Source organism: Shewanella sp. 0m-6 (genome assembly GCF_052977325.1).
Window position 1 is genome coordinate 1 of record NZ_JBRIMD010000012.1, and the last position, 57,671, is coordinate 57,671.

At 44.7% G+C, this 57,671-nt stretch carries 53 protein-coding genes and 1 tRNA gene (1 of these 54 running past the window's edge); 12 read left to right on the forward strand and 42 right to left on the reverse strand.

What is annotated here, in order from left to right:
* Positions 1–296: 296 nt before the first annotated feature.
* Positions 297–387 (reverse strand) — tRNA-Ser (locus ACVBJC_RS10850).
* Positions 388–551: 164 nt separating this feature from the next.
* On the reverse strand, positions 552–1,754 hold the full coding sequence (tyrP, locus tag ACVBJC_RS10855; RefSeq protein ID WP_447160882.1) for a tyrosine transporter TyrP: 1,203 nt from the start codon (positions 1,752–1,754) through the stop codon (positions 552–554).
* A gap of 473 nt (positions 1,755–2,227) precedes the next feature.
* Here tyrP and ACVBJC_RS10860 point away from each other — a divergent pair, with 473 nt between their 5' ends.
* Entirely contained in the window at positions 2,228–2,719 is a 492-nt protein-coding gene (locus ACVBJC_RS10860) for a TlpA family protein disulfide reductase (protein WP_447160881.1), read from the forward strand.
* Between the two features lie 36 nt (positions 2,720–2,755).
* On the forward strand, positions 2,756–3,280 hold the full coding sequence (locus ACVBJC_RS10865; RefSeq protein ID WP_447160880.1) for a GNAT family N-acetyltransferase: 525 nt from the start codon (positions 2,756–2,758) through the stop codon (positions 3,278–3,280).
* 155 nt (positions 3,281–3,435) lie between these two features.
* Here the strand turns inward: ACVBJC_RS10865 and ACVBJC_RS10870 are convergent, their stop codons facing one another.
* Together ACVBJC_RS10870 and ACVBJC_RS10875 are read right to left on the reverse strand one after the other, a co-directional pair.
* Positions 3,436–4,026: a hypothetical protein gene (locus tag ACVBJC_RS10870; protein WP_447160879.1), complete on the reverse strand. Its 591-nt coding sequence runs from the start codon at positions 4,024–4,026 to the stop codon at positions 3,436–3,438.
* 78 nt (positions 4,027–4,104) lie between these two features.
* The gene (locus ACVBJC_RS10875) at positions 4,105–4,659 is read right to left on the reverse strand and encodes a hypothetical protein (RefSeq protein ID WP_447160878.1); all 555 of its coding nucleotides are present in this window, start codon (positions 4,657–4,659) and stop codon (positions 4,105–4,107) included.
* Between the two features lie 231 nt (positions 4,660–4,890).
* On the opposite strand from ACVBJC_RS10875, the gene ubiD reads away from it, so the two are divergent.
* Positions 4,891–6,372, forward strand: a complete 1,482-nt coding sequence (ubiD, locus tag ACVBJC_RS10880; RefSeq protein ID WP_447160877.1) for a 4-hydroxy-3-polyprenylbenzoate decarboxylase — start codon at positions 4,891–4,893, stop codon at positions 6,370–6,372.
* Positions 6,373–6,480: 108 nt separating this feature from the next.
* Complete coding sequence (gene fre / locus ACVBJC_RS10885; protein WP_447160876.1) at positions 6,481–7,191, forward strand: NAD(P)H-flavin reductase; 711 nt, start codon at positions 6,481–6,483, stop codon at positions 7,189–7,191.
* 139 nt (positions 7,192–7,330) lie between these two features.
* On the opposite strand, the gene ACVBJC_RS10890 is transcribed toward fre, so the two are convergent.
* The 19 genes from ACVBJC_RS10890 to ACVBJC_RS10980 all read right to left on the reverse strand — a co-directional run bounded on the left by ACVBJC_RS10890 (position 7,331) and on the right by ACVBJC_RS10980 (position 29,196).
* Positions 7,331–8,335 (reverse strand): substrate-binding domain-containing protein, encoded by a 1,005-nt coding sequence (locus ACVBJC_RS10890; protein WP_447160875.1) that lies wholly within the window; start codon positions 8,333–8,335, stop codon positions 7,331–7,333.
* Positions 8,336–8,388: 53 nt separating this feature from the next.
* Positions 8,389–9,306, reverse strand: a complete 918-nt coding sequence (gene rbsK, locus ACVBJC_RS10895) for a ribokinase (RefSeq protein WP_447160874.1) — start codon at positions 9,304–9,306, stop codon at positions 8,389–8,391.
* Between the two features lie 121 nt (positions 9,307–9,427).
* Entirely contained in the window at positions 9,428–10,327 is a 900-nt protein-coding gene (gene rbsB / locus ACVBJC_RS10900; RefSeq protein ID WP_447160873.1) for a ribose ABC transporter substrate-binding protein RbsB, read from the reverse strand.
* A 92-nt stretch (positions 10,328–10,419) separates the two neighbouring features.
* Complete coding sequence (rbsC, locus tag ACVBJC_RS10905) at positions 10,420–11,397, reverse strand: ribose ABC transporter permease (protein WP_447160872.1); 978 nt, start codon at positions 11,395–11,397, stop codon at positions 10,420–10,422.
* Complete coding sequence (rbsA, locus tag ACVBJC_RS10910) at positions 11,394–12,899, reverse strand: ribose ABC transporter ATP-binding protein RbsA (protein WP_447160871.1); 1,506 nt, start codon at positions 12,897–12,899, stop codon at positions 11,394–11,396. Before rbsA ends, rbsC begins: the two co-directional genes overlap by 4 nt.
* An 18-nt stretch (positions 12,900–12,917) precedes the next feature.
* Positions 12,918–13,337, reverse strand: a complete 420-nt coding sequence (gene rbsD / locus ACVBJC_RS10915; protein WP_447160870.1) for a D-ribose pyranase — start codon at positions 13,335–13,337, stop codon at positions 12,918–12,920.
* A 534-nt stretch (positions 13,338–13,871) separates the two neighbouring features.
* A complete protein-coding gene (locus ACVBJC_RS10920) occupies positions 13,872–15,155 on the reverse strand; it encodes a winged helix-turn-helix domain-containing protein (protein ID WP_447160869.1) in 1,284 nt (427 codons plus the stop codon).
* Between the two features lie 329 nt (positions 15,156–15,484).
* The gene (locus ACVBJC_RS10925) at positions 15,485–16,309 is read right to left on the reverse strand and encodes an ABC transporter permease (RefSeq protein ID WP_447160868.1); all 825 of its coding nucleotides are present in this window, start codon (positions 16,307–16,309) and stop codon (positions 15,485–15,487) included.
* Between the two features lie 4 nt (positions 16,310–16,313).
* Complete coding sequence (locus ACVBJC_RS10930; RefSeq protein ID WP_447160867.1) at positions 16,314–17,222, reverse strand: ABC transporter ATP-binding protein; 909 nt, start codon at positions 17,220–17,222, stop codon at positions 16,314–16,316.
* Positions 17,223–17,273: 51 nt separating this feature from the next.
* On the reverse strand, positions 17,274–18,590 hold the full coding sequence (gene nosD, locus ACVBJC_RS10935; RefSeq protein ID WP_447160866.1) for a nitrous oxide reductase family maturation protein NosD: 1,317 nt from the start codon (positions 18,588–18,590) through the stop codon (positions 17,274–17,276).
* An 89-nt stretch (positions 18,591–18,679) separates the two neighbouring features.
* Positions 18,680–19,144 (reverse strand): nitrous oxide reductase accessory protein NosL, encoded by a 465-nt coding sequence (locus ACVBJC_RS10940; RefSeq protein WP_447160885.1) that lies wholly within the window; start codon positions 19,142–19,144, stop codon positions 18,680–18,682.
* Between the two features lie 189 nt (positions 19,145–19,333).
* Positions 19,334–20,281 (reverse strand): NrfD/PsrC family molybdoenzyme membrane anchor subunit, encoded by a 948-nt coding sequence (gene nrfD, locus ACVBJC_RS10945; protein WP_447160865.1) that lies wholly within the window; start codon positions 20,279–20,281, stop codon positions 19,334–19,336.
* A 2-nt stretch (positions 20,282–20,283) separates the two neighbouring features.
* A complete protein-coding gene (locus ACVBJC_RS10950) occupies positions 20,284–20,994 on the reverse strand; it encodes a 4Fe-4S dicluster domain-containing protein (RefSeq protein WP_447160864.1) in 711 nt (236 codons plus the stop codon).
* Between the two features lie 62 nt (positions 20,995–21,056).
* Complete coding sequence (locus ACVBJC_RS10955) at positions 21,057–21,770, reverse strand: tetratricopeptide repeat protein (RefSeq protein WP_447160863.1); 714 nt, start codon at positions 21,768–21,770, stop codon at positions 21,057–21,059.
* A 76-nt stretch (positions 21,771–21,846) separates the two neighbouring features.
* Positions 21,847–22,632, reverse strand: coding sequence for an FKBP-type peptidyl-prolyl cis-trans isomerase (locus ACVBJC_RS10960; protein WP_447160862.1), 786 nt, complete (start codon positions 22,630–22,632; stop codon positions 21,847–21,849).
* A 60-nt stretch (positions 22,633–22,692) separates the two neighbouring features.
* Entirely contained in the window at positions 22,693–23,121 is a 429-nt protein-coding gene (locus ACVBJC_RS10965; RefSeq protein WP_447160861.1) for a rhodanese-like domain-containing protein, read from the reverse strand.
* Between the two features lie 72 nt (positions 23,122–23,193).
* Positions 23,194–25,224 carry a multiheme c-type cytochrome gene (locus tag ACVBJC_RS10970; protein ID WP_447160860.1) on the reverse strand — a complete coding sequence of 677 codons (2,031 nt, stop codon included), beginning with the start codon at positions 25,222–25,224 and terminating at the stop codon, positions 23,194–23,196.
* Positions 25,225–25,956: 732 nt separating this feature from the next.
* Complete coding sequence (locus ACVBJC_RS10975; RefSeq protein WP_447160859.1) at positions 25,957–28,779, reverse strand: hypothetical protein; 2,823 nt, start codon at positions 28,777–28,779, stop codon at positions 25,957–25,959.
* 246 nt (positions 28,780–29,025) lie between these two features.
* Entirely contained in the window at positions 29,026–29,196 is a 171-nt protein-coding gene (locus tag ACVBJC_RS10980; RefSeq protein ID WP_439267683.1) for a DUF6435 family protein, read from the reverse strand.
* 301 nt (positions 29,197–29,497) lie between these two features.
* Between ACVBJC_RS10980 and ACVBJC_RS10985 the strand changes: the two genes are divergently transcribed.
* Complete coding sequence (locus tag ACVBJC_RS10985) at positions 29,498–29,842, forward strand: hypothetical protein (RefSeq protein WP_447160858.1); 345 nt, start codon at positions 29,498–29,500, stop codon at positions 29,840–29,842.
* A 10-nt stretch (positions 29,843–29,852) separates the two neighbouring features.
* Positions 29,853–30,320, forward strand: coding sequence for a hypothetical protein (locus ACVBJC_RS10990; RefSeq protein ID WP_447160857.1), 468 nt, complete (start codon positions 29,853–29,855; stop codon positions 30,318–30,320).
* Positions 30,321–31,046: 726 nt separating this feature from the next.
* Here the strand turns inward: ACVBJC_RS10990 and ACVBJC_RS10995 are convergent.
* Complete coding sequence (locus ACVBJC_RS10995) at positions 31,047–32,024, reverse strand: transposase (RefSeq protein ID WP_447160856.1); 978 nt, start codon at positions 32,022–32,024, stop codon at positions 31,047–31,049.
* 250 nt (positions 32,025–32,274) lie between these two features.
* The gene (locus tag ACVBJC_RS11000) at positions 32,275–32,976 is read right to left on the reverse strand and encodes a hypothetical protein (protein WP_447160855.1); all 702 of its coding nucleotides are present in this window, start codon (positions 32,974–32,976) and stop codon (positions 32,275–32,277) included.
* A gap of 323 nt (positions 32,977–33,299) precedes the next feature.
* On the opposite strand from ACVBJC_RS11000, the gene ACVBJC_RS11005 reads away from it, so the two are divergent.
* Positions 33,300–33,521, forward strand: coding sequence for a hypothetical protein (locus tag ACVBJC_RS11005; protein WP_447160854.1), 222 nt, complete (start codon positions 33,300–33,302; stop codon positions 33,519–33,521).
* A 65-nt stretch (positions 33,522–33,586) separates the two neighbouring features.
* Here ACVBJC_RS11005 and ACVBJC_RS11010 read toward each other — a convergent pair whose 3' ends face one another.
* The 11 genes from ACVBJC_RS11010 to ACVBJC_RS11060 form a co-directional block, all read right to left on the reverse strand.
* On the reverse strand, positions 33,587–34,870 hold the full coding sequence (locus ACVBJC_RS11010) for a winged helix-turn-helix domain-containing protein (RefSeq protein ID WP_447160853.1): 1,284 nt from the start codon (positions 34,868–34,870) through the stop codon (positions 33,587–33,589).
* Between the two features lie 278 nt (positions 34,871–35,148).
* A complete protein-coding gene (locus ACVBJC_RS11015; protein WP_447160852.1) occupies positions 35,149–35,994 on the reverse strand; it encodes an ABC transporter permease in 846 nt (281 codons plus the stop codon).
* Between the two features lies 1 nt (position 35,995).
* Entirely contained in the window at positions 35,996–36,904 is a 909-nt protein-coding gene (locus ACVBJC_RS11020; RefSeq protein WP_447160884.1) for an ABC transporter ATP-binding protein, read from the reverse strand.
* Positions 36,905–36,963: 59 nt separating this feature from the next.
* Complete coding sequence (nosD, locus tag ACVBJC_RS11025; RefSeq protein WP_447160851.1) at positions 36,964–38,280, reverse strand: nitrous oxide reductase family maturation protein NosD; 1,317 nt, start codon at positions 38,278–38,280, stop codon at positions 36,964–36,966.
* A 57-nt stretch (positions 38,281–38,337) separates the two neighbouring features.
* On the reverse strand, positions 38,338–38,826 hold the full coding sequence (locus ACVBJC_RS11030; RefSeq protein ID WP_447160850.1) for a nitrous oxide reductase accessory protein NosL: 489 nt from the start codon (positions 38,824–38,826) through the stop codon (positions 38,338–38,340).
* 359 nt (positions 38,827–39,185) lie between these two features.
* Positions 39,186–40,133, reverse strand: a complete 948-nt coding sequence (gene nrfD, locus ACVBJC_RS11035; protein WP_447160849.1) for an NrfD/PsrC family molybdoenzyme membrane anchor subunit — start codon at positions 40,131–40,133, stop codon at positions 39,186–39,188.
* Positions 40,134–40,135: 2 nt separating this feature from the next.
* Complete coding sequence (locus ACVBJC_RS11040; protein ID WP_447160848.1) at positions 40,136–40,843, reverse strand: 4Fe-4S dicluster domain-containing protein; 708 nt, start codon at positions 40,841–40,843, stop codon at positions 40,136–40,138.
* An 87-nt stretch (positions 40,844–40,930) separates the two neighbouring features.
* Complete coding sequence (locus ACVBJC_RS11045) at positions 40,931–41,656, reverse strand: tetratricopeptide repeat protein (protein ID WP_447160847.1); 726 nt, start codon at positions 41,654–41,656, stop codon at positions 40,931–40,933.
* Positions 41,657–41,687: 31 nt separating this feature from the next.
* Positions 41,688–42,491 (reverse strand): FKBP-type peptidyl-prolyl cis-trans isomerase, encoded by an 804-nt coding sequence (locus ACVBJC_RS11050; RefSeq protein ID WP_447160846.1) that lies wholly within the window; start codon positions 42,489–42,491, stop codon positions 41,688–41,690.
* 38 nt (positions 42,492–42,529) lie between these two features.
* Complete coding sequence (locus tag ACVBJC_RS11055) at positions 42,530–42,958, reverse strand: rhodanese-like domain-containing protein (RefSeq protein WP_447160845.1); 429 nt, start codon at positions 42,956–42,958, stop codon at positions 42,530–42,532.
* Positions 42,959–43,024: 66 nt separating this feature from the next.
* On the reverse strand, positions 43,025–45,055 hold the full coding sequence (locus tag ACVBJC_RS11060) for a multiheme c-type cytochrome (protein ID WP_447160844.1): 2,031 nt from the start codon (positions 45,053–45,055) through the stop codon (positions 43,025–43,027).
* 546 nt (positions 45,056–45,601) lie between these two features.
* Between ACVBJC_RS11060 and ACVBJC_RS11065 the strand changes: the two genes are divergently transcribed.
* From ACVBJC_RS11065 to ACVBJC_RS11075, 3 genes are read left to right on the forward strand one after another with little or no spacing between them, the layout of a single operon-like run.
* A complete protein-coding gene (locus ACVBJC_RS11065; protein ID WP_447160843.1) occupies positions 45,602–47,593 on the forward strand; it encodes a heme lyase CcmF/NrfE family subunit in 1,992 nt (663 codons plus the stop codon).
* Complete coding sequence (locus ACVBJC_RS11070; RefSeq protein WP_447160842.1) at positions 47,590–48,048, forward strand: cytochrome c-type biogenesis protein; 459 nt, start codon at positions 47,590–47,592, stop codon at positions 48,046–48,048. The genes ACVBJC_RS11065 and ACVBJC_RS11070 overlap by 4 nt, the downstream gene beginning before the upstream one ends.
* Positions 48,041–48,625, forward strand: a complete 585-nt coding sequence (locus ACVBJC_RS11075) for a TlpA family protein disulfide reductase (RefSeq protein WP_447160841.1) — start codon at positions 48,041–48,043, stop codon at positions 48,623–48,625. The genes ACVBJC_RS11070 and ACVBJC_RS11075 overlap by 8 nt, the downstream gene beginning before the upstream one ends.
* A gap of 184 nt (positions 48,626–48,809) precedes the next feature.
* On the opposite strand, the gene nhaC is transcribed toward ACVBJC_RS11075, so the two are convergent.
* Positions 48,810–50,336, reverse strand: a complete 1,527-nt coding sequence (nhaC, locus tag ACVBJC_RS11080) for a Na+/H+ antiporter NhaC (protein ID WP_447160840.1) — start codon at positions 50,334–50,336, stop codon at positions 48,810–48,812.
* Between the two features lie 474 nt (positions 50,337–50,810).
* Here nhaC and ACVBJC_RS11085 point away from each other — a divergent pair, with 474 nt between their 5' ends.
* The gene (locus ACVBJC_RS11085; protein ID WP_447160839.1) at positions 50,811–51,038 is read left to right on the forward strand and encodes a hypothetical protein; all 228 of its coding nucleotides are present in this window, start codon (positions 50,811–50,813) and stop codon (positions 51,036–51,038) included.
* Positions 51,039–51,189: 151 nt separating this feature from the next.
* On the forward strand, positions 51,190–51,768 hold the full coding sequence (locus ACVBJC_RS11090) for a nucleoside triphosphate pyrophosphohydrolase family protein (RefSeq protein WP_447160838.1): 579 nt from the start codon (positions 51,190–51,192) through the stop codon (positions 51,766–51,768).
* A gap of 74 nt (positions 51,769–51,842) precedes the next feature.
* Here the strand turns inward: ACVBJC_RS11090 and ACVBJC_RS11095 are convergent, their stop codons facing one another.
* The 5 genes from ACVBJC_RS11095 to ACVBJC_RS11115 form a co-directional block, all read right to left on the reverse strand.
* Positions 51,843–52,889: a hypothetical protein gene (locus ACVBJC_RS11095; RefSeq protein ID WP_447160837.1), complete on the reverse strand. Its 1,047-nt coding sequence runs from the start codon at positions 52,887–52,889 to the stop codon at positions 51,843–51,845.
* Positions 52,890–53,185: 296 nt separating this feature from the next.
* Positions 53,186–53,716, reverse strand: coding sequence for a hypothetical protein (locus ACVBJC_RS11100; RefSeq protein WP_447160836.1), 531 nt, complete (start codon positions 53,714–53,716; stop codon positions 53,186–53,188).
* Positions 53,717–53,970: 254 nt separating this feature from the next.
* Positions 53,971–54,837: a 4-hydroxybenzoate octaprenyltransferase gene (gene ubiA / locus ACVBJC_RS11105; RefSeq protein ID WP_447160835.1), complete on the reverse strand. Its 867-nt coding sequence runs from the start codon at positions 54,835–54,837 to the stop codon at positions 53,971–53,973.
* Positions 54,838–55,043: 206 nt separating this feature from the next.
* Positions 55,044–57,209 carry a DNA helicase II gene (gene uvrD / locus ACVBJC_RS11110; protein ID WP_447160834.1) on the reverse strand — a complete coding sequence of 722 codons (2,166 nt, stop codon included), beginning with the start codon at positions 57,207–57,209 and terminating at the stop codon, positions 55,044–55,046.
* Between the two features lie 144 nt (positions 57,210–57,353).
* Positions 57,354–57,671 carry the 3' portion of a RidA family protein gene (locus ACVBJC_RS11115; RefSeq protein ID WP_447160833.1) on the reverse strand. The gene runs 36 nt beyond the window's last position, so 318 of the gene's 354 nt are visible here — the last part of the coding sequence; its start codon lies off the right edge, out of view — the gene reads right to left on this strand; it ends in the stop codon at positions 57,354–57,356.

A 57,671-nucleotide genomic window follows, 5' to 3' on the forward strand; every position in this document is an offset into this window, starting at 1 on the left:
CTTGGGGTTCAATCCTGTTTAGATCAGAATGCGAAAAGGCCTCAACATTTCTGCTGAGGCCTCATCTAAATGTGGCGCCGGGATAGCTGACTTTAAACAACAGGACCCCTTAGGGTTCCAATCCCTATCAAATCATTGCGCTAAACGAAAAAAGGCTCATCATTTCTGATGAGCATTTCGTCTTGAATGTGCCGGAGGGATAGTCAATTTAAATAATAGGAACCCTTGGGGTTCAATCCTGTTTAGATCAGAATGCGAAAAGGCCTCAACATTTCTGCTGAGGCCTCATCTAAATGTGGCGGAGGGATAGGGATTTGAACCCTAGATGGGCTATAAACCCATGCCGGTTTTCAAGACCGGTGCATTCGACCACTCTGCCATCCCTCCGAACGCCGCAGATAATAGGGCTCCTCGACGTTAATGTAAAGCCCAATTTGATTCAAGTGACCAAAAAATCATCCGATATCGAAAATTACAGCTTAATGAGCTATTTTTCAGTCAATTACTCACTTAAATCTGGTTGCAGCTCAATGCATCAGCTCTAGTTAAACCTAACCAACAGCTGGCAGTTGATTAAAAATCTGCATTAGTTGTACGCTAATAATTAATACCCCCGCCAATGTAGCAATGATTAATCCCGCCTTGCCCCCCTTAACTCTATATCCTTCCAATCCCACCTGTTTACGCTGCGCCGTAACCATAGCCACTGGCAGAAAAACCGCCAAAATAACTAATGCGAAGGCTGCGTAGCCCAAGGCGGTGATAAAGCCTTGTGGGTAAAACAATGCAAAACCCAGTGGCGGTAGAAATGTCACTAAGCCCACTTGCACTCTATGACTTGGTTTAGCACTACGTTTAAATAGATCTGCAAGAAAGTCATATAAACCTAAACTCACTCCAAGAAATGATGTCGCCAATGCCAGATCGGCAAAGATTGATACCGCATTAGCAATCATTGGATTGTGTAACATCCGGCTCAAAGAGCCGATAAAGCCATTTAAGCTTTGGCTCGTCATTAATTCTTGCTGAGGTAACACGCCTTGGCTCGCTAGCATCCATACCACATATATCATTAGTGGCAATGCCGAGCCCACAACAATGATCCAGCGCAGTGCCTTAGTATCTTTACCTAAGTAGCGCACCACTGATGGAATGGAGCCGTGAAAGCCAAAAGAGGTGAATATTACAGGCAATGAAGCAAACACCAACCCTTGATGCACAGGTAAAGCCACTAGATTCTCGACGGAAACATGAGGCAGTAGCAAAAACAGCATCACCACTAACGCGATGAGCTTAAGTGAGAACAGACTTCGATTAATCATATCGACCGAGCGAGTCCCTATTGCCACCACAGTACCGATCAGCAAGGTAAAGATAATCGCCCCAGCCTGCATGGGCAGTTCTAATTCGAACCAATGAGTTAATTTACTGTGGATCTGCTCACCGCCACCAGCGATATAAGCAGCACATAGCGCGTAGAAAAGAAACATCATTGCAAAGCTCGCAATCACCTGCCCTTTTCTTCCCAATAGCTTGTGCGCCAGTGTGTGCAGTGTGGCATCGACAGGTGCAAACTGATGCACTTCAATCATGAGCAAGGCGGTATAGGTCATCAAAGACCAAATCAATAGCATGATAATACTGGCCACGCCAAAGCCAAGCCCAGACGCCGCGAGGGGTAATGCCAACATCCCAGCACCAATAGTGGTACCCGCAATAATTAGCATGCTGCCGAAGATTTTACTGTTATTCATTTATGGTGTTCCAAATTAAAGAGAAAGGCTTCGGAACGGGCATAGATAGTGGCCAGCTTCCGAAAGATGGAATTGCCACAATGGAGTGATTTAAAACATGAGGGGGAGTTTATAACCTCTATCTACGCCATTGTGGCTATAGATAGTAGTAAGCCTCGATCGGTGTTAATAACACGTAAAAATCCTTGGTAGTCACTGTTAATCAATGAGTTAGCTAACAGCTTAATAGGTAAGCCTCCACGATAGGGTGTCCTCGTTCGGCTGTCAACAAACATAAGTGATTTATTATTAAAAGCAGGCGCTATAAGCTTTACTCGTCTATCACTCGCTAGCCCCTAAATAGAGCATGTTCAGTCACATGCTGTTGCAAGCCAAGCTTATACATTCGATTACACGTCTGTTAGATTAACAAGTCAGCATGTTCAATCGCACTAAAACCACTATAAGAAACCAATTAAAAAGAATGGATGCTAATGAAAACGCTTAAACGACTTTTTGCCAGTTTACTCATACTAACCATAACAGGCTGCGCCACAACCGAAAGCCAACCCGAATACCTTACCTATGTAAAAGCGGGCGAAAATGTTCCCGTCACACAGTTCGTCGATACTCAGGGCAATACCATTGATCTTGCAGAATCAAACAACAATAAGCTGATAATTCTATTTGCAACTTGGTGCCACGACTCACAACGCACTATGAAGCATCTTGTTAACTCTAACCTTCATCTCAGTCCAAATGTCGACATCATAGGCATTGGCCGTGAAGAAACACCTGCCTCACTCGATAAATTTGCAGATGAGTATGAATTAAATTTCCCCTTAGTCGCCGATACTGACAGAGCGATCTACTCACAGTTTGCCAATAGTGGCATTCCAAGATTGATCTTGTTAGATGCTGGTAATAAAGTGGTTAAAACCATTATTGGTGAGACTGAGAACGCGATCACTGCAGTAGTGTGGTAATAGCGATTGCCGCAAAAGATTAGACAAGGAAAGCCAATGAGCAAACTCATTACCGAAACACCAAGGTTAATTATTAGAGAGTTTAACCTCGATGACGTACAAGCCGTCTACGACTTCAACGCAGATGAGAGAGTCAATCTCTATACTGGCGATGCAGGCGTTGTTAAATCACTTGCCGATGCAGAGCGCATCATCCGCGACATTTGGTTGAACGAATACCTGCAGTTTGGTTATGCTCGCTGGGCAGTAGTATTAAAAGAGTCCAATAACGTCATTGGGTTTTGTGGCTTTAAAAACGATTACCGCATTGATGAGACAGATATTGGTTATCGCTTTGCGCCTGAGCACTGGGGTAAAGGTTATGCCACCGAAGCCAACCAAGCCTGTATTGAATACGCTAAAAACCATATGGATTTAGATTATATTGTCGGCGATGTCGTTGAGAGAAATCACGCCTCAATTAATGTACTCAAAAAGCTCGGTATGACGTTCAACAAAAAGTTTCAAGATCTAGGGTTTATCATTCAACGCTACGACATGTACCTAAAAGCCAAGAATTAGCCCTAATAAAAATTGAGTTACAATCTCAACTTGAGCCGTTAAATCGAGCCAAAAGCCACGAATAAAGCCCCGTTAGTCTGCACGATTAACTGGGCTTTGTAGACTTTGCGCTTTGCAGATTAGCTTTCAACAAGCAACATACTATACTGACAACCCTAACTCGCGACCTCTTGAATGCCGGCATTACAGCTGCGAATAGCAGATGGGGTTAAACCGTGTAAATGCTCAATAAGCTTAAAACATAGTTCGATATATTGAATCGCTTCCGCTTTACCCACCTCATAGCTCACCGCATGGGCAACCTTATTACGTAACTGGCGTAATTCACTAAACAGCTTTCCTTGTTTAGTATTAATTAGCTGCTCGCTTATCAAGATATTCTCAATATGTTTATAACGAGTATTCTTATCTAAGGTAATGTTATCGCAGTGAGATTTAATCAGCAGCTCGGCGGCCAGGTCCACCTGTTCCCAAGCTTCAATAATGGCTGAATTGGGTAAGTGATTCGCAGAGGCTATGAGTCGCGTCTTTTTATCGGTCTTTAACTCAGGAAATACACCTTCTGCTTGCTGAGTCACAGCTTTTAATCCTTGACCAAACTCCACCTCTAAATCTTTAAACTTCAGTTTTTTGGCTAAAGGGATCAAGGTCGATATCGGCCGCTTTAAACTCACCACAGCAAATACCAGCACGGTAGGCCAAATCAGTTTGTCGATTAACTCAATGGTAAATTGCATCCAACTCATTGCGCTTGCTTCCATGTTGCCGCCACTTTTTGTGGCAACAGAGTAACAAGATCCGCAAGCAGAATAAAACCGCCAACACTACTTAACCTTCTGATAGGTATTGGTGTTCCAATCAAACACATACTCCACACCTTGCCATTCATACACAGTGCGTCCCTCTTTTTGAATCACCCGCGCATTATCCGGTAACCGACTTAGCCCTGTTGAATAACTTACGCTGGTCGTCACTCGCTCTGGAGGCCTAACGACTTTTGGCTTTGGAGCTTGGTAAGTTTGCCTGTCATAACGATAAGGCGAGTAATAGCGATTGTTGTAGCTGTATGGGTAGCGCCAGCGAGAGCCGACTCCCCAGTTATAACCAGGACGCCAACCGGATCTGTAATAACCATTGCGATAAGGGTAGCCGTACCAACTGTTAGATACCCCCACGTTCCAGCGCCAAGGATCGCGGTAATCAACATTACTCCACCCAAGGCCAACGCTAACATTACTCAACACTTGTGATGCCGCCACCGGTGCCAAAACCACAGCCCTTGCAGCAACAGGGGTTATCGATACCGCCCCATCTGCCATCGCGATAGTTATCGACCCAGTAAATAAGCCAATCAAGGCTGTAAACTTAAGTGCCTTCATCCCTCCTCCTCTGTTGTAACAAGCCAACAAACGTAGCATTACTTAGTTAAGTTTACGCTCAAATATGCCTTAAACCAATCTCGCTGACTAAGCACTTACCTACAAAGGGAATTGTATCAGTAAAGCCTGAAATATATTGAGGCCACGCATTGACGAACAAGCGTTTAACGCACGTTGGAATAGTGCTATAGTGCGCGCCATATCACAGTTTATAGCGATGAGAATTCCCCTATGAGTTTTAAGGATTTACGCAGCTTTATAGACCACTTAGAAGCCAATGGTGAGCTTAAGCGTATTAGTCATCCCGTTGATCCTCATTTGGAAATGACAGAGATTGCCGATCGCGTGTTACGCACCAAAGGCCCGGCTCTGTTGTTTGAAAATCCAGTCGGCAACGACATGCCCGTTTTAGTTAACTTGTTTGGTACGCCCAAACGAGTCGCCATGGCATTAGGTAAAGAAGATCCGCTCGCGCTGCGCGATGTAGGTGAACTGCTGGCATTTCTAAAAGAGCCAGAACCTCCTCGTGGCTTTAAAGACGCCATTTCAAAGATCCCCATGTTTAAGCAAGCGCTAAACATGCCGCCTAAAACCGTGCGTAACCCGCCTTGCCAACAAGTGGTTAAAACCGGCGAAGAGGTCGATTTAACTAAGTTACCGATCCAGCACTGCTGGCCAGGCGATGTTGCGCCGCTAGTGACTTGGGGACTCACTATCACCAAAGGCCCACGTCAAAAGCGCCAAAATCTTGGTATTTACCGCCAGCAATTACTGGGTAGAGACAAGTTAATCATGCGCTGGCTAGACCATCGCGGCGGCGCATTAGACTTTAAAGATTTTAAAGAAAAACACCCAGGTGAGCGTTACCCAGTCGTGGTTGCATTAGGTGCCGATCCGGTGACCATTTTAGGTGCTGTTACCCCCGTGCCCGACGCTATGAGCGAATATGCCTTCGCAGGACTATTGCGCGGTGAACGAACTGAAGTGTGTAAAGCCCTAAGCTGTGATTTAGAAGTGCCAGCCACCAGCGAAATCATCTTAGAAGGTTATATAGACCCCGATGAGATGGCAGAAGAAGGCCCTTACGGCGATCACACAGGTTACTATAATGAGACCGACTCATTCCCAGTGTTTACGGTGACGCACATTACCCACAGAAAAGATGCGATTTACCACAGCACCTATACCGGCCGTCCACCAGATGAGCCAGCGATGCTAGGTGTGGCATTGAACGAAGTCTTCGTGCCTATTTTACGTAAACAGTATCCTGAAATTATCGATTTTTACCTGCCGCCAGAAGGCTGTTCGTATCGAATGGCGGTGATCTCAATTCGTAAGCAATACCCAGGACATGCCAAACGTGTGATGATGGGAGCATGGTCGTTCCTACGTCAGTTTATGTACACCAAGTTTATTGTCGTGGTCGATGAAGATGTAAACTGCCGTGACTGGAACGATGTGATCTGGGCAATTACCACTCGCATGGATCCAAAGCGCGATACGGTTATGATTGAAAACACCCCAATTGATTACCTCGACTTTGCCTCTCCGGTGGCGGGTCTTGGCTCAAAAATGGGAATGGATGCAACCAATAAGTGGCAAGGTGAAACCGACCGCGAATGGGGCACTCCTATCGTGATGGATGAAGCCGTTAAGCAGAAAGTAGATGCTATCTGGGATGAGCTCGGTATCGATGATGCACCGACGCTGTAATCACTGTGCCACACAATTAGCTAGACTTTATATTGCCTGCAGAGCTTCTGCAGGCGCGTAAATTTATATCGAATAAGCTTCCAAAGAGAGGCGCATCAAGGAATAAAGATGAACACTATTAGCTGTACGATTGAAAAAGTAGCGCCGTTTAATAATGCCGTATATCAGGTCATTTTAAAGCCTAGTACTCCATTTGATTTTAAAGCAGGTCAATACCTTTGTGTGGTGATGGGTGAGAAAGACAAACGTCCATTCTCCATTGCCTCTGCACCCGATGCTGAACATATTGAGCTACATATCGGTGCAGCTGTTAGCGAAAGCTACCCTATGCAAGTAGTAGAGCGTTTAAAAGAATGCTTAGCCACAGGTAACAGCATTGACATCGAAGTGCCTGGCGGCGACGCGCATCTACGTGCAGACAGTCAACGCCCACGTTTACTGATTGCTGGCGGTACGGGTTTTTCTTACATCAAGAGTATCGTTGAACAAAAGATTGCTTTAGGCCAGGAAGTTGAAACCACGTTTTATTGGGGCTGCCGTAACCAGGAAGCCATGTACTTTGAGACCATTGCTCGCCAGTGGCATGAAGCGCATCCGTGGCTCAACTTTGTTCCAGTCATTGAAGAAGCCAATGCTGACTGGAAAGGTAAAGAAGCCAATCTGCTAGAGCAGATTAAAAACGACTTTGACAGCCTAAGCGGTTACGACATTTATATAGCGGGTCGTTTCGACATGGTTGGCGCAGCACGTGAAGTGTTCCGTACCATGGGCGTTGAAGAAGATCACCTTTACGGTGACGCATTCGCGTTTATTAAGTAAACCGAATACCACTGGCATAGCCCAGTACCAACTTGTCAGTAAAGCGCTTAAATAAAAGCGCTTAAGTAAAAACGATCAAAGGCGAATGAAAGCTAATTCATTCGCCTTTTTATTTATGCTGTTACTTTTTACCCACGCTTTATCTTTGGCTCACGCTAGCGCGCACTGTCACTCTTGGCTCAATATCCATAAATTGCTGTGGCAAGCTTGGGTCTTGTAATCTAGCGATTAACGCATGCACCGCCGCGGCGCCTAAACGTGCTTTAGACTGATGAATACTGGTTAGCGCGGGCGTCATAAATTTTGCCAATTGAATATTGTCGTAGCCGATAACGGATAACTGCTCAGGGATCTTCACCCCTGTCCGCTGGGCTTCATGCAATACACCAATGGCCATCATGTCATTACACACAAATAGTGCGCTAGGCAATTCCCCCGTCGCTTGCAGCTTGGCAAACGCCGCCTTGCCACCTTCGGTTTCAAAGTTGCCCTCGACCACCCATTTAGGATTAATCGGTAAGTTTGCCGCTTGCATGGCATCGACAAACCCCTGATAACGTAAGTCAGCCTGCTGGCGGTTACGCGGGCCAGTAATACAGCCTATTTCAGTGTGGCCGTTATCAATTAAATACTGAGTTGCCAATATGCCACCTTGACGAGAATGCCCCTGAATTTTATCGCAAGGAAAATCCACCAGGCCCCAATCCATGACCACTACAGGTAACGCTTCTAAGCGGCGATAAATCAGTGCATCATCACCCTCGAGCATAGCGCACATCATAATTAGGCCATCGACACGGCGCTCAATTAACGTGGTTAAGGAGCGCTTTAGGCGCTGGGCGTCACCCTCGGTATTACACAAAATAAGGTTGTAACCCTGCTGATAACAGGCTTGCTCAACACTGCGTACCACTTCAGCATAAAACGGGTTAGTAGAGGTCGTCACCAACATGCCAATGGTTTTAGTGCAGTTTTGCTTAAGGCTGCGAGCCACCGCAGAAGGACCGTGATAATTGAGCTGTTGCGCTGCATCTTGCACCCGCTTAGCAATGTCCTCACTCACAAAGCGGGTACCATTCATCACATGGCTCACTGTTGAAGTGGAAACGCTCGCAAGTTTAGCGACATCTTTCATCGTGGCCATCTGGGTTAACTTCCTATCTAAATAACGATGTTATTAACTGTTTTTATAACAAATTAGTGCGTAGCTAAAAACTGCTCAACTTCAGCACGGCTTGGAATCGATGTTTGTGCGCCAAAGCGGGTCACTGAAATCGCCGCAGCGCCGTGAGCAAACACCACCGCCTGCTCAATAGTTTGACCTTCAAGTATTGCCGTAACAAAGGCACCATTAAAGGTGTCGCCTGCAGCGGTAGTATCGGTCACTTGTACTTTAAAGCCAGCAATAATTTTACCTTTACCCTGCTCACTTAGATACACGCCTTTTGCACCTAAGGTGATCATCACAGTCGCAATCCCTTTATCATGCAGTACGTTGGCAGCCTTGGCAGCGCTGTTAGCATCATCAACCTTAATACCAGTTAGGAGCTCAGCTTCGGTTTCATTTGGGGTAATAATATCAAGCATCGACAATAGCGAGTCAGGTAAGCTGCGTGCTGGAGCGGGATTTAATATCACCTTGGTGTGTTGCGCTTTAGCGATGCTCGCCGCCAGTTCAATACCTGCTAGCGGGGTTTCAAGTTGCATTAGTAGATATTCAGCAGCGGCTATTTGGCCGCTATGTTGCTCAACGATCTCTGCTGTCAGCGCATCATTTGCCGCAGCCGCAATACAGATGCTGTTTTCACCGCTGTCGCTCACCTGGATCATCGCAATACCCGTAGGGGTATTTGTCATCATGTGTACAGCAGATACATCCATGCCATCTTGCTCAAAACTATGACGGATATTTTTACCAAAACCGTCATCACCCACACAAGCGATAAATCCGGTATCAGCACCTAATCGCGCAGCAGCAACCGCTTGGTTAGCGCCTTTACCACCAGGGATAATTTGATAATTGTAGCCATGCAAGGTTTCTCCTGGTCGCGGAAAAGAAGCGACTTGAAGTACATGGTCGGCATTGACACTGCCTAAAACGATTAACTGAGACATTTACCTATTCCTTGATGTTCTCTGAGTCGCTGCCAACCTCTTTAATGTTGGGCTCAGAGTGAAACGCGCCTTGAATCAAGCTCAAAAACGCAGCACACTAGTGTGACAAATTATGAATAAATTACTGTGTTGCAGTAATGATTTTTAACGCAACAGGTATCGATTTTTCGACCTGATTGCCTTTTAAGATCTTGTCGGCCATCACAATAGCCGTAGCACCGAGCAACTCAGGCTGCTGAGCAATGGTCGCCGATAACTGGTTTCGTCTTACCGCGGCAATGCCTTCGTCGGTGCCATCAAAACCAATCACCATGATATCTTTACCTGCCGCTTCAATGGCGCGTAATGCACCTAAGGCCATTTCATCATTTTGAGCAAATACCGCCTGCACATCACCGTTTGCCGCTAACATATTTTCCATCACGTTTAAGCCTTTTGAGCGGTCAAAATCCGCGGGCTGACTCGATAACAGGTTTAAGCCGTGAGCCTTAATGGCATTGCTAAAACCTTCACCCCGCTCACGGGCAGCTGACGTACCCGCAATGCCCTCAAGCTGAATGACCTTGGCATTAGCGCCGAGGGTATCAGCAATAAACTGCCCAGCTAATTCGCCACCCGCAATATTATCAGAGGCAATATGGCTGACGATATCACCGCGCTCTGCTGTTCTATCTAGTGTCAGCACCGGAATGTTAGCGCGATTAGCCGTGCCGATAGCATTGGTCACAGCTAACGCATCGGTTGGATTAATCAAAATCGCTTTTACGCCGCGCATGGTTAAGTCTTCAACGTTAGCGAGCTCTTTGCTTGGGTCGTTCTGCGAGTCCAGTGCAATCAGCTTATAACCTAGCTCTTTTGCCTTAGCTTCGGCGCCATCTTTCATGCTGACAAAGAATGGATTGTTCATTGTCGACAGCACGATAGCAATCGCATCCTGGGCACTAGCGCTAAAAGGCGCACTCGCTGACAACAATGCTACTGACAACAGAACTGACACTTTTTGATTAGCAAGTCGCTTCATGGTAAACCTTTTTAATACAGGGAATGTACACAAGCAGCACGCTGGGCGCACAGCTTATCAATACTTACGCTTTTTCCTATCTAGACCTTTGCCTATCTCGACTTCTGCTTAGTATCGATTAATACCGCCAGCAAAATCACGCTGGCTTTGGCGATCATCTGGTAGTAAGACGACACATCGAGCAGGTTTAAGGCGTTGTTCAAAAAGCCAATAATTAATGCCCCAATTAAGGTGCCCATAATGCGCCCTTTACCACCCATCAAACTCGTGCCACCTAACACTACCGCGGCAATCGCATCAAGCTCGTAACCCATACCTGCCGTAGGTTGCGCCGAAGATAAACGTGCGGTCACGATAATACCAGCGAGCGCCGCCATTGAGCCACAAATGGCATAGGCCGCGATCTTGACCTTATCAACCGCAATACCTGATAAACGCGCCGCTGACTCATTACCACCCACAGCGTAAATATAACGGCCAAAGCGTGTGTGATTTAACAAATACCAAGCGCCAGCAAACACCACCGCCATCAACCACACCGGCACAGGAATGCCCAGCACATAGCCAGTGCCTAGCCAGGTAAAGCTATCGGCGGTGTCAGTAAAACCTGTAGGTACAGGGCGACCATCGGTGTACACCATAGTCACACCGCGTAGCAGTGTCATGGTCACCAAGGTGGCGATAAAGGCTTGCACCTTACCTTTGGCAACAATAATGCCGCTGATAGCCCCAAGCGCCGCGCCCGCGATTAATGCCACAGGCAAAGCAACCATCACAGGCACATCCATACCGATTAAAGTCGCCACGATTGCGCCACTTAAGGCTAAAACCGACCCGACACTCAAATCGATACCCGCTGTCAGAATAACGATTGTCATCCCTACCGCAATAATCGCGTTAACCGAGGTCTGGCGTAAAATATTAAGTAAGTTATCTACCGTTAAAAAGTTTGGGCTCAGTAGCGACACCACAAAAATTAGGCTAAACAGGGCGATAAGCGATTTTTGCTCAATCAACCACTCTTTATTAATTCTCTTATAGAATGGCTGGACTGTAATTAACTGGCTCATGCAATATCCTTGTTTAATGTTTTACCAACGGCGCAAGCAAGAATGGTTTCTTGATCTGCTATCGCGGCATCAAATTCGCCACTGATCTGGCCTTGGTGCATCACTAAAATACGATCAGACATCCCCAGTAACTCAGGCATATCCGATGACACTAAAATAATACTCATACCTTGCGCCTTGAAGCGGTTGATAAGATCGTAGATCTCTTTCTTCGCGCCCACATCTACACCACGAGTTGGCTCATCTAAAATAAGCACCTGCGGCAGAGTCATTAAGCCTTTGGCGATTGACACTTTTTGCTGATTACCACCCGACAAATTACCAATACGGGCATCACGGCTAGGTGTTTTGATATTAAAGGCATCAATAAAACGGTCGACTTCGGCCATTTCATCATTGTGGCGCAGTTGTAGCCCAGTACTTAACTTGGCTAATGCGCAAATAGACATGTTTTCTTTAACCGACAAGTCTAGCAATAAGCCATCGCCTTTACGGTCTTCTGAAATATAAGCAATACCGGCATCAAGTGCTTGCTGCGGATTATTAATCTTAATATCACAGCCATTCAGGGTTAGCTGCCCCTGGGTTTTAGCACTTGCGCCAAAGATCATCTTCATCAGTTCGGTGCGCCCGGCACCCATTAACCCCGAAAAACCTAAAATTTCTCCTTGGTTAAGGTTAAAGCTCACGTTTTCAACCCCAGGGCCTGATAGTTGATTTACTGCCAATCTGCAGCCTTGATGAGTAATCGCAATGCGTGGATATTGGTCGGCAAGCTTACGGCCCACCATGCGCTCAATGAGTTGATCTTCGTTAATGTCGCTAATCGCACACTCATGAATAAAACCGCCATCTCTAAGCACGGTTACCGCATCACAAATGGCAAAGATCTCTTGCATGCGGTGAGAGATATAAACGATACCGCAGCCTTGGTCACGCAACTCATTAATGACTTTAAACAGCGATTGAGTTTCAACGTCGGTGAGGGCGTCGGTAGGCTCATCCATGATGATGACTTTTGAGTTAAACGAAATGGCTTTGGCTATTTCCACCATCTGCTGCTCGCCTAAACTCAGCTTACCGACCAAGGTTTGCGGCGCATGGGTTACCGATAGGCGTGTTAGTAGTGCCGCTGCTCGGGAGTTCATTTCATCCCAAAGTATGCGGCCAAAACTAGAGGTGATTTCACGTCCCAAAAAGATGTTTTCAGCAATGGTGAGCTCAGGTAGTAAATTCAGCTCCTGATGGATAATGCTAATGCCAGCTTGCTGTGAATCACGCGGGCCATCGAAACTGCGCGCCTTACCTTGGTAAACAATACGGCCAGCATCTAAGTTGTAGATCCCGGTGAGCACTTTCATTAATGTCGATTTGCCCGCGCCGTTTTCTCCCATCAATGCCATCACTTGGCCAGGGTAAACATTTAAGCTAGCTTTATCGAGCGCCTTTACCCCGGGAAAAGACTTTTCTATCGCTTGTAACTGTAATATTGCTTGGGTCATAACGTGACTCCGGTAAGCTTAAAATACAACACCAGTTTTAAAAATCACATTGGCATAAGGCGTGCACTCACCGGTGCGGATCACCGCACGACTATGTTGAGTTCGTTGCTTAAACGCTTCATGGCTAATGTACTCAATCGAAAAAACACGCCCTGTTGCTTGCTGCTCAAGCTCAATCTCAGCCAATAGTGCTTGATGGCACTCGGGGCTGACATCGGCAAACTCTTGCGCTAATACCACACCCTCGATTTGCGAGCTCGCTAGCCAGACCTTAACGGTGGCAATAAAGCTAGGTACCCCATGAGTCAAAGCCAGATCTATGCGCTGTACTGCCGCTGGGATCGGTAGTCCGGCATCACAAATAGTCACTTCATCGGTATGCCCCAGCGTGGCTGCAAGGTAATTCATATCTGCATTGAGCAAAGCGTGCTTGTTCATCTATCAACCTAAATGATTATGGCGACAACATCGAAACGTTTCGATAGCAATGCAGCGAGCATAATCGAAACGTTTCGATAATACTTGAAGCAGCATTAAGATCTGTGAAGGATCTAACAGAAATATCTGCGATCAGTGGAGAGAGTGATGAGTAAAGGAGTGACTAGAAGCGGAAGTTCTGAGTTTAGCACTCGGTCAAACAATACAAAAAAAGGCAAAACAGGGTAAAAAGAAGGGGCTAGATCCTAGGGCGCTTCGCTGCGAGGACGGGCTACTAGGAACAGCAAAAGACAAAAGCACCGCCTTTTCCGCTTGTTAGCTTTTGCTAGAACCTGCTCTTCCTAGAACCTAGAACCTAGATTCTAGATTCTAGATTCTAGAACGCTGCGCGGCTAGAGCGGACTACGTCCTGCTATACAATCAAAAGAAGGCACACCGTTATCTTTTGTTTTCCGTCTTAGCTTATACCGTCTTAGCTCTAACCTGCTTTTCCTAGAACCTTCTCTTAATCCTAGGACCTGCTTTTAACAGCTATTAAAGCTTCACCTTGTCATATTCAAACCAGGCGACCAAGTTACCTAAAATAGGCACTATCCACACAGCGGTGTCTGCATCTTTGTATATGCGGTAGAAATACAGGTCACTATCGATGATCTCGTGCTTACGGATCTCACGATAAAAGTGCATCGCTGATGGGCTGACTTGATCCGGCTTGATTAGCTCTTTTTGCGACACTTTGACATGGAATACATCCACATCTAAGTCATTAATTTTTTCCTGATACTGAGTAAAATCACCTTTGATCTTATATTTTATCGGAGTGGTCTTACACTCTTCATCGGTTACGCACGCCGCAGAATAAAACTTACCTGTGTTTTCATCATCATAGATAAGTGACAGACTGATGTCTGAGCGCACCAACATATTACCTTGAACAGGAAAATACACATCTGCGTGATAATGATGCTCAATAAAGCCACTGGTGCCGGGCTCATCATGAGGGATGATGACGCGATTATAACGAATGCGCTGTTCCATCATATGAGTTAACTCGGTAAAGGTTTTCATATTCAAACCCGCTGGCGTTAAGTCAATCGCGGTAATATTAATTAAACCTTTACCCGAACAGCCATAGGTATCTGCCTCGGGGCATGCCGCCATCGAATAGTAGTTACCATCGGTGACAGCGTAACCTTTAAACTTGCTGATATCACTTAAGTGGTTCGATTCCGGGGCCAGATGTTTTTGCCACATAGAGGGGTGCAGATGAGCGACATTATCTTTATGGATAAGCGCAACATCTTGCTTAACGCCACCAATATTTAACTGAATATTTTTCTCTGCATCCCAACTGTTCTTAGCTTTTACTACGCCGTGATAATCACTGAAGTACCAAACAGACAAAGCGATCAGCGCGACAATAATAATACCGCTTATTTTGACCAATAATGACACATCAACAATGGCAGCGCGCACCGATTCTGGGTCATTCACTGCCAGCATTTTGATGTGAGAACGCGTTGAGACATTAAGCTGATACCCGCGGCCAGCTATGGTGCGCAACATGACTTCGGGATAAGCTTCTAGCTTCTTTCTGAGGGTACTAACGCATTGAGTTAGCGAGGTTGCAGCCACAACCCGATCGGGCCAACCAGCCGCTAATAGATCTTCTTTAGTGCATACCGAACTCATTGAGAGTATTAATTGATGCAAAACCGCCGACTCCGATACAGTCAGAGTTATGGTTTTATTATTTGCATGATCGACTAATTGTTTAGCCTCTTCATCCAGCTCCAAATATGGAGTAACTTTTAGCACCCGAAACCTCTACAAATCAATTCACTGCAACTCGAACATTAATACGACTTAATGCAAGTTTACTAAAAAATGGTTTTAAAAACGTGACTTTACCCTGAAATCAAATCAGCCATCGAAGAACAGGGTGTTAATGCTCACATATCTAACATTTTAACGGTTGAAGACATTTAAATTGTGCTGAATCACTTTAAACGCTTTATTCAACATAGCTTTATTATCAAGCCTTCAATAACAATCATCGAATATCAGTTCTGTAATATCAGTTCTGATATATCGAGGACACATCTTTACCACTTAATTTATTTAAACTACTAAAACCTACCTTCACATTATAAAGCTCGGCGTTTAAATAATTGGTTAGCGATAAACACTAACATTGCAACCCACAACAACATCACGCCATAAAGCGCCAACTTTCCCCATGTAACAGAAGAGATCATCGCTAAACTTCCACCGCTAACATCTGTACCGATTAAATTTATCGCTCGATAGAGATCGGTTGGATTAAGTGCAATTAAGAGGTTGATTATATACTGATTAAAAAAGGCGAGATCTGCAACTAATATTGTTAATAACAGTAAGTCATAAATGAGAACGAACACAAACCAAACGAATAAAATACTGGCAACGGCTTTAGCTTTCTCTGTTGATTTAAGACTGACGATATAACCCAATAAAATAAAAGCGATGGCGAGCAAAATGCTGCTCACTATAAATTGGCCAAACTGAGTTAAGGTCTTAGCAACCTCATAATCACCACATACAAGCAATAATAATGCGGTCAAACTAAAAGCGCTGCCAATGGTGACACTCATAATCAGGCTATGGCCTAACAGCTTGCCCATTAGAATTTGTAAACGAGTGATTGGGTAAGACAATAACAGCAATAAAGTACCGGATTCATCCTCCCCCACAAACGCATCGTAACTCACCAGCATCGCCGCGAGCGGAATGATAAACACCGAAATCGTCGACAGGCTTGATATCAACGCATCCAATTGAGGCAAAGCCAAATGCCCGGCTACGGCGCTGCCCGCAAAGGTTACGCTCAACGATAAGATTAAAAATATTAATGAGATAAACAACACCCAGCGATTACGTAGGCTATCTTGGATCTCTTTTTTAGCAATAACACACACAGGAGATGTCAGCATAACCTTAATTTACCTCTGCAACTTGAGAGCATTGACCCATATAAAAATGATAGATATCAGCCAATGCAGGCTCTTTAAGACTAAAATCAAACACTTGGCACTCAGATGTTAATAACTGCAATACCTCAGCCTTAGACAGCTCATCTAACAGCAAGGCATTGTCAGCATAAAGTGCAGCTAATTTCGGTTGCCCGCAGATGACACTTGCAAGCTGGGGCGAGGTCAGTCGAGTTTTAAGACCGCTAGCCTGGCTTAACTGCGCTACGCTGCCCGATGCCAGCGCCTGCCCTTTGGCTAAGATAAGCGCGATATCGATATTATGCTCAATTAGTGATAGTTCATGGGTGCACACAATCACCCCGCAGCCTTGCAATTTAAGCTCATCAATTTTGCCGTACAAAAATTTAGAGGCCACAGGATCGAGCCCAACCGTTGGCTCATCAAGTAGCAACAACTCAGGTTCACTCAAAATAGCTTGAGCAAAACCCAGGCGCTGCTTCATGCCTTTAGAGTAGGTTTTTAACGCTCTATTTTGGGCATATTCTAAGCCAAACTCTTCAAGCAACTGGCTGACTCGCGCCTGGCCGACGCCCTTTAAAGCGGCAAAGTAACTTAAAATTTCTTTACCCGTTAATTTGTCATAAAAGCTCACACTTTCAGGTAAATATCCAATTTTTAAGTCTGCACTGCGCGTTAGACACGACAGATCTTGCCCAAGAATACAGACATTACCCGCAGTGGGTTTTATCAAGCCTAGGAGGATTTTAATCAGAGTCGATTTACCCGCGCCATTATGGCCAAGTAACGCCATAGTTTGGCCGCGTTCAACTGTAAAACTCACATCATTAACTGCAGTAAAATCGGCAAACTGGTGTCGAATATGGCTAGCTGATACCGCTAAAGCAGGGTTCATCGATTCTCCGAAAGGCGGTTATTTGCTGACTAAAAACATCATCTCGTCCGCCTAAAAACTAAAAGCTGGGTTCATCTCTAATAACGGGTAACTGTCGACAATCCCGCTAGGGGCTGTGATCTCAAACTGACGTTGAACCCAGCGCAGTACGACAACAATTGGGCTACCCATCAAGAAGTTAGCTTCAGGATAAAGCCAGAATAATTTATCAATCTTATCATTGGGCTGATAGGCCGTATTGCCCACACCATCTAAATTGTGATCCCAGCCGAGGTATCCACTCCAGTAGTTCCCTCGGCCAGCATGGCTCCACTCCAATAATGCATCACCGACATACTTAACCTGAGAAAAGTTATCAATAAACTGGTTGCCATAAACGTGATTCCCCTCTCCTCCCATGGCCATATAAAAGCCAATATCATTATGAGCAAAGTGGTTATGGATAATGGTGTTATCTCGAGCACCGTAAACGAATATGCCTTTACCCTCTTGGCCTTGTACTTGGTTTTCACTGCGGTTAACGATCTGTTCGACTCGATTAAATTCCACCAGCGAGTCTTTGGTCATGTTCAGCAAAATACCGAAATCGATAGCCTCCCATACCTGATTACGGTGGAGGTGAATGCGTTTCGAGTCCATCAAGGCATAACCACCATCGACCTGATAGCTCTGGTTATTAAAGGCTTCATCGTCTTGGGTGTACATGTAATGAATACCGTACTGCTGGTCAAATAATCGATTAGCGTACACTCTACTTTTACTGCCAGATTCAAGGTAAACCCCGTCTCTGACCTGCGAGATAGTATTGCCCCAGATCTCGGCGCCAACAACGTGCTGCAAATGAATGCCATCACCGCGGTCCAAGGTATATAAGGTGTTGTTACCCACAATCACGTTATCGTGGATTTTGATATCGTTTAGCTCATCGGCGCGAATACCAAAACCGTTACCTTGCAAACTGTTGTTATGGATTTTTACGCCATCACTGCCTGGCTCAACTAAAATACCGGCATCGCGCTCATAATGATCATTGCCCCAGTTTTCAATTCTCAGCCCTGAGATCTCAACATTAGCAGCAAACACCGTTATTGCGCTGCCCACGCTATTAGCATCAATAATGCTGTCGCCAAGGCTTGATAATATAATCGATTGATGGATTTTTAGTGGGCCTTGATAACGCCCAGCATCGAGAACAATTCTGTCGCCAGCCTTAGCATGAGTTAACGCCAGCTGTAGCTCCTGGCTGTTAGATACGGCTAAATGGGCGCCATTACAGCCAGTGGCATAGAAGGTTGCATATACCACTAGCAGCCAACGTAATATGCTGACGTTCTGCGCCAGCACTTTTCGTAAAGGTGAGCGACTCATAAGATACCGTTCCAGCAAATTCTAACGCCAATATTAAGAAGGTGGCTCGTATTAGCCAGCGAGCATTAGCTAAGCCTTAAATGACTCACTTACTCGCCAGCGAGCAGTTCAATCGTGATCTGCTCATAAGTCAGTACCGCGCCACCAAATTCTTGGGCAAACTGGGTTGCACTTTCTTTACTCGAAAATGAGGCAACAGCAGGCCCCATCACCGCTTGTTTACTAGTGCCATAAACATACCAAGCAGAGGTCGCATCAATAAAGCTCTGATCATCAGGTTGCTGCCAATCAGTCTGCGCCATATCATGCACTTTTAGCTGGGTGATCTGGCGCTTATTCTCTGGTTGTAGCGCAAAATTAAACATGTCTCGTGTCGAGCAAAACTTTGGCACTATGGATTCATTCTTTAATCTCAACTGCCCTTTAGGCCCTGGGTATTTAGTGATCATCATGCCGCACAAGTGGCAACGGTCGTGATCATGAATCGGTTCAGCTTGTGTCGACTGCACAGCGGCATCACCTTGACTACAAGCAAACATAAATGGGACTAACATCAAGATGAACATCAATTTTTTCATTCGACTTCCAACTACAACAGAAAGATAGGAAAACTCACCGCTTGTTTTTACAGATGAGGTAACAAGATGTGAGTGTTGAACCAATTGTTGCTCAACTCCTAACACTCACCTTGCAGGGACGAAGCATTAGGAGCGAACAACTCACTTAACTAGCTTGCCTTATGGCTAGATAGCAAAGGTTTGACCAGCATATAGGATGAACATACGCAGACACATCATGCCAGCAACGGCGCACACACCCGATAAATAGAACGCTTTAGCCGAATGACTAAACGACTTACCGGTAGCAAAGTTAAGTAATAGCGGGCCACCAAAACCTAGGCCGACCACACCAAACCAGAACACCGCTGCCCATTCACCGGTATGGAACGCTTCAAATGCACTTTGTGCCCCAGCATTACCCGTCATAAGTGAAGTCACGATCATGAAGATAAATAGCATTTCAGCAATCATGATTGGCCACTCAGCACCATGAAGCACTTTCATATCTTGGCTGTGTAAGTCTTCTTTAAACATCGACACGGCAAGCATTTTGGCTGCTGCTGCGCCCGCTGAAATACCAGAGGCAATAAAGAGTGCTGGTAAAACAGAGGTGTTGATGATAGGAAAACGAACCAGTGCCGAGATAAGGAAACCAGTATAAGCACAGACAGCCAATGCCAATACTAATACGGTGACTTCACATGGGCGGCGAATGCCTTTTAGCTTTTCAACCACAGGTACTAGTACCTTAAGTGCGGGTACTGAGCGGATCTCTTCTTCAAAGGCAAATAGTGCAATCAAAGCCACTAACGGGATATACACCGATAGTGCGATAACACCAATCGACATGACTGAATTTAGGTTATAGAAAACCAGAATTCTCCAGAAAAACAGCGGGTTGGTTAAGTCTAAAACCAGACATAACATACCTAAGCTAATCGTCACAAATGAGATTAATGCTGCCGCTTTATAAAATGGCGTGTTGGTTGTCTGCTTTTTGTAGAATCGCAGGAATAATGCAGTGGCTAGCGCACCACCAGAGATCCCCGCAAAAAACAAGTACACAGCAATAGGCCAGGGCCATGCTAGGCCCTCAGATAACCCCATTGTAAACTCAATATTACCGTCCATATCTATACTCCTAGCTTTACAATAGGGATGTAACGCAAGCTTGGCTCAGTTCCAAATCCTGGCTTAATTCGCACAGAATCTTTTACTCTTAAAAGCTTGCTGATATAGGATGTCGGATCGTTGATATCACCAAAAATCAGTGCATCATAACGGCATTTCTGCACACAAGCAGGTAGCTCACCAATGGCAAGTTTGCTATTAAGGCAGAAGTCACAGTTATCAGCGACATCGGTTTCTTTATTAATAAAGCGCGCATCATATGGGCAAGCTGCAATGCAGTACTTACAACCTGCACACTTAGACGCGTCCATAGTGACAATGCCGGTTTTCTCATCTCGGTGCGCTGCGCCAGTTGGGCAAACGGTCACACAAGGGGCATTCTTACACTGCTGACAAGAGACGCGTACAAACTTACGCTCACAGCCACATTCGGTTGTTTTGCCGCAATGTGGGCAAGGTTGTCCCTCTAATCCACCAGAGTGCTGTTCTAACAACAATCTAGACTTACCTGCTGGTAAGTTATTGGCTAGATTACAGGCCTCTTTGCACTCGCCGCAGCCGGTACATTTATTTTGATCAAACACCATCGCATAATGGGGCTTGCTTGCATCTGACTCACCCTCTTTGACAGAGCTACACCCTAAGGGCGCTATTATCAAAGAGCTGGCTCCTAAGCACTTAAGGAACCTCCGTCTCTCTATATTTTCACTCACAGCATCCTCCAGCTATCAGCTATTTTGCTGATATATTTATACTTATTAGGTTTTACGTGACTTTACTCAGATGCAGCCACTGAACGATTAGCTATTTTTTGCTCTGCTCTTAAAATTGCATTATTAATTGAGGCTCGGTTAACGTTTTGCTTATCGCTTTTAAGTAGAGTCAGCCATTGCTCGATGGCTTTGTCGTACTGACCATTAAGGTAAGCGTGGGTCGCAAGTAACAGGCGAGATTGAGGCTCATATTCGTCGAGCGCTAAGGCTCTGGCGATAACCAAATCAATGTCTAGACTCATTTCACGGTTATCGCGGTAATACATGGCATTGGCTTTCATCCCTAAAATACCTGCATCATCGCCCGACAGTTTGAGTAGCTCATCGAAAGTTTGCACCGACTCGCTATACAGGCCGCCATCAACGTAGGATTGAGCCAGATTTAATAATGCAATTTCATTACTAGGTTGCTCATTGACTTTTTTTGCATTTTTATTGATTTCTGCGGTGATCAGGTAATCAATATTTTCGTCGACCACTCCTTTATTCCAATCATTGAAATGGCCTAATTGTGAGTACATAAGTAAGGTCACACTGACAAGTACAACAACCATCCCAGTCGCAACCTTAAAATCCCCCTCTTTATTGCTGCTATCATCATTAAAAGAGTTAGCTATCGGCGTAACACCTTGCTTTTGACAAGAGTGATGATGACGCCAAATTAAAGTGATAACTGCACATAAAGTGACAGTAATGCCGATAGCTAAACTATTCATAGTGACTCTCTACAAACCAAACTAACTAACTAAAACAATAAACTTAAAACCTTGGCAATAACGCCATCAACTAAAACTAGTGACCGCCGCCCATCATGCCACCCATGCCCATACCACTGAGCCCCATGCCGTGTGCGTTATCACCAGGTGCCTCAACTTTCACCAGCTCGACTTCAAACACCAATGTCGATTGCGGTGGGATAATGCCAACTTGCTTGTCGCCATAGGCTAGTGCTGCAGGAATAGCAAACTTATACGTCGACCCTTCGTTCATTAACGGAATGCCTTCTTGCCAGCCTTCAATCACGCTCATTAGTGCAAAGCGATTTGGCTCGTTACGCTTGTGAGAGTCGTCAAATTCAGTGCCATCGATTAAGAAACCTTTGTAGTGCACTGTGACGACATCTTGTGGGTTTGGCTTACGGCCTTCTCCCTCACTAATGACTTCATATTGCAGACCTGAAGCCGTCTCTGTTACGCCATTTTTGTTTTTATTGTCAGCCAGGTATTCATTGCCTGCTGTCACGTTAGCGAGTGCAAGCTTTGCTTCAGCGGCTTCACGTGCGGTATTTAGCGTCTCTGCGCGCTGATTTAGGAAAGTCAGGATTTCTTCATCTGAAAACTGTGGGTTATTTTTCAGCGCATCAACAACGCCTTCAATGACGAGGTCGACATCCACTTCAGCACCCAGCTCTGTTTGGCTGTAAGTTTGGCCAGAGATATATTTACCTAAAGAAGCACCGATACTGTAAGACTCTTTTTCAACATCAGATGTCAGCTCAGTATTAGCCATTGAATTTGCAGACATAAACAGGGTCAAACCTGTCACAACAGCTAGGGTAGTTTTTGTGAATTTTTTCATAATAATCATCTCTTTAAATAAACTAGTTGCGTTTAACTTCTGTTACCCAACATCCTGCTGTTATGGCTTTTCTGTGACTCTATTTGAAAGTCGCCATCCATAAATTCCATCTGGCATCTGTAAAACATTGCTGTAGCCCATCTTCATCGCCTCATGTGCCGCTATCTCGCTGGCATTACATAGGCGGTTGGCGCAATAAAACACCATCACTGCATCTTTCTTAGCTGGCAGTAATTTTTTCCAATCTTTAACGTTGAAGTAAATAGCACCTGGAATGAACCCTTCAGCCCAAAGTTCAAGCGTATTCACATCGAAAAAGTAAACACCTTCCTTACCGATTAAGGTCTCAGCTTCCATCATGCTGATGGTGTTGAGCTGGTGTTCGTAACGATGAGCAGGTGCCATCGCAGAACCACCACCAGCGAAACAGCTAGCTGAACTTGCAATTAACGTGAGGCTTACCAGAATTTGACCCAGTGCTTTTTTCATAATCTTTCTCTTTATTGCCTCGGCAATTATTACGCTGCAATGCATGCCGAGGCGGTTAACGAGTTAGGCGGCTTATTTAGCTGCGTAACCTGTTCCATCTAAGATGTTTTGCGCTTGTGTAACATAAGTAAGTGCAGCATCTAGACGCTTCTGGCTATAACGGAAGCCATGCACACCCCAAGAACCGTCTTTCTTGATTAGATCAACAGTCTCTGCAGCCTTCTCAGCTAGCATTAGCACTTGAGTCTTGTCTTCAGTAGACAACTTAGTGACTTCTAATAGCTGGTCGATGCGTACAAGAGCTTGCTCAACTTTCGCGAACACTTCTTTAACAGGTGTTTGCATCTTCATTACTTCACCGTAGATCTCTAACTGGTCTTCGTAATGTAAGCCTGTTTCAAGCTCAGACTGGAACTGGCTGTGACAACCCTTGTTCTCTACCACGTCGTGGTCAGAGATAGAGGTACGAGCACAAGACCACATTAAGTCTAGGTATGAGCGGCCTTCTTCGTTCTTAGCAACAGTCCAACCTTTACCCGCTTTAGGACCTTGAGTACGTGGCTCACCTTCAGGTGGGTTTAGCGTCTTCATCGTTGGGTCGACTTGAATCTTCCACATATGAGACTTACGTACTGCGTCGAAACCAGCTTGGTCAGGGAACTGCAGTGCCTTGAAGTTTTCACAGCTACCCATGTTAGGCATGTGACAGCTTTGACATGTTTGCTTATTGTGTGTATCTGAGTTTTCAGCAATCAAAGTCTGCGCTTCGTGACAGTCTTTACAGTCTTTCTTCAGCTTTGGTGTAGTGAAACCAGACTGCCAAGAACCATCAGTCACTTCGTGCGGATCGTGACAAGTCGTACAGCGCATGCCCTTCTCGTAGTGCTCAGAGTTATACATCTGAGAACCTTCAGTACCACATGATGGACAGAGTGACTTCATCTTCACACCGAAAGCGTACTCACGCTTTTCTTGTGCTTGAGGCGTGTCAGCAAGAGTAGGGTCATACTGGAAACGCTGGTGACAACGTTCACAGTTAGACTGCATACCGCCAGTACCACCATCTAAGTGACCACCCGCGCCATGACACTCTTCACAAGCGATACCACGAGAAATCGTGTGCTCTTGAAGCTTCTTAGGATCGCCTAATGCATCGAAGAACTCTTGCTTGTTTTGGAAGTCAAACTTAAACGTATGGCACACTTCACAGTAAGAACTTGCTGGTTGGAACAACATCTCTTTTTCGTACTTAGCACCGTATGAGCTCATACCTTGCTGGTGCGAACCTGAACCACCAAAACCTTCAAGGGTTGTTGGGAACTCAGGAATAACATCGTTAATTTTCTTTGACATTTCAGGCGTTAACCATTCAGCCCAACCACGAGAGAACTGGTTAGCACCCGCTACCATTTTACCGGTACCGTCACGTAATAAACCGTCTCTGATGTGGTAAGTACCACGTACAAGCCACGCATCGATGAAACCGTATTTGGTACGAGGTGTACCAACAGTTGCATAGATCATGTCAGGGGTAATACCGTCTGGTAAGATTGAGGTATCTTTAGTGTTGTACATGGTTTTTTCAATATCGTTATCCACTTCTGGGTGTTCACCAGGGAAACGAATTGTTTTAGCATGACGCGAACGCTGCCACTTCTCATATTGAGTCGCATGACATTCAGCACACTTTTCAGGGCCAACGAAGTTGTTTGGATAATCTAGAATTGATTTAGCACCTAGACGGTATTGAACTGCGCGAGGCGCGCCAACACGTTCACTATAATCTGGGCTCTTACCTGTATCTAAATACTCTTCACCACGGTCACTAATATGGTAATCACCAATTAAATTACCGGCTTGCTGATATTTGAATACTGGGTGGTTTTCGAATAGATAATCAAATAACTCTTCTTCTTGAACAATATAGTCTTGCAGCGTTTTTACGCCGTTGACTTGTTGCATACCGTTGTATTCAGCTATTGCCCCTTTAGCGGTTTTACCCATTTGGGGAATACTGTCATATTTTCCAGCAGCGTTCGCATTGGCAATGGCACCAAAACAAAACAGCATGCTTAATGCTACCTTGTGTTTCCACCGTCTCATCATTCACTCCTACTTATCATTATTTTATTTTTTATCACTGTTTTTGCATGCTTTTATAAGCACACTTTTTTAAAAACTAACCGTTCACCGATTGAGCTAAACAACTGAGCGATGTCTATTTTCCATATAAAAAACAGTAAAAACCTGAGCTACAGCACACTAAAAAAAGCATTAGAAGCGATTAGATGTGAAAACAACATTTACGTTAAAAAACAGAAAGATAAATACAGCCAGAGAGATGTTTTTAGATATAAAAATGCACGTTAAACGTTTCTTAAAGCGCAAAAAAGTTACAAAGCAGCAATTAAAAACCAAGCAGCGATTAATAAGGACGTCTCGCAAGCTTAGGCGGTATAAGGCCTAGCGCAGTTATAATCATAAAGGGAGTAGGTTGATGTTGGTGTATTGCAGCAAAATGATAAACGGATCTCCCTCTAGCGCCCAAGTCCAGGGTAAAGGGCTTTAAAACGTGTTTTAAGGGACTATTTTTAAGGGGCTATTTTTAAGGGGCTATTTTTAAGGGGCTATTTTTAAGAATTGGAATCTAGACTAATTGGCTTAGATACGACGTGTAAAACCGTTATGAGCAATGAGTAATGAGTAATGAGCTTCTACTTTGAAAAATGTTTTCTATTTTGAGCTTGTACTTTGAGCTTGCACTTTAAACTTGCACTTTTACTTTGCAAAAAGGAGTAAGGGTGGCAGCAACACAGCCACCCAGTTCTATTGCTGTTAAGTTCGGTTACCAAACAGCTTATTAGCCAACTGCTTCACAGCGCTGGAGCAATCTTGCAAAAAACCTTCTGTGGTGGCCTGTGGCAATGTTCCAGCCCCTTGCAGCATCGCAAGTAATTGTCCCCGCTCATTAGCCGTCAACCAATTCTGCATATCCGGCAAGCGGTTTTCTGCCGCTAATCTGCATACAAACGCCTGTTGCTCATAGCCTTCATGCACGGCGAAATACACCAAAGATGCCTCTGGTACGCCGGCGTTATCAAGCCAGTTGAGTGCCCAGCTTTGTTTGGCGATATCGAGCGCATCGCCCATCTCACTGTCTCGGTGACGCTCATTGCCAACTTCACAATGGCTCCAGCGCTCTGCCATTTGCAGCTCACCACGTTGAATAAGACAGGCAACATAGGCGCTCTCTACTGAACTCCTTCCTAGCCAATGTAAGCCACGCTTACCTAGTTGCGCTAAAAACAGCGCTAGGCGCTGCGCCATTTCGCTTGGTAGCATCCAGATAAAATCAGCCGGCCCGAGTTTACTGCGGTGCATTGGGTATGGGTTCCAGCCCTGCAGTTTTGGCATTTTTAACGCCTCTGGGCTCAACGTCTCTAATCCCTCACCGCTGGCAAGATAGGCCATCAGTTTGTCATACAGAGTTTGCGCACTCGCGTCATCGAAATCCTCTTTTAAGGTATTGAGCAAGGCGGTCTCAAACATGGGGACTATCGGCAGCGGCATATCTGGGTTGATAGCATTAATATGCTGTAAAAACTCCAGCACTTGATCTTCACGGCAGTACTCAAGCTGCTGCAATAAGGCCTCGAATTGCAGCCACTGCTGACGCCCTATCATAGAGGTATCAGCTGGTTCTAACTCTGCATATTGCGCGACCTTGCTAGCATAACGCAGGGCAAAGCGGGGATCGGCAGGACGATAGTCAGCGACTTGTTGATCTACCATCAAAGTAAAGGCTTCAAGCATGGCATCTGTTACACCGTGTTGCTGCAATAAATCGAATAAACCGGCCTCGGCATCTTGAGCATCAATCGCCGCGTAAAGCGAATAATCGGCCTTAAACTTCACAATGCGATTTATCACTCGCTGGGGCGCTAGCGACAGCCAGAGTTGCCAATGTCTTTTAGCTAACAGCACAACCTGACTAGAGGGATCGAGCTGACTCGTTTCAGCCTGATTTTGCTTACTTGCGCTTTGTAAAAACAAGGTGGTTAACATGCAGCGCTGACCCGCATCATGGGTAAACAGGGTCCAATAAGCCGCTTGTTTAGCGCTGATTTCAGGCCCTGACTTACCCCCATCTTTTGCCATACCTGCGCGCACAATCTCGATCATTTCTGCGTCAATACTCTCTGTATTGTCAGCTTGAGAGTCAGCTCCAGAAACTGCTTCAAACTCAGCACAGCAAAGCCACTGATGCAGTGCCTCGCTAGCCTCTTCTGGTACTTCGCAATACTTAAGGACAAAGTCAGTGAGTAGCTTACTTAAGTGCTGCTCAAGCCATTGCTCAATTGCTGTACGCTCGGCAAGACTGGGGTTATTAAGCAACCGTAGCGCAAGATAAGTACTACTCCCCAGATGCAACGGCATATAAGGTAAGGCTTCAATGATTTCTTGGCCGTCACGATAGCCAAGCTCATCACTGAGACGTTCAAGTCGATTTTGGCTGATTAAATCTGTTCTTGGGTTCAAGCAGGTAAAGAATCTACGCCCAGTTGCTTCATCCCACTCGATTGCTTCAACTTCTGGATCTGCTGCAGTATCAATCTCTTGCTCAGCCTCAGCGGGCTGCATCCAAGCTTGATAAACGTTATCAACGCCATTGCGCTGCGCTTCGGCTATAGCAAAAAAATCCGATTCGCTGCGGGTTTCAGTAAGGCTTGCCGCTAAGGCGATAATCTCATCTTCAACCTTAGCGCCACAAATAAGCTGTTGTTTAACCTTGTCTTGCCATTCCTCTTTTGAGAATTCAGCCTCGTCTTCAAGCTGCCAGCGATCGCATCCCACAGGCCAAGCGCCCATGCTGTCGTAATACTCAAACAGCATCTGCGTCAGCGAGTTCGTTGCGTCCGCAAGCGCTAAAATAGGACTGGTTTGCAGTCGCGCTAAAAGCTCGTTTTTAAAATAGCGATAATCGTCAGGATTGGATTGTAGGTGCGACAATAAGTCTGGTTGCACCGCATCCGCTTCTTCAGACGACGTCTCTGCATAAAAATAACGGCGTACCTCAGCACTATCGCACCAGACATAAGCCTTGATCAGGTCTTGCGTCCAGCCATGCTTAGCAACTAAACCAGCAAGCAAGTACAGCGGTGCCGCCATGGTTTGCGTATCCCAGTAAGGCACCAGAAAACGAGCGAGCATCGGGCTATAACTAACCTCGGTTGCAATCAGCATATACAAGGCTTCGATACCGAATGCGTTGTAATCATCTATCCAAAGATCGTTAGAGTCATTGCGACTGCGGGAAAACGCCACCAAAGCTGTAACCGTTTCAACCACCGCAGGCATAAGTTCTGGGAAATTCAATGCAGCGCCAAACAGCACAGGTTCACTGATGTAGGCCTGTTTTTCCTCAAAACGACAGGCATTAATGGCCTGCTCTACCAAGGCGCGATTATCTCCTGCATCCTCGATAGTCAGTGCACTGCCATCAGGCTTAACAAACTGCACATTGAGCAACAGATTCATGGTTAAGCGAAACGCCGAACCATCCTGCAAGCGCTCGCGATACTCAGCCAACGCAGTGGTAATACTCTCGGGGGAACTTGGATCGACAACAATAGAAACAGACTTATCAAACTGGGCCATACTGCATCCTTGGCGGTGGAATCAAATTAGAAAACAAATAGATAAAGCGACAGCAGGTTATCTTGCATAGCAATAAAATGCGAATCAAGTTGTAAAGAGGTGCGGCGGCGTCACATATCAGCGCGCCTGAAGCCTAAGTTAGTCTAGGTATAACAACTAACGTCTTGAGCCTCCTGATCATATTCGGTAGCTCAGATTAGCATTAGCATTAGCATTTTACTGCCGATATTGAGGAATGGTCGAGCTCTATGAAATTTTGAGATTTGATAGTTGTTTATCTATTTCACCCGCTTCTGCCGTCAGTAGCGAGTAAGTTCTAATATCGCCTTTCCTCTGCGCAAGCATCGCTTGCTCAAGCTTAGCAAAATACAGCTTTTTAAGTTTCTTGGCAGGATCTCGTTTAAATATTGAAAACATTGGTTACCCCATTAACTCTCGTGTTTGGTCTGCAGCTTAGACAGGCAATTGCTAATTGTAGCCAATTTTATACAGTCGTTAGCTATACGCTGAATGAGTAAAAATGGATTAACTTAACAGCTAAAATCATTAAGCTACGATCTCAAATACCACCTCTGCGACCTCAATATGGAACTATGTGTTTTCTGTAAGCTCTGGACACTCACCACCCCAAAATAGATACCCCCCCAGGAAATATCTACTGGCAAGCCATCTATCATAATGCTATATTGAAAAAACCAAAACATGAGGAGATTTAAAAATGAATTTAGAACTAACTGGTCGCTATAAACCTTTCAATACAGATAAAGATGCAATTGCTATTTGGCAATTTCTTAACCATAAAGAAACGATTATTAGAATGGAAACTGCGACTTATTTAGGGAGACCTGCGTTAGAAGCGCTTGTTGCTCAATTACTAGAAAAATTTGGACATTGCTTTGATCCATCTTTGCAGCCCAACCAAAAAACAATTGATGAGTTCAAAAAACTTACTGGTCATATGGTTAGAAAAGTAATGGAAGAACAAGGCTATAAGTACGTAAAGTCAGGTTTAAAAGTCCGCACAGGTATTTTTGTAACCGCTTCATTATACTCACTAAAATAAGGTGTAAAACATGAGCTCTCTGGTGTGGGATCTAAATACTCTAAAGACAATAAAAAAATTAGATTACATGTGGGAAGTGATAAAGAAAGTCGAAAATGACAAGCAGGCTAAAGTCCATTTTGGCTGTACAAAAGATTGTAAAAAGCATGCTCCCCATTACTTAATAAAGTGCGCAGATGGAACTGAAACACCTTATCGCGGGAACAACCATAAAGTTTACGAAGAAAAAGATTCTTTTAAAGATAAGAACTTGTCACTAACAGGCTTTACCGTTGCACAACTAAAAGAGGTTTTTGATCATCAAAGCAAATCAGATGTCGCAGCTATAGCGCTGATGGATGAGTATTGGAAGGCAAATAAACACAACTTCTCTCCGAATCTAGAGGCTAAGAAGTATCGCACTATGATTATAGCACTATCAGCAAGAGGAACTCCTATTGCAAGGGCATTTGATCTAGCAATCAATACCCAAGAATAGCAATATATAAAGCTAGTCTTAACTAAAGATAAACTTTAATTACTTCTATTTTTGTAACCCTATCGAAGCAATAGTCATTATCTATTATGGCTATTGCTATATCTTCTTCAACAAGTCACAAATCTACAAAAAACTATGAGGAAATAAGTGTTCTCTGTAAGTTTATCTTACTAAATTAGCACTGTGAAAAATCTCATTCAAAACTTCCCGCTATGGATTACTTTTAGCTAGCCCAAGCAGTTACTGGGATTAAAGTGCACACCTAATAGATTGTGGGTCGCTAAGCTATCGACGATGGGTTTGTGCACCACAGTGACCGGACTATGACCGACTTTAAATATCAACCTTTGACTGAGTTCAATATTACTCAGCCCATCTGCCAGTATGAATCTATCAAGGTTTTATATATTGCCTCTTCTAATGGTTACTTTTGACTTTTTCTCATCAATCAAAGAAATAAAGTTGATGACTTTTAGCAGGTAAAACTTTGCAGGTAGCTGTTCAATGCTTTTTAAGCTCTGCCACCCATTATTAATCAACAATATAACCGTTATAACGAAATCTTTCTCAAACTATAAACATGAGGTGTAGCGTTATTTGATGGCAGGCAAATAATTTAGTGATTAACTGAATAAAACTGAGGGGTTTAGAGTCAATAAGCTAAAAAACGAGCGTGGAAAGCCAACCGAACTAGAACGGTATAACGAGTAATTTGTTTAGAAGTTCTTAGCCGACTTGTAGATGGTGACAGCTATTAGCGAAGTGCCGTCGTCGCTTATCTAAATGTTCGCAATAATGAGTTAGCTCCTGCAACGAGCCAACAGGGCCATGAAACAGCTTGCCAAACTCGGTGGTGACTTTTATCCAGTTATCGCTTGGAATATTGAGTCTATTCAATATCTTTTCTGCACTATGAGAAATGGCTCCTCGCTTGTCATCACGAATGATTCGGCCTGTTTCATCTACAAGTGTTAGATAATCTTGAAGAGAGAAGTTGATACCTTTGGTTTGGTGTTGTCTCTCGTTACCGATAAACGGCAGTAACTTAGCAGACTGCTTACCTTTTAGAGCCTCATTAACTCTTAATTGTAAGCTGGTGTAGTCCGACTTTTCAGGTGTTTTGACCATCTTAGCTCTAATAGGATTAAGCTCTACATAAGCCATACAGGCGAGCACTGCAGCTTCATCCAGTAATGCTTGGCTCTTGAATCGCCCCTCCCAGAAATGACCTGTACAGTTGTCTTCATAATTAGCTTGCCTTGCAATTGGTTCATTAAGGCACCTCATAAACCAGCTGATATCACAGAGACGTGAGCGGTATGTCGCTATCAGGTGCTTGAGTGTAGCAACCATACATTCTTCTATCACATCACCTTTAGCAAACTTCTGAGTTAAATCAGTACCATTAAACAGTTTGTGCCACTGTTCAACTACTTCTCTATCTGACCAACGATTAACGGATTCTAAGTCGATATAAAGCACTACATGCAGATGGTTACTCATCACAGCATAGGCTGCTACATCAATTGCAAATACTTCTGTTAACTTGAGTATTTGTTCCTCTACCCAACCACGCCGATGATCATAGTTTTTGCCTGTGTACTTATCATCACCACATAAGAAAGCCCGTCGAACCACCCGACTGCAGCAATGATAATAAGGCGTGTCTTCAAGACTAATTAGCGTACTTCTAGCGCGGGGCATAATCACCTCCTACTTCAGCAATAACTAAAGCTTAGTAAGAGGTCTACAAACATGCCATTAACGATGGGTGTCTATGATGGGTCTTTCTATGATGGGTCTTTATTCAAGGAGAAGCATAACCACCTCTTACTTCAGCAATAACGAAAGCTTAGTAAGAGGAAAACATGCCATTTATCGTGGGTGTCTATGGTTAGACTTGCTAAACGCCTTACTAGCTGATTTGTACACAACTTTTAATTATTGCCGCACTTTAACGACAAAAGTCATTTTTTATAATCTCTCTTTCTGAACATTGAGGGCAATAATCTTCCGTTCTAGTACGGTTTCCAACATAGGTTCTAACACCACTAGAAGTAAATCTAATGTTATTACTTAGGCGTTGCTCACTCTCAATAATAGTTTTCAGTTCAGGTTTGCATAATTGTAAAATATGTATGAGCATATCAACTCTAGACTTTTCAGCTCTACTACCAAACCTTATGGACTTGATATTTACAGGTAAAAACTTTTCTTCCCCTATCAATAAGCACCGACTTTCAGCTTCATATTTCCATGATTTTTCTTTGTACATAAGAATTTCAGCTGCCTTCTCCATTGATATATGGCGGTCAGTTATTGAAGGCTTTTTTAAATATGATACTTTTTGAACATCTTGACCTTCTGGTAGTTCAAATTCAATCAAACATCCCCTCGCACCGTCAGCATAGTGTGACCACATCAATTGATTGTCTTTATCTCTACTAAAGCACACGATCCTAAATTTCTTTATTATCTCTTCCCATTCTTTTTCTTTTTCCTTTGGGATTGTGCCATCAATTCGTACGACACCTTCCATCGGATCATTAAGCTCATGTTGACAAGCAGCATATATCCTTTCTTTGAGAATCAAATCTAGAAGAAATTCAAAGTTATCCAGAGATTTATATTTGTAAAAGGTTTTTCGGCTATGCAAGACAAACTCCAGTCTGATTACCAGCTAACAGCTTATTAAACAGCAGCACGGATAACATTGTTATCGCTGCTGCATTTTTAAATATTATCGATGCGTCTTGATAATGTTCTACGGCAAACTATAACCCATTGTTTTAAACATAACACAAGAAAAACAAGCACATTATCCATACAGCATAATGTGCTTTTACAGCCACTAATTTGATGATGACCTTGATGTAATGCAGAACTCACAGAAAACACCAGTCCCCATCGAAGTTGCCGAAGTGCGGAAATGAAAATGCCGTAGAACCATCATGGATGATGGTTCAGGCTCAGCGGGACATGGATGTCCCATCTGAGCTGTTAGGCGATTTTTATTGGAGTATGAGGCCCGTATCTAATGCATGTAACTTCGTCGGGGCGGCTCGGGTGATGCAAGAGGGGGAAGCTGTTGTCCCCCTTTTGCCCGAGTGTGAGCTGGAAGCTCACGACTTTGGTCAGGCGCAGCCTGATGCATTACCAATGTGGAGCGAAGCGCCACGACCTTTATCAAACGAAGTTTGATTGCTAGTAACCGTTAGACGCAGTCTAACCAACCAGCTCAGCTCGATATGAGCACCTATATCGATTTAGATATCAAACCTCTCATAATGGTACCAAGCCGTAACTTGCCCAAACAACGGAATGATCCACACCGCTGTCTTGTGATCTTGATGAATTCGAATGAAATACAACTCCTCATCCTTAATATCGCGCTTTCTCAAATCGCGATAAAAACGCACCGCCGAGTCATTAAGTTTATCTGGCTTAATCAAGTCTTTCTGCTCGACCTTAACCTGGAATATATCAGCCTTAAGGCCGCCAATCATGCCTGAATATTGCTTAAACTTGCCTCGCACCTTGTACTTAATCGGTGTAGTTAAGCAATCTTGGTCGGTAATACAGGTCGAAGAGTAAAACTCACCAGTATCGTCCGAGTCATAGATCAGTGACATATTAATATCGGCGCGGATTAGCAGCTCATCTTTAACCGGAAAATATACATCCGCTTGGTAGTTATGCTCTAAAAAAGCGCCGCTAGTATCAGTGCTCTCAGGCAACATAACCCGGTTATAGCGAATACGTTGCTCCATGGCGCTCGACAGATCTACAAATTTTTGCAGGTTTAATTCTGCAGGTTCGGAGTCGACCGACGTGATGTTAATTAGGCCCTTACCCGCGCATTGTTCTTTATCATTACCCGGACAAAGTGCCATCGAATAGTTGGCACCATCGGTGGCTGCGAAAGCATTAAAATCATCATGACAAGTTAAAAAACTGGTGTCTGGCAGTAAGTGCTTTTCCCACATAAATGGATGCAGATGCGGCGCATTATCTTTATATAACAGCTGAGCACTGCCCTTTAAGCCGCCCACCTGCAACTCAAATTGCTCATCGCTACTCCAGCGTGACAGGTTCTGCTTTACCTTGTGATAATCACTGAAGTACCAGGCAAGAATAATTAACAGCAACGCGATTACGATGCCTGAAATTTTAACCAGTAAAGACACATCGAAAAATGCGGCGCGCATCGATTCAGCATCATTGACTGCTAGCATCTTCACATGGGATTGGGTCGATATATGCAATTGATAACCACGACGAGCAATGGTTTTTAATTGGATCTCACGATAACCATCGAGCTTTTTACGCAAGGTGCTAATACATTGAGTTAACGAGGTCACCGCGACGACGCGATCGGGCCAGCCAGCGCTAAGAAGCTCTTCTTTTGAGCAAACGGGATTTGAAGACAATAACAGGCGGTGTAGTACAGCAGATTCTGAGAAAGTTAAACCGACCGTCTTACCGCTCACATGATCAACTAACTGGTTCGCTTCTGTATCTAACTCCAAATAAGGAGTAATTTTCAACACAATGTACCTCTACTACTTATCAGGAGTAATTGATAGATATAAATATTTCGACTCGCGAAGTTTACAGTTAACTACTTAAGCGGAATGTGATTATTGGCTCAAATTAGTCGAGGTAAGTAAGCCAATAGTCGCTAACGCTCACAAATTTAGCGCTTAGCTAACTTACCTCTTTAGATATATACCCAAGTAACTTCAAGATGCTCGATTCAGCAAGTCGAGAAGTAACAGAGTTCAAGGCATGAAATTGATGGGCTAGTTATTCAGAGGCTTTAATCCCATTAAAGCGGCTTACGCTTGAAGATTTGATGCGAAAGCCCCGTCAATGACACTATCCACAATAGCAATAGTGCGTACATGCTAGGTAAACCCCAATCGGTTGTCGCTATCATGGCTAAACTGCCGCTGGCACTGCTTCCATCAATCGCGACTAGGTTAATCGCTCGATAAAGATCCGTCGGGCTCATGGCAATAAGGGTGTTGATGACATATTGGTTCGCGAATGAAAAGTCTGACACTAAAATAGTCAGTAGTAACAGATCATAGATAAGGACAAATAAAAACCAAATTAGCAGTAAACCGCCAATCGCCTTGGCTTTTTCGGTGCTTTTAAGACTGACAATATAGCTGATTAAAATAAAGGTCAGTGCTAACAGGTTGCTACTTATTAAGAACTGCACAAAGGCGCTGATTAGATCTCCCTTGTGGTAATGGTCGCCTAACAGCATTAATAGTACCGCCGTTAAACCAAAAGCAGCGCCAGTGGCAACAAACATCACCGTCACATGGCCGAGCAACTTACCAAATAGAATTTGCATCCGCGTGAGTGGGTAGGAAAGTAGCAACAATAAGGTACCGGACTCGTCCTCACCAACAAAGCTGTCATAGCTGAGCAATATCGCTGCCAATGGAATAATAAAGACCGAAATGGTCGATAAGCTGGTCATCAAACTATTGAGCTCTGGAAGATACAAACTTCCCGTCACCGCACTACCAGCAAAGCTGACACTTAAAGACAAGACTAAAAACATGCTGCCCATAAAAGCAAGCCAACGATTGCGCGAACTGTCGCAGATCTCTTTATAGGCGATAATGAGGATCGGCGAGGTAAGTTTATTGATATACATGTTATGACTGCTCTGCTGCGGAGCGTAAAGACTGCCCCATTAAATCGTGATAAATGTCTTCAAGCCGTGGCTCTTTAATTTCAAAATTAAATATTTGGCATTGCGAGACTAAGTGCTTAATGATGTCGGCTTTGTGCTCAGCGTTAAAACGCAGTAAACCGTCTTGATAATATTGCTGCAGATAAGCATTGCTCTTCACTCTGTCATTCAGCTCACTGAAGTTGATACTGCTTTTTAAGCCGCTATTCATACTCAGCTGGGCACATGTCCCTATCGCTTGACACTTGCCCTTGGCCATGATCAATGCGGTATCAAGATGAGATTCCACTAACGACAGTTCGTGGGTCGAAATCACCACCGCGCAACCCGTTTGCTTTAACTGATTTATTTTGCCGTATAGGAACTGCGACGCTTGCGGGTCTAACCCCACCGTTGGCTCATCAAGTAATAATATTTTAGGCTCTGATAAAATGGCCTGCGCCACACCTAGGCGCTGTTTCATACCTTTTGAGTAAGTTTTTAGCTGGCGGTGCTGGGCATATTCAAGGCCAAATTCTTCAATCAACGACTCGACGCGAGCCATGCCAATGCCCTTTAGTGCCGCAAAGTAACATAGGACTTCACGGCCGCTGAGTTTGTCATAGAAGCTAACATCCTCAGGCAGGTAACCTAAGTTAACGTTATGCTTTCGATGGTTTGACTGAGCTGCTTGGCCCATGATACTAACCGCGCCACTGGTAGGGGGAATCAAACCAAGAATGATTTTTATCAGACTCGATTTACCCGCACCGTTATGGCCTAACAGCGCCATAGTTTGCCCGGCCTTAACGTCAAAGCTGACATGACTTAATGCGGTGAACTCATGATATTTTAGGCTAACATCGGTTAGTTTTATCGAAGGGGGAAGCATTATGCTCTCAGTCTTATCTTGTTCAATTGGCAAATTAACTGCGCTGCAATGACCCATGGTTATTGCTCCATGTGAGGCGTTAATAATGGAAAGCTGTCTACGATGCCTGTTGCTGGGCCAAACTCAAATTGACCTTGTACCCAGCGAAGCACTGCAACAACAGGGCTATTCATTAAGAATCGCGCTTCAGGATAGAGCCAAAACAGTTTGTCGAGATTGTCGTTAGGGCGGTACGGTTTATCGGCAATGCCATCATGGTTAGTATCCCAGCCCATATGGCCACTCCAATAGTTACCCTGCCCTTCATGGCTCCACTCTAACAGCGAGTCGCCGACATATTTAACTTGTATATTATTATTCACAAACTGGTTGCCATAGACTTTATTGCCTTCGCCGCCCATGGCCATATAGATGCCGATATCGTTGTTTGCAAACAGGTTATGGGTCACTTCGTTGTCGCGAGCACCGTAAATAAAGATCCCTTTACCTTCGTTACCTAGCTCAGGCGTTCCTTGTGGGTTGTGAGCTAACGACGCGCGGTTATTAGTCACAATGCAGTAATTGCTGATATTGAGCAGCACACCAAAATCAATCGCATTGGAGACCTGGTTTTGATGCAGATTAACAAACTTTGAACTCATGATGGCGTAACCACCGTCAACGTTATTAACCTCGTTGCCATAGGCCTCATCATGTTGGGTATACATGTAGTGAATACCGTATTGCTGCGAGTGAAAACGGTTATCGAACACTAGGCTATTGGTACTGGTTTCGAGGTAAACTCCATCTCTCACATAGGAAATTTTGTTGTCATGTACCACTGGTGAGTCGACCCCTTTTAGGTAAACACCGTCACCTCGGTCGAGTTTGTACAACTCTGGGTTGCCTGAAATCATATTATTTGCCACCGTAATATGATTTGAGTTTTCTGAGTAAATGCCAAAGCCATCGCCATTGAGACGGCTTGATTCGATTCGTACATGATTAGCGTTATCTTGCACAAAAACACCAGAGTCACGCTCGTACAGATCGGCGCCCCAATTTTGGATCTGCACATTAGAGATGTGTACATTTGAGCTAAAGATCCCCAGAGCCGTGCCACGGTGCTCTGCATCAATAATCGCGCCCAGCTCACCCGTAAGATGAATAGGCTGATGGATCTCAAACTGGCCTAGGTAAGTGCCCGCTTTAAGTAAAACGGTGTCACCCGCAGCCACGCTTTTTAGTCGCTGAGTTAGCATTTCAGCATTGGCGACCGAATACGTGGCAGCAACACTGGCAGGGCTAGCAAGTGCTGCAAACCATACGTTTATCAGGAGGCATTTAGCACAGCGATGTAATCGCTTTAACATTCGCTTTTGGGTGACTGCTTTCATAATTAACTTCAAAAAGTAAGTAAACACTTACCTGTGACTCTAAGTAAAGCCGGTGATTTACTCGCCCGCTAATAACTGGATATCAATCTTGTCGTAAGGCAATACAGCCCCACCAAACTCTTTGGCAAAGTTGACCGCATCTGCCTGGTGCTTAAAGCTGGCTACAGCTGGACCCATCACGGCTTTTTTTATCGTACCGTATACATACCAGGCCGTTTTCGCGTCGGTAAAGCTGCTATCTTGTGGTTTTTCCCAGTCGGTGTTGCCAGCATCATGGACAAATAGCGCTTCAATTTGACGTTTATTTTCGCTCTGTAAGGCAAAGTTAAACATGTCGCGAGTCGAGCAGAACTTAGGCACGATTGTTTGGCCTTTAAGGTGGACTTGGCCTTTGGGTCCTGGGTATTTGGTGATCATCATGCCGCACAGGTGGCAGCGGTCATGTTCATGGATCGCCTCTGCAGTATATTGGGTTGCATCCGCGCTACTTTCGCTGCACGCACTGAGTAGAGGTAAAAGAAATAGTAAACAGATTAACTTTTTCATGATATTTCCAAATCACTGTGCTTTCAGGCTACCCCTTCAATTGCCTTGCAGGGGCGACATCAAAGGGCTAGCTTACTCACAGCTAGTCTAATTTATGGCTGTAATAATGAAGCGAATAGATCACTAAGCACCCATAGGGAAAGCGCTCAAAGACTTGCGGCTTCTTTACCACAACCACTACGACTAACATTATTTGTATTGAGTTAGGGGTCACTCACTCCCGCGCTAAGCTAAGCACTAAAGGCTCAGCTCAAGCGCACTGAAGAGTCAGTGACCGCAAACTCGCTACTCACTTTCGTCTATAAAATCGAGGCACCTGTTAAGTCGGGGAAACTTATACGGCTATCGAATTCATTCGACTAGATGGCATTTAGCTGACCTGCGTAAATAACAAACATACGCAGACACATCATGCCAACTACTGCACACATGCCTGACATGTAAAACGCTTTAGCTGAATGGCTAAAGGCCTTACCTGTGGCGAAGTTAAGCAATAGAGGACCCACAAAACCGATACCCACAACACCAATCCAGAACACGTTCGCCCAGATACCGGTATGGAAACCAGCAAATGCAGCTTGTGCACCTTCATTACCTGTAGCCAAAGACATGATAATCATGAATAGGAACAGAGCTTCGGCTGCCATAACTGGCCATTCAAAGCCATGCAATGTGTGCATGTCTTTGCTGTGTAAGTCTTCTTTGAATACTGATACTGCAATCATTTTGGCAGCAGCGGCACCCGCAGAAAGGCCTGACGCAACAAATAGCGCTGGCAATACTGAAGTATTGATTATTGGGAAACGGATTAGTGCAGAGATCAAGAAGCCGGTGTAAGCACACACTGACATAGCAAGTACCAGGACTAGCTTTTCAGATGGTGCGCGAATACCGCGTAACTTGTCGATGATTGGTAGTAAGAAGTTCAAAGGCTTGTAGGCTTTGATCTCTTCTTCCATCGCAAACAAGGTCACTAACGCGACTAGCGGAATATAGGCAGATAGTGCAATAACACCCACTGACATCACTGAGTTTAGGTTGTAGAACACCAAGATTCGCCAGAAGAACAGCGGATTGGTTAAGTCTAAAACCAAGCACAGCATACCTAGTGCAATCGTGACTAAAGAAACTAAAGATGCCGCCTTTAAGAAAGGCGTGTTTTCAGTTTGTTTTTTATAGAAACGAATGAACAGAGCAACCGATAGTGCGCCGCCAGAGATACCAGCAAAGAACAGGTAAACCGCAATTGGCCAAGGCCACGCGATGCCTTGTGACAGGCCCATGGTAAATTCAATATTACCGTCCATGACTATACTCCTAACTTCACAATAGGGATGTAGCGCAAGCTAGGTTCAGTACCGAAGCCCGGCTTAATACGTACCGAGTCCTTCACTGCTAATAACTTACTCACATATGAAGTTGGGTCGTTTGCATCACCAAAAATCAACGCATCGTAACGGCACTGCTGCACACAAGCAGGTAGCTCGCCAATGGCAAGTTTGCTGTTTAGACAGAAGTCACAGTTATCGGCTACGTCAGTTTCTTTGTTGATAAAACGTGCGTCATACGGGCAAGCACCAATACAGTACTTACAGCCAGCACATTTAGACGCGTCCATAGTCACAATGCCTGTCTTCTCGTCGCGGTGAGCCGCGCCAGTTGGACAAACAGTGACGCAAGGTGCGTTCTTACATTGCTGACATGAAACACGGACAAACTTACGCTGACAACCACAGTCATTTGTTTTGCCACAGTGTGGACAAGGCTGACCTTCAACGGCGCTCGATTGCTCTTCCATTAATAGGCGAGATTTACCTTCAGGTAAGTGGTTAGCTTTGTTACAAGCATCCTTACACTCACCGCAACCAACACATTTGTTTTGGTCGAAAACCATAACGTAGTGAGGCTTGTTGGTATCTTCCTTGTCTTTGACCGAGCTACACCCTAGCGGTGCCAATATCAAAGAGCTGGCTCCTAGACCTTTCAGGAACCTCCGTCTCTCTAGATTTTCACTCACAGCATCCTCCGATTATCGGTTTAACACCGACACGTAATTTTTATATTTAATATTTTTGCTAGTACGTTTATTTGGGGTTATTAACCACTAGGATTTAACTTGCGTTAATTTGCCCTTAGACTTGTCGATGGCGAATTGAATTGCACCACGATTAAACGCTTGCACTTTATTGGTTAAAACAATATTCCAGTTATCAATCGCCTTTTGATAATTACCGTTAAGGTAAGCATCATTAGCCATTAATAATCGGGTATGTAATTCTTGGTGATGTAGAGTTAGCGCCCTCGCGATCACTAAAGAAGTGTCCATGTTGATAACGCGGTCATCGCGGTAGTACATAGACGTTGCTTTAAGCCCTAACGCTTCAGTGTTTTCGGCGTCTATCGCCAATAGTTGGTCTAAGGTTCCTAGCGCGTCGTTGTATAAGCCACCGTCAACATATGACTGGGCTAGCCCTAATAGCACTAGTGGATCACCGGGGTTTTCTATTGCGAGTTTCTGGCCTTTGTTAATATCTGCAACGAGCAAATAATCAATATTGTAATCAACCTTGGCTGAGTCCAAATTCTGATAACTGCCAACTGTTAAATAAAGTAAAGCTGAAACACTAATAAGAAAGAAACCAATGGTTCCAAAGTAATAATTATTGTTTTGATTAACCTCAACTGAGTCGAAGTTAATCGTAGAGCCAAAAAAGTGCCCAACATCTGATTCAAGTTCGCTGACTTTTTTGTCGTACCTTAAATGGTGACAAAAAAGGAACGCTGCCGAACAGAATAAAATAATGAGGATACTAATAAGTACAGTGTTCATTTTGGCTCTATATCAATAATTAATATCAAATTTATTTGTGTGGATTGGCGCCCATAGAGCCGCCCATCATGCCACCCATACCCATGCCACTCAGTCCCATGCCGTGAGCGCCTTCACCAGGTGCTTCAACTTTGACAAGTTCAACTTCAAATACCAAAGTCGAATGCGGCTGGATCATGCCAACAACACGGTCGCCGTAAGCAAGTGCAGGTGGAATCGTTAACTTAAATTTTGACCCTTGAGGCATCAAAGCAAGGGCTTCTTGCCAGCCTTCAATTACGGTAACTAAAGAGAAACGGTTAGGCTCGTCGCGATCATAAGTGCTGTCAAACTCAGTGCCATCAATCAAGGTGCCTTTGTAGTGCACAGTAACCACGTCATTGCCCGCTGGCATTGCGCCGTCACCCATGGTGATCACTTCATACTGCAACCCAGACTCAGTCTGTTTAACGTCGCTGTTTTTAGCGTTTTCAGCCATGAAAGCAACACCTGCTGCCAAGTTCTTAGCAGTCAGAGCATCTAACTTGACTTGCTTAGCCGCATTGAGCGTTTCAGCACGTTGGTTTAGGTAAGTCACAATTTCCTCTTTAGACATTTTTGTCTCATCTTTCAAAGCGTCGAGTAAACCGTTAACCACCTGAGCCATATCCACTTCAGCGCCTAACTGAGATTGGCCATATACCTGACTAGAGATATGGTGGCCAAATGATGCACCTATGCTGTACGATTCCTTTTCAACGTCAGTGGTCAAATCGCTATTAGCGAAACATGACACAGATACTGATAGGGTTAGACAAGACACAACGGCCAAGACACTTTTTTTAAGCTTTTTCATACAATCAATCTCACTAAAAAATAAATTTACATAATCCGTTATGGCTTTTCTGTTACTCGATTAGCTAAACGCCAGCCATATATTCCATCTGGCATCTGAAGCACCTGGGTGTAACCCAGTTTCATCACATGTCGAGCAGCAATTTCACTGGCATTACAAAGACGGTTTGCACAGTAGAAAACCATGAGTGCGTCTTTGTTTTTTGGCAGCAAGTCTTTCCAATTTTTTACGTTGAAATAAACAGCGCCTGGAATGAATCCTTCTGCCCATAATTCCAATGTGTTGACATCAAAGAAGTAAACTCCCTCTTTGCCCACTAAGGTTTGCGCTTCCATCATGGTGATCGTATTAAGCGGCTCATCATAATATGTAGCAGGGCCCATCTCTTGGCCACCACCGGCATAACTGCCCGCTGATAGCATTGATAACAAGACGGTGAAAACGACACTTCCCAGTACTCTATTCATATTTTCTCTCTTTGTTACCTCAACCTAAGCGTGCCTAGGTTGAGGTCGGTATAAACTCAATTACATTTATTTAGCGCTGTAACCAACACCGTCAAGAATGTTTTGAGCTTGGGTAACATAAGTTAGTGCTGCGTCTAGACGCTTCTGGCTGTAACGGAAGCCATGAACACCCCATGAGCCATCTTTCTTAATTAGCTCAATCGTTTCTTGTGCTTTCTCAGCTAGCATTAGGACTTCAGTCTTGTCTGCAGTAGACAACTTAGTCACTTCTAGTAGCATGTCGATACGCTCAAGAGCTTGTTCAACTTCGGCATAAACCGCTTTAACAGGCTTTTGCATCTTCATCACTTCGCCGTAGATTTCCATCTGGTCGTCGTAATGTAGGCCCGTTTCTAGCTCAGACTGGAATGGGCTGTGACAACCCTTGTTGTCCACTACGTCTTTGTCAGAAATCGCGGTACGAGCACAAGTCCACATTAAGTCTAAGTAGTTGTGACCGTCTTCGTTCTTAGCAACTGTCCAGCCTTTCACGCTTGAATCACGTGGTTGACCTTCAGGTGGGTTAAGTGTCTTACGCTCTGGGTCGATATCAATCTTCCACATGTGTGTACGACGAACCGCGTCAAAACCTGCGCTGTCTGGGAACTGAATCGCAGCGAAGTTTTCACAACTACCCATGTTTGGCATGTGACAGCTTTGACAAGTTTGGTTGCTGTGCGTGTCAGTGTTGTCAGCAATCGTTGCTTGCGCTTCGTGACAGTCAACACAGTCTTTCTTCAACTTTGGCGTAGAGAAACCAGATAGGAAATCGCCGTCAGTTACTTCATGTGGATCGTGACAAGTTGTACAACGCATGCCTTTCTCGTAGTGAGCAGAAGCAAACATTTGCGAGCCTTCAGTACCACAAGATGGACAAGCAGACTTCATGTATACGCCAAATGCGTATTCCATTTTCTCTTGTGCTTGCTCTGTATCAGCTAGTGCGTCAACGAAGAAGAAGCGCTGGTGACAACGTTCACAGTTAGACTGCATACCGCCAGTACCGCCATCTAAGTGACCGCCCGCGCCATGACACTCTTCACAAGCAATACCTTTAGAGATAGTGTGCTCTTGAAGCTTCTTAGCATCGCCAAGTGCATCAAAGAACTCTTGCTGGTTTTGGAAGTCAAACTTGTACGTGTGGCACATTTCACAGTAAGAGCTACCTGGCTGGAATAGCATCTCTTTTTCGTACTTAGCACCGTATGAAGTCATACCCCATTTGTGCGAACCTGTATCACCAAATTCTTCAAGTGTTACTGGGAACTCTGGAATGGCTTTATTAATTTTCTTAGCCATTTCTGGCGTTAACCACTCAGCCCAACCACGTGAGAACTGGTTACCACCAGCAACCATTTTACCGGTGCCTTCAGATAACAAACCGTCACGAACGTGGTAAGTACCGCGTACTAACCATGAATCTAGGAAACCGTACTTAGTACGTGGTGTACCGATAATCGCGTAAACGTCGTTTGCACGAACACCGTCTGGTAGCATTGACGCTTCGCTGCCGTATAGTGGCGCGTTTAAGTCGCCGTTTGGTACTTCTTTATCGGTAATTTCACTTGGGAAACGTACTACGTTAGCGTGACGCGAACGTTGCCATTTCTCATATTGAGTCGCGTGACATTCTGCACACTTCTCTGGACCTACGAAGTTGTTTGGGAAATCCAAAGTAGACTTAGCACCAAGGCGGTACTGAACTGCACTTGGACGACCTACACGCTTGCTGTATGCCTGGCTTCCGCCAGTATCTAAATACTCTTCACCACGGTCACTAATATGGTAATCACCAATTAAGTTACCTTCTTCTTGATATTTGAACATTGGATGGTTTTGAAATAAGAAATCAAATAACTCATCTTCTTGAACAATATAATCGTGCAGTGATTTAACACCTGTAGTTCTTTCTGTACCAGCATAGTTTGCGATTGCATTCTTAGCCGATGCACCCATTTCTGGGATGCTATTGTATTTATCACCAGCAGCACTAGCGTTACCTATTGCGCCGAAACAAAACAGCACACTTGCGGCTGCTTTAAGTTTCCAACTTTTCATCATCACTCCTAGATATATCTAGTTATAGTATTTTCATCATCATTCAACTAAGTCACTCTCTTGTTAACTGAACAACTGAACAATTGAGTTGACGCTATTTTCCACATCTTTTTTGCGAAAAATATGCGTCACAGCAAAAAATGAGATCTAGAAAAGTGCAGATAGTAAAAAACCAGTGAAAATACATTATATACAACAACTTAAGCAATCCTGCTGAGTGTGTTTTTCATTTGTAATAGCATTTTTTGATATCTAAAAGAACCTAAAAAAAGCGCCTTTAGACGTGAAAAAATATCACTGCGTAGCTGGAGTGCAATAAAGGTTAGAGAGGTCACAAAACACTTCACTAATATACCCTACCCTTAGCCTTAACGGCCTGTTTAAGGCTTTGCTTGAATAGTTGCACATAAAGTAGTGAATTAATGAAAAGTAAGAATAGCTATATAACAACGGCTAGAAACTAATATTAAACCACACAGAAAAAAACATTAACAAAAGAATATAACCAACCCAATAATTTATTAGAACATAGAGAATATAATTAAGATGATCCCAGAACTCGGACTTATTTTTCTAATAATTAGCACTGTGTCGGCCTTGTTGCTTTCATTTATCCCTCTTTATGCTTCTTATACCAAAAATAGCTACCTGTTTAGCTATGTAAAGTCATTAACAGCATTAATGACCGTTACCATTAGCGCCTCTATTTTGTGTTTATTGATCTCTTTCCTGCTTGATGACTTTTCAGTGGCCTATGTTGCCAATCATTCCAATACTCAATTAGCGACCTTATATAAAGTGGCCGCGGTGTGGGGCAGCCATGAGGGTTCCATGTTGTTTTGGGTGGTATCCATCGCGATTTGGGGTTGTTTAATCGTGTTTTCATCGCGCTATCAAGACCCACTGTTTATTGGCCGCATGATTGCTATATTGGCGTTTGTGATTGCAGGCTTTAACTTGTTTATGCTGTTTACCTCTAATCCTTTTGCCCGCTTGCTACCTAACTTTCCAATTGAGGGTCGCGACCTTAACCCCATTTTGCAAGACATAGGGCTTATCTTCCATCCACCTATGCTGTTTTTAGGCTACGTGGGGTTAACTGTTACTTTTGCTGCGGCGATTGCGGCTTTGCTTGGCGGCCAATTTACTCAACAGCACGCCAGTTATCTGCGCCCTTGGGCGCTCATGGCGTGGGTATTCTTAACGGGCGGTAATGCCTTTGGTTCATGGTGGGCTTATAACGAGCTTGGCTGGGGCGGATGGTGGTTCTGGGATCCGGTAGAAAATGCCTCGTTTATTCCTTGGCTGGTAGCCACCGCCCTGCTGCACAGTGTCGTACTGAGCCAGCAACGTAGCAGCTTTAAAATAGCCACCTTATTACTGTGTTTATTGGCGTTCTCTTTGAGTTTACTCGGCACCTTCTTGGTGCGCTCTGGCATTGTGCAGTCGGTGCATGCTTTTGCCTCAGATCCCACTCGCGGCATGTCGATTCTATTCCTGCTTGGGGTATTCGTGTGTGGCGCGCTTACCCTGTTTGCCCTAAAAGCCAACCTGATAAAATCCAAGTCGGAATTTGCGCTACTATCGCGCGACACCATAATGCTGCTGGGTAATATCGTATTAGTGGTGGCGGCTATCTCTGTATTACTCGGAACCTTCTACCCGCTGCTATTTGAACTGCTTAATTTAGGTACGCTGTCGGTGGGTGCACCTTATTTCAATAGCATCTTTGTGCCGCTCACCTTCGTGGCGGTATTGCTCATGGGCGCGGCGCCATTGCTCAAGTGGCAACAGCAGTCGTTAAATCGCTTATACCCACTTGCAGGACTTTTCGCGCTAGCTGCCACCATAGGTGTATTAGTGGCCATGCAAACTCGCGACGGCTTTACCCCTTGGGTATGGCTTGGCGCAACGGCGGCAAGCTGGGTGGTGCTGACATTAAGTTATTTAGTATTTAGCCTTCGCCAGCAAGGCTTAGCGGTTATCGCTACCAAGTCGGCGATGATGATTGCTCACTTTGGCGTGGCAATCACCATTATCGGCGCCACGGCGGTATCTAACTTTGAAACGGAGGAGCTATTAAGAATGGGTCCAGGCCAAGGTAAAGTCGTGGCAGGCTACACCTTTGTATATGAAGATACGGTTGATGTGGACGCTAAGAGCTACACCGCGATTCAGGCCAATATTCGTGTAACCGATAGCGATGATAACTTTGTTGGTTACATTACCCCTCAGCGTCAAACCTTTAAAACCAACGCCATGGAAACGACTCAAGCAGGCATTATGCGCAATCTAGTGCGCGACCTGTATGTATCTAGCGGTCAGCAGCTTAGCGAGACTGAATACTTAGTGCGTATTAGCCATAAACCGCTAGCTTGCTGGATCTGGATTGGCGGCTTGATGATGATGCTTGGCGGCGTTATTGCTGCGCTGTCTGGTCTTTATCAGCTACGCCTGCGTAGCTGCCAAACAGCTAACACACCGTATCAAGCTGCTGCCTGTAAAACTGCAGTCTGTAAAGCAGGAGAACTCGCATGAGTAAAGCTTACACCTCATCGTTAATCCGCTTGTTAGCAGGCTTGGCTATTTTGCTGTGCATCAGTCTTTCGGTGCAAGCGTCAGCCCAAGCGGCTAGCGACAAAATCCACTACACCCAAGATCAAATTCGTGATTTGGGTTTTGAAATCGCCCACGAGCTACGCTGCCCGATGTCGGTCAACCAAAACCTATTTGATTCGGGGGCACCGATTGCGAGCGAGCTTAAAGGTCAGATTTTTTTAATGCTGGAACAAGGTGAGTCCAAAGCTGAGATCATCGACTTTTTAGTACAACGCTATGGCGAAAAAATCAGATACCAACCTAGCTTTTCAGCCGCAACGGCGGTGCTGTGGTTTGGGCCGATATTGCTACTATTTGGCATTATTGCGTTTGCAGTAATGTGGATCCGTGAACAACGTAAACATCAAGACATGAAGGCTAACACCTATGAATAAAACACACCTGCTGAGCGGCTTACTGGTGCTCTCATCTTTGCTTATGCCAGCTCAGGCGCAAGTTGCTTCAACCAAGGTTTATAACACTGGTGACGCCATTGAAAAGCCGCTAATTATGTCACGCTTTATCGAAATGCAATCGGCGCGATCAGTACCTGAAGTAAAGTTTACCGACACCAAGGGCGATGAGATCAGCCTAAAACAGTTTAAGGGCAAGCTGGTGCTAGTGAATCTGTGGGCCACATGGTGTGCACCGTGCATTAAAGAGATCCCGCAGATGGAAAACATCCGCCAAGTGAATAAGAATAACGACTTGGTGGTGGTACCTATCTCTATCGATGAAGAGAGTGACAAGGTGCAAGCTTTCTTAGAGCGCCATAAACTTGGCCATTATCAGACCTGGTTAGACCCAAAGAAAAGCATCGATCAGGTGATGCCTGCTGACGTTGTCCCTGCAACTTATGTATTTGACGGCTCGGGTAACCTTGTGGGTTTCTTGCGTGGCTACCTCGATTGGGGCGACAAAGAGGTGCAACCTTACCTTGAAAAGCTGACGGCGAAGTACGCTAATCGTTAGTTCTAGGATCAAGGCTCAAGATCCTAGGTCCTAGGTCCTAGGTCCTAGGTCCTAAAGTGATTTTCACCCTCTCCATGGTGATATTTGGCTTTGCTAATTGCTGCATTAATAACAGTTATTAATTGCTACGGCCAAACGCCTTGTCGGGGACTAACTGACAAGGCTTTTTTTTGCTTAGCGTTTACTAACCAACCGCTGTAACAGGATTTTTTTCAACCGGCTCTATACGCTCAATCTTAAAATCATATTTTGCGTAAGCAGCACTAATCAACGGGCAGACTAAGTTAAAAAAGGCATAAGGCAGATAAGCCACTGTCGCCACCCCAAGAGTACTGGCCATATAGGCGCCGCACGTGTTCCACGGAATTAACGGACTAGTAATAGTGGCTGAGTCTTCTAGCGCACGACTTAGATTAACAGGGGCTAAGCCGCGCTTAGCGTATTCCACTTTAAGCATGCGTCCAGGTAGCACGATGGCAATAAACTGATCGGCGGTAATTAAGTTGGCACCTATACCACTCGCTAACGTTGTCAAAATCAAGCTACCACTTGATTTCACTAGGCCTAAGATACTTTGCAAAATACGCTTTAACAGGCCTGTGACTTCCATAATACCGCCAAAGGTCATGGCGCATAAAATGAGCCACACTGTATTGATCATGCTGCTCATGCCACCGCGGCTGAGGAGATTATCTAATACTTCATCACCTGTGTTAGCTGTGTAGCCGTTAAACATCGCTACCCAAATACCTTTCACCAGTGCAACCACGGGCATTAGGCTGGCATCATTGGCAAACTTGACCACATTCTCAAACTGAAATAGTGCCGCGCATACAGCACCTGCGATGGTACCGATTATTACAGTCGGAAATGCCGGGATTTTTTTCCAGGCCAAGATCAACACCACAAGTAGTGGTAATAACAGATGAGCACCGGGGTTAAATTGCGTATCAATAAGGTATAAGGTCGTTTCAAAGTTATTATTATCGACGCTCGCCTGGGTGTTAAAACCTAAGATTAAAAAGCCAATCATGGCGATAATGATACTGGGGGCAGTCGTCCATATCATGTGGCGAATATGACTGAATATATCCGTGCCCGCGACCGCAGGAGCCAAATTAGTGGTGTCTGACATTGGTGACATTTTATCACCAAAATAGGCGCCACTGATGATGGCACCGGCAGTAATTTCCACATTAAGCCCCATAGCCGAAGCCACACCGACCAAGGCAATGCCTAAGGTACCTGCGACTGTCCACGAGCTACCGATACTGATCGCCACCACGGCGCATAGTAAGCAACAGGCCGCATAGAAATACTCAGGGTTGAGCACTAACATACCGTAATAGATCATGGTGGGCACCGTACCTGCGAGCACCCAAGCTCCTATCAAAGAACCGACTGTGAATAAGATTAATATGGCGCCCGTTGCGACACCTATACTGCGAACAATTCCTTGCTCCATCTCAGTCCAGCTGTAGCCATTTTTCCAACCGATAAGTAAGCCGATACAGCCCGCCATAATCAAAGCGATTTGATTGGCACCGTAGGAGCTGTCGGACGAAAACAGATACACGGCGGCAGTGAGCATCATGACCAAAGCGATTATCGGGATCAGGGCGTCGAGCAGTGAAGGAGCGCGATGTCGACTATCTTCTATAGGGTCAATAGTCACCGACTCTGACTGTTGAAGATCATTATTGGAGCTCATGAGGTATCCTCTTATTATTCTTACCTATGCTAAGCACTCAACGCTGTAACGGGTCGCCTTTACGACGAGCAGAACAGCTAAATGTTATGGATATGAGCGATAGGCTGGAGCAGCATCCTTACATAAAATTAACAACACCGTCTAGCGTGGAGCTTGGGCGCTGGTGCCACCCTAGTCTTTCGTGCATATGAAAATAGCCTAGCCATTCAAACTAATCACTCTATATCGATTAAATATGCAAACAATACCCATATTTAAAAACCCACCTAACGCGTGATAAAAATTCATCTCAGAATGGTTTATCGGTTAAAATGGCAACAATTATGCAAAATAAGTTGGAAGCATGACTCTTATGGCTTATATCAAAAATAGAGTGAGCAGCGATGTTTATATCACTGCTTAAATAAGGCATTTCAATGAGCAGTTAAAATAAGAAGTTAAATGAGCAGAAACTGAGGAAGTGAAGCCATAATTATGAGTCATTTTAGCATTAGCCGATTAAGCACCAGTATAGGAATCGTTAAGCTCCAGGGCGAAATACAGCAAGCAAAAACGATCACTATGACCCAATTTTCTATCATGGGTACCGATGGCTGGTTCGAGCTTGATCTGACTCATCAAGACAGTCAAAACTTAATCAATCAGATCCAAGCTGAAATTGTGGCTCACCTTACAATATCACTGAGCTCTAGAGCACAATAAATCAATAGCTTGTTGATACTATTACTTAGCCTTAAGACCTGATCCGCCCCCACTCAGACATTTTCAATTACGCAGCACGGCTTTCCTTTGCAGACTCATTTCTTTAGTATGGCGACTCTTAAATCTATTTAGCAGCAAAGGCATATTACCGATGAAATTATCCGCTTTGGATCAGCCACTATACGATCACTTATATCGCGATATTCGAGAGTTTCGCTTAACTTTCGATCTACCGATTGAAGATATCAGCACTCTGGATGATAAAGCCGATACGCTACACACATCGCTTGCGATAGAAGAGCTAACCGAGCTTGCTGAGGCCGATAGCCGTGTAGAGCAAGCCGATGCTATCGTCGATTCAATTTATGTATTAATGGGCAGGTTAGTGCATTTAGGCGCAACTCAAGTGAGTGATCGTCTTGAAATCAGCTACGTTATCGATTTACTTTTACATGTGGCCAAAAACCGTGAGATCGACTTTGTCACCTGTTGGGATGAAGTGCACTCAAGCAATATGAGCAAGGTGTGCCGTAACGAGCAAGAGCTTGCTGAGACTGTCGAATTTTACGCCAAGCAAGGCGTGGAAATTGTGGGTAGCACCAAGGGTGATTTTATCATTGCCAAGTGCGCTAAAGACGTTGATATGGCCGGTAAAATAGTTCGTCAAGGTAAGGTGCTTAAGTCGGTTTACTACCGCCCTGCCGATCTAGAAAAGTTAGTTAAAGCATAATTTTGCTTCAAACCAATACAGCAGCTATCTTGCTGTATTGGTCTATTCAAATATCAACTCAGACAAGAATATAACTAAGCCGCTTGCGCTACGTTGATGAGTTCCGTTAGCGCTGTAGGCTGATCAACATGTAAATACAGCTGCTGTATATCTTCTGGTAACACACTCATAGCGCCATAATAACGCTGTGGAACCTTCAGTTTTATCTGTACATTACTGTCACCACGGCCTAAGTGCACCTGCTCGGTTTGTTCTTTCGTCCCATCATCACTTAATAACTTACTGCGGCGATACTGGCCAACATTGATGGCTTCGATGTCAGTTAACGGCAACATAATAAAGCCCCAGACGCCGGCATTAATCACCAAATATTGCTGATGTAAGTAGACACTGTAATAGCGAGCAAGACGATAGTTCGCCCTCGCCATCACTAAGCAGTAACCAATAAAGCTCGAGACTAAAATGGCGGTAATCACACTCCATGATGCCAACAGCCAATAACTCAGTACCGTAGCCGACAATATACCTAAGTTAACTAACAAGTAGTGCCAACGCGAAGCTGACCAAAGTTGCAGTTTGCACAGTGCTGGCGGGTGCTGCCTAGATAGATGATTTAAAGCATAAAACCAGTTCACCACTTCCATCGCCAATGTCATTGCCACGCCATGAGCTTGCAGTGCTTTTTCAGTTAGAGGCTTGCCTTGCACGCCATCATGGATATGTAGGCGCGGATCACCGGGTAATTTTCGCCCTTGCCATAAAGACTTAACCACGCGGTATATTAGCGTTACTTGCAGCATCAATAGCACCACAATAATCGGATAGCGGATCCAACTAATAAACTCGAAATAACTCGCAAGTTCGGTAGGAAAGCTAAATCGCGCCATCAAACTACTCAAACTGAATATAAGCAACATTTTCCACCAATGCTGCTGGCCAATATAGATAATGCAGTAGCCATAAATTGCAGGCAATAACACAAAATAGCCAATCGAGCTGGCAACGGTTAGCCACTGTTCAACAGGAGTTACCATTGACTCTGGCAGCCAGTAAAAACCTGCCGAATAGACCATAATGGCACAAAACAAAAATATTAAGCGGTACTTAACGCTACGACGCATTCTAAGACCCTTGATGGTTGTTAAGTATTTGTTATAGCAGATATAGTAACGCTATTGCCATAAAAGAAGGCGAAAGGCTATTATTTGGCCAGATAAATATGGCTGTTAATGATAAGAATTGCGCAGCGGATTAGGGCGGGCGTAGCTAAATGCAAAAGATTTTGAAGGGTCATTGAAACCGGTGACAAGGTGAACTCTGCACGTAAATGAGGCGCAGACATCACCAACCAACTAAATAAATAACTCAGAGAAGTTCAAGCTTATACCGTGACAATACTGCAATAATTTAATACCGATTAACTGATCCCGCGCTGCTCGATTTTCAAGATACAGGGCGTTTTGATTACAACCTTGGCACTTTTATGAGTGAACTTATGCTCATACCAATGTATGTACAAACGCAGCTCTATATTGTCACTAAAATTATTGCTGTTATAAAAGTCGCGATAACAGCGACTATGCTCTAAATATCCCCCGTGATAGAGCTTTAACATGCGTTGACCTATGTGAATTTCTCGAAAGTCGACACCATGGGCAGAGTTATGAGGAAAACGATACTCACCATAACGGTACTGACCATCAAGTACCTCGATGTTCCGCCCTTTAGTTAGCAATGAATTTAATTGCAATGCATCAACCCGACTGGTTAAACATAACCCACTAAGGGCTACGCAACTCACTATTGCGAATGTCCAACGAATAAACCCTTGGGGCTTAAAGCGACTGACCAATAACCAAATAAGTAAAATAGAGACGCTGATACACAATAGAGCTAACTCATAATCGGCCCACTGCCCCGCCTCATAAGTCGTATTCCAAGCTGCCATAATCCCTCCGTAGCCACCAAATCCCTTTGTGTTTACTACCCGATACGTTAGCTAGCCAATATGTCATTTAGATGACCCTTTATAAGGGCTAGCTGATTGGTATGAGTATAGTCAGGAATATCTGGCTCTGTTGTATACGAAAGGGAAGCTAATCGAAGTCCTACTTGGGGCATAAAAAAACGCCTCATTATGAGACGTTTTATATGACTAACTTGATATGAAAGCTTATATGAAGAGCTCAGTGGGTTTAGCGCTTAACCTAGGACTAAATAGTCTAATATCAGTGCAGTAAACAACACAAAACCCGCCCAGTTATTATTTAAAAAGGCAGTAAAGCAAGGTCCACGTTCGCGGCCATAAATCAATTTTTGTTGATAAACACCAAAACCAATGAAGGCCAAAATACCTAGGCCGTAAATCTCACCCCGGCCAGCAAGCATGCCCGCAATAATAAAGCAGCTTAGTGCCGCAAACTGAAACGCTGCAATAATCTGCCTGTCGTAGCGGCCAAATAGAATCGCTGTAGACTTAATACCAACCTTCAAATCATCATCGCGGTCCACCATGGCGTACATGGTGTCATACGCCACAGTCCAGCACCAGTTAGCAGCAAATAGCCACCACGCTTCAATCGGTACCGCGCCAGTTTGGGCTGCATAGGCCATAGGAATAGACCAGCTCCACACTGTGCCGAGGAACATTTGCGGCATATTAGTGTAGCGTTTGGTAAAGGGGTAAATAATGGTAAGAATAATACCGACAATAGAAAGTTTGACCACCAGAGGATTGAGCATTAGCACTAAAGCGAAAGCAAGCAGTGCCATGACGACAAACAAGAGTAGCGCCTCTTTACTTGAGACTTCACCGCTCGCGAGCGGTCTGGCTTTAGTGCGCTCCACATGCGAGTCAAGATCCCTATCGGCATAGTCGTTGATGATACAGCCGCAGGCTCGCATCACCACCACGCCGATAACAAAAATAATAAAGACCTTAAGATCGGGCAAGCCACCAGCGGCAAACGTTAAGGCCATCAAACAGGGCCACAATAACAACAAGGTACCAATGGGACGGTCCATACGCGCGAGTCGCATATAAACGTCTAGTTTATCCCTTACATTCATGATTAGGCTCTCCTACAACGTCTTCGGCCTTAGTTTTGTAACCGCATTATGACTGAGCTGTAACAGTATTCAACCAGTATTGAGATAAATAAAATCAGTGCCGGTTTTATCGGCTAAAAATAAGGCTGAGCTTCACGCTCAGCCTTAGATTCAATGGTCGTTAATCGCGTAATATCCAAGCTGCTATCTATAACTGCTTAGCTGTATTACACTTTCTCTAAACGGGCGTAAGCGATCACTAACCACTTGCTGCCCACGTCGAAAAAGTTAACCTGAATACGTGCCTGCGCACCACTACCTTCATAATTGGTCACTGTGCCTTCACCAAATTTCGGGTGCATAACACGTTGACCTATCTTAAAACCTGAATCATTGAAGCTATCGTCTTGCTTGCTAAAGCGAGTGCTCACTGCAGGCGCTGACACTTGAGTGCGCATGCGGATCTCTTGCACATATTGCTCTGGGATCTCTTTAACAAAACGCGACGGTCTCGCAAAGCTTTCACGGCCATAGATACGTCTAGACTCAGCATAAGTGATATACAGCTTTTGCATGGCGCGGGTCATACCCACATAACAAAGGCGGCGCTCTTCATCGAGACGATCCCCCTCATCAATCGCCATTTGGCTTGGGAATAAACCTTCTTCAACCCCAGCCATAAATACCATTGGGAACTCAAGACCTTTGGCCGAGTGCAATGTCATCAATTGCACCGCATCAGTAAACTCGTCCGCCTGGCCTTCACCGGCTTCTAATGCCGCATGCGACAAGAAAGCATTAAGCTCACCCATATCTTCAATTTCTTCAGGCATCACAAAGCTGCGTGCAGCCGTGACCAATTCTTCTAAGTTCTCAACACGAGCGCGCGCCTTTTCACTCTTCTCCGCTTCATACATCGCCTTAAGACCCGATGTTTGAATAACATGGTCTGTCATGCGGTGCAAAGATTGCTCGTCGGTGTCCATTCGCATGGCGATAATCAAATCCATAAAGCCACGCACTGCATTCGCGGCGCGCCCAGCAAGGACTTTCTCTTCCAGTAAGCGAACACTCGCTTCCCACAAGGTCATCTCTTGTTGGCGTGCAGTCGTGCGAATAATGTCTAAGGTACGGTCGCCAATACCACGGGTTGGGGTATTCACCACACGTTCAAAGGCGGCATCATCATTTTTATTGTTGATAAGCCTTAAGTAACCCATGGCGTCTTTAATTTCTTGACGCTCGAAGAAGCGCAGGCCGCCATAAATACGATAGGCGATACCTTTGTGTAGCAAGGCTTCTTCCAATACACGTGACTGAGCGTTTGAACGATATAAAATGGCGCAATCTTCAAGCTTGCCGCCTTCATCTTGCCAGTCAGTAATGCGACCAACGATAAAGCGCGCTTCATCCATTTCATTAAACGCACAATACAGCCCTATCGGCTCGCCGTCTTTGTCGTCGGTCCACAGTTTTTTGCCCATGCGGTCTGGGTTATTGGCAATCAGCTCATTCGAAGCATTAAGGATATTGCCGCTTGAACGGTAATTTTGCTCTAATCGAATGGTTTGCGCTGCTGGGAAATCAGCTAAGAACTTATGTAAATTTTCAACCTGAGCGCCACGCCAGCCGTAAATAGACTGGTCATCATCACCAACGATCATCACGTTGGCAGTTGAACCTGCAAGCACGCGGATCCACGCATATTGAATGGCGTTGGTATCTTGGAACTCGTCCACCAATATGTGCTTAAATCTATCTTGGTAATGATCCAAAATATGCGGTTTGTTGAGCCATAACTCATGCGCTCTTAGCAGGATTTCAGCGAAATCTACCAGGCCAGCACGGTCACATGAGTCTTGATAGATTTGGTAGATCTTCAGTAAGTTTTGCTCAATCGGAAAACCGCCAGCATCGATATGCGATGGGCGTAGACCTAAGTCTTTCTTACCATTGATATAACCTTGGGCTTGTCTTGGCGGATACTGCTTCTCATCCAAGTTAAGGCTTTTTAGAATACGTTTGATTAGACGCAGTTGATCGTCTGAATCTAAGATCTGGAAGCTCTCAGGAAGATTAGCATCTTTATAATGGGTACGTAGCAATCTATGGGCTAAGCCGTGAAAGGTGCCGATCCACATACGGCCCACATTGCCACCAGCGACTTTTTCAACTCGCTCGCGCATCTCTTTCGCCGCTTTATTGGTAAAAGTTACCGCTAAAATGGCATAAGGGCTTTGCTGTTCAACCTGCATCAACCAGGCAATTCTATGGGTTAACACCCGCGTTTTGCCACTACCTGCACCCGCCAAAACTAGCATGCTAGATTGCGGTGCACCAACAGCTTCGCGCTGCTTGTCGTTTAGGCCGTCGAGTAAAGATGATACGTCCATTATTGCCTCCAAAAAATCAGGCGAGAAGTATAACAGAACCTAGGAACTCGGGGATAGAATTAGCGCGATTGCACTGGGTTAAAATCGAAGAGGGAATAGAGTTACCGAAGCGAAAATCCACCTCGGTAATGGGTCGGCCTAAGGTTAAGCTTTTTCAGCAGCAACCACTGAAATTTCAACTAACAGCGCTTCGCGCGCCATTTTAGCTTCAACACAGGCGCGTGCGGGTGCATGCCCTGCTGGAACCCATGCATCCCAAACTGCGTTCATTTGGGCAAAATACTGCATATCTTTAATATAGATAGTGGCAGATAAAATATGCTCTCTGTCGCTGCCCGCTTGCTCAAGTAAACTATCGACTTTTTCTAGCATGGTACGAGTCTGCTCCTCAATGCCCTGCTCAGCATCCTTAGCCACCTGGCCACATAAATAGATGGTACCGTTATGCTTTACGATACGGCT

What these genes read in the sequence shown, in the direction of transcription:
- tyrP (WP_447160882.1), bottom strand. Translation starts at nt 1,754, where the DNA reads ATGAATAACAGTAAAATCTTCGGCAGCATGCTAATTATTGCGGGTACC.
- ACVBJC_RS10860 (WP_447160881.1), top strand. Translation starts at nt 2,228, where the DNA reads ATGAAAACGCTTAAACGACTTTTTGCCAGTTTACTCATACTAACCATA.
- ACVBJC_RS10865 (WP_447160880.1), top strand. Translation starts at nt 2,756, where the DNA reads ATGAGCAAACTCATTACCGAAACACCAAGGTTAATTATTAGAGAGTTT.
- ACVBJC_RS10870 (WP_447160879.1), bottom strand. Translation starts at nt 4,026, where the DNA reads ATGAGTTGGATGCAATTTACCATTGAGTTAATCGACAAACTGATTTGG.
- ACVBJC_RS10875 (WP_447160878.1), bottom strand. Translation starts at nt 4,659, where the DNA reads ATGAAGGCACTTAAGTTTACAGCCTTGATTGGCTTATTTACTGGGTCG.
- ubiD (WP_447160877.1), top strand. Translation starts at nt 4,891, where the DNA reads ATGAGTTTTAAGGATTTACGCAGCTTTATAGACCACTTAGAAGCCAAT.
- fre (WP_447160876.1), top strand. Translation starts at nt 6,481, where the DNA reads ATGAACACTATTAGCTGTACGATTGAAAAAGTAGCGCCGTTTAATAAT.
- ACVBJC_RS10890 (WP_447160875.1), bottom strand. Translation starts at nt 8,335, where the DNA reads ATGGCCACGATGAAAGATGTCGCTAAACTTGCGAGCGTTTCCACTTCA.
- rbsK (WP_447160874.1), bottom strand. Translation starts at nt 9,306, where the DNA reads ATGTCTCAGTTAATCGTTTTAGGCAGTGTCAATGCCGACCATGTACTT.
- rbsB (WP_447160873.1), bottom strand. Translation starts at nt 10,327, where the DNA reads ATGAAGCGACTTGCTAATCAAAAAGTGTCAGTTCTGTTGTCAGTAGCA.
- rbsC (WP_447160872.1), bottom strand. Translation starts at nt 11,397, where the DNA reads ATGAGCCAGTTAATTACAGTCCAGCCATTCTATAAGAGAATTAATAAA.
- rbsA (WP_447160871.1), bottom strand. Translation starts at nt 12,899, where the DNA reads ATGACCCAAGCAATATTACAGTTACAAGCGATAGAAAAGTCTTTTCCC.
- rbsD (WP_447160870.1), bottom strand. Translation starts at nt 13,337, where the DNA reads ATGAACAAGCACGCTTTGCTCAATGCAGATATGAATTACCTTGCAGCC.
- ACVBJC_RS10925 (WP_447160868.1), bottom strand. Translation starts at nt 16,309, where the DNA reads ATGCTGACATCTCCTGTGTGTGTTATTGCTAAAAAAGAGATCCAAGAT.
- ACVBJC_RS10930 (WP_447160867.1), bottom strand. Translation starts at nt 17,222, where the DNA reads ATGAACCCTGCTTTAGCGGTATCAGCTAGCCATATTCGACACCAGTTT.
- nosD (WP_447160866.1), bottom strand. Translation starts at nt 18,590, where the DNA reads ATGAGTCGCTCACCTTTACGAAAAGTGCTGGCGCAGAACGTCAGCATA.
- ACVBJC_RS10940 (WP_447160885.1), bottom strand. Translation starts at nt 19,144, where the DNA reads ATGTTAGTCCCATTTATGTTTGCTTGTAGTCAAGGTGATGCCGCTGTG.
- nrfD (WP_447160865.1), bottom strand. Translation starts at nt 20,281, where the DNA reads ATGGACGGTAATATTGAGTTTACAATGGGGTTATCTGAGGGCCTAGCA.
- ACVBJC_RS10955 (WP_447160863.1), bottom strand. Translation starts at nt 21,770, where the DNA reads ATGAATAGTTTAGCTATCGGCATTACTGTCACTTTATGTGCAGTTATC.
- ACVBJC_RS10960 (WP_447160862.1), bottom strand. Translation starts at nt 22,632, where the DNA reads ATGAAAAAATTCACAAAAACTACCCTAGCTGTTGTGACAGGTTTGACC.
- ACVBJC_RS10965 (WP_447160861.1), bottom strand. Translation starts at nt 23,121, where the DNA reads ATGAAAAAAGCACTGGGTCAAATTCTGGTAAGCCTCACGTTAATTGCA.
- ACVBJC_RS10970 (WP_447160860.1), bottom strand. Translation starts at nt 25,224, where the DNA reads ATGAGACGGTGGAAACACAAGGTAGCATTAAGCATGCTGTTTTGTTTT.
- ACVBJC_RS10975 (WP_447160859.1), bottom strand. Translation starts at nt 28,779, where the DNA reads ATGGCCCAGTTTGATAAGTCTGTTTCTATTGTTGTCGATCCAAGTTCC.
- ACVBJC_RS10980 (WP_439267683.1), bottom strand. Translation starts at nt 29,196, where the DNA reads ATGTTTTCAATATTTAAACGAGATCCTGCCAAGAAACTTAAAAAGCTG.
- ACVBJC_RS10985 (WP_447160858.1), top strand. Translation starts at nt 29,498, where the DNA reads ATGAATTTAGAACTAACTGGTCGCTATAAACCTTTCAATACAGATAAA.
- ACVBJC_RS10990 (WP_447160857.1), top strand. Translation starts at nt 29,853, where the DNA reads ATGAGCTCTCTGGTGTGGGATCTAAATACTCTAAAGACAATAAAAAAA.
- ACVBJC_RS10995 (WP_447160856.1), bottom strand. Translation starts at nt 32,024, where the DNA reads ATGCCCCGCGCTAGAAGTACGCTAATTAGTCTTGAAGACACGCCTTAT.
- ACVBJC_RS11005 (WP_447160854.1), top strand. Translation starts at nt 33,300, where the DNA reads ATGGATGTCCCATCTGAGCTGTTAGGCGATTTTTATTGGAGTATGAGG.
- ACVBJC_RS11015 (WP_447160852.1), bottom strand. Translation starts at nt 35,994, where the DNA reads ATGTATATCAATAAACTTACCTCGCCGATCCTCATTATCGCCTATAAA.
- ACVBJC_RS11020 (WP_447160884.1), bottom strand. Translation starts at nt 36,904, where the DNA reads ATGCTTCCCCCTTCGATAAAACTAACCGATGTTAGCCTAAAATATCAT.
- nosD (WP_447160851.1), bottom strand. Translation starts at nt 38,280, where the DNA reads ATGAAAGCAGTCACCCAAAAGCGAATGTTAAAGCGATTACATCGCTGT.
- ACVBJC_RS11030 (WP_447160850.1), bottom strand. Translation starts at nt 38,826, where the DNA reads ATGAAAAAGTTAATCTGTTTACTATTTCTTTTACCTCTACTCAGTGCG.
- nrfD (WP_447160849.1), bottom strand. Translation starts at nt 40,133, where the DNA reads ATGGACGGTAATATTGAATTTACCATGGGCCTGTCACAAGGCATCGCG.
- ACVBJC_RS11045 (WP_447160847.1), bottom strand. Translation starts at nt 41,656, where the DNA reads ATGAACACTGTACTTATTAGTATCCTCATTATTTTATTCTGTTCGGCA.
- ACVBJC_RS11050 (WP_447160846.1), bottom strand. Translation starts at nt 42,491, where the DNA reads ATGAAAAAGCTTAAAAAAAGTGTCTTGGCCGTTGTGTCTTGTCTAACC.
- ACVBJC_RS11055 (WP_447160845.1), bottom strand. Translation starts at nt 42,958, where the DNA reads ATGAATAGAGTACTGGGAAGTGTCGTTTTCACCGTCTTGTTATCAATG.
- ACVBJC_RS11060 (WP_447160844.1), bottom strand. Translation starts at nt 45,055, where the DNA reads ATGAAAAGTTGGAAACTTAAAGCAGCCGCAAGTGTGCTGTTTTGTTTC.
- ACVBJC_RS11065 (WP_447160843.1), top strand. Translation starts at nt 45,602, where the DNA reads ATGATCCCAGAACTCGGACTTATTTTTCTAATAATTAGCACTGTGTCG.
- ACVBJC_RS11070 (WP_447160842.1), top strand. Translation starts at nt 47,590, where the DNA reads ATGAGTAAAGCTTACACCTCATCGTTAATCCGCTTGTTAGCAGGCTTG.
- ACVBJC_RS11075 (WP_447160841.1), top strand. Translation starts at nt 48,041, where the DNA reads ATGAATAAAACACACCTGCTGAGCGGCTTACTGGTGCTCTCATCTTTG.
- nhaC (WP_447160840.1), bottom strand. Translation starts at nt 50,336, where the DNA reads ATGAGCTCCAATAATGATCTTCAACAGTCAGAGTCGGTGACTATTGAC.
- ACVBJC_RS11085 (WP_447160839.1), top strand. Translation starts at nt 50,811, where the DNA reads ATGAGTCATTTTAGCATTAGCCGATTAAGCACCAGTATAGGAATCGTT.
- ACVBJC_RS11090 (WP_447160838.1), top strand. Translation starts at nt 51,190, where the DNA reads ATGAAATTATCCGCTTTGGATCAGCCACTATACGATCACTTATATCGC.
- ACVBJC_RS11095 (WP_447160837.1), bottom strand. Translation starts at nt 52,889, where the DNA reads ATGCGTCGTAGCGTTAAGTACCGCTTAATATTTTTGTTTTGTGCCATT.
- ACVBJC_RS11100 (WP_447160836.1), bottom strand. Translation starts at nt 53,716, where the DNA reads ATGGCAGCTTGGAATACGACTTATGAGGCGGGGCAGTGGGCCGATTAT.
- ubiA (WP_447160835.1), bottom strand. Translation starts at nt 54,837, where the DNA reads ATGAATGTAAGGGATAAACTAGACGTTTATATGCGACTCGCGCGTATG.
- uvrD (WP_447160834.1), bottom strand. Translation starts at nt 57,209, where the DNA reads ATGGACGTATCATCTTTACTCGACGGCCTAAACGACAAGCAGCGCGAA.